Genomic DNA, 42,987 nt, shown 5'->3' on the forward strand with positions numbered 1-42,987 from the left:
CTCGGCGCTGCGGGCGTGGGTGGTGCTGATCGAGCCCGGCCCGGACTCCATGGCCTTGAGCATGTTCCAGACCTCGGGGCCGCGGACCTCGCCGACGATCTGGCGGGCGAGGTTGAACCGGAAGGAGTGGTGGATGGCCTCCTCGAGGCTGAACTCACCGGCCTGGCGGCCGTCGATGCCGACCTCTCCGGATCCGGGGCGGTGCTCCCAGGCGTGGACGATCTTGTGGCGGTCGACGAGCTCGTGCAGGTGCAGCTCGAACTCGGTCTCGAAGGTGCCGATCATCTCCCAGGGCGGGATGCACGAGCACAGGGCGCGGACCCAGGTGGTCTTGCCGCTGCCTTGGACGCCGGAGACGACGATGCTCTTGCCGGCACGCACGCAGGTTGCGACGAAGTCGGCCAGGACCGGGCTACATGCCTTGCGGTCGTAGACCATCTCGTCCATCGACACCTCGCGCATGCTGTGTCGGCGGATCACGACGGAGGTGTAGGCCATCACCCAGGAGCCGGCCGCGAGCCGCGCTCCCCCGGGCAGCCGGAGGTCCAGGTGCGGCCGGGCCTCGGTGAAGGGTCGGTTCTGCCGTGCGCCGAGGTCGGAGAGGAACTCGCGCAGCTCGTCCTCGGAGTCGGCGATCGGGGCGGCCTCGACCAGGGTGCCGTCGACCAGCTCCAGCCACACCGAGCAGAGCGGGCCGCGGGCGATGACGATGATGTTCTCGACGTCCTCGCGCTCGACCAGGGGCTGCAGGCGGCCGAGTCCGAACAGGGCGGCGTGGAGGGCGGACTTGAGTTCCTTCTCGTGGTCCTTCGTCCACGGCGGCCGACCGGTGGAGACCAGCGTCTCGGCCTCGGACTTGATGAGCTCCTCGATGACGTCGAGGCCCATCTGCTCGCGGTCCTCTTCGGTGACCCGGCCACCTTCCTTGTCGAGCCGGGCGGTCAGTCGCGACGAGATCTCGGCGCGGTACTGCGCGATCAGCTCCCAGTCCAGCTCGACTTCGCCATCCGCGCCGCGGGTGTCGTGGTGCTCCTCCGGCGCTGGCGTGACGAGCGGGCGCAGGCTGAACTCCGAGCGGGCGCGGCCAGGCAGTTGGCCCTCGCCTTCGCTGGTCCAGGCGCCGGCGAAGATCGGCAGCGAGGTCGGGTCGTGGTCCTCGACGACCGGCGGCGGGGGCGGCGGGGTGCCGTTGGTGCCGCGGGCGAAGGGCGAGGTCGGCTCGCGGTTCGCGGCATGGCGGGCCTCCAGCCACTCGTCGGCGCGCAGCGGGTCGCGGCCGTTGGTCTCCGGGTTGTGTCCGTTGGTGCTCATGCGTGGCCTCCGTTCGTGGGAGCGAGGGCGGCCTGGTTGGCGCCGAGGATGGACTGGATGGCGGCGGTGCTGCCCTGGTAGCCGCGCAGCAGCCCGGAGGACTCGAACTTGCGGGGCTTGCGCGCGCCGTGGGAGTAGACCTCGGCCACCTCGGGCTCCCAGTCCACGGAGGCGACCACGGGGATCTGGAGGGCCTTGGCGATGTGGCGTGCGGTGTAGGGCCGGACTCGGGCGCCGGTGGGAAGCGTGGGCCAGCGTCGCTCCTCGTCGACGAGGAGGACCCCGAGACGGGAGAGCCCACCGACCGCGGCGAACTGTGCCCGCAGGGTCTTGGCCCAGCTGGTGGCACCGGCCAGTGCCGGCAGCGAGCTGCGGGTGACGAGCAGGGTCAGGTCGGAGCCGGCGATCAGCGGCTGGGGCCAGCCGGCGAGGCCGAGTCGTCCGGCGTCGATGATGACGTCCTGGCCGTTGCGGTCGAGGGCGCGCAGTTGCTCGGTGAGCGGTTCCCACAGGGGCAACAGGCTGGGGGCCTGCTCGTGGGCGCGGATGCCGGGTAGGAACCAGGCCGAGCGCTCGGCCGGCGCCTCGGGGTCCAGCAGCAGCGTCTCGCGGGGCAGTGCGTCCGCCAGCGTTCCCTCGCGCAGGGACAGGGCGAGGTTGATCAGGCCGCCGGTCGGCTCCTGGGTGCCGTGGAAGTAGCCGGCGAAGACCGAGGAGGATCCGGTCGGGTCGGCGTCGACCAGGAGCACGGGTCGGTGCCAGTTGAGGGTGAGCCCGAGCGCCGTGGTGGACGCGCCGGGCGAACCGCTCGCGGAGGCCAGGACGATCACCGCCATGCCTCAGCGCTCCCGGGCGTCCAGGACGAGTGCGACCCGTCCGGTGGCAGCCCGGGCAGCCAGTTCGGCCGCCTCGGCTTCGGGCACCGAGACGTCGACGACGGTCTCGCCCGTCTCCTCGACCCGGTTAACACCAACGACGGTCGCCTCGATGGTGACCGGGTCTTCGTCGGTGATCTCGCCCTGGTCGCCGGGCGTGGTGACGATCCGGACGACGTCGCCGCCGTAGAGCGGCTCCGACGGCATCTGCGCGGGAGTAAGGCTGATGCCCACCAGGGACTCTCCCTCCCCCGGCACCAGGTTGTCGGTGACCGCCTGCGCGGTGAGCAGGGTGCCGGCCCACAGGTCGACGGCAGCGCGGCTGCCCTCGAGCTCGGCCTTCTGGCTGCCGGGGACCGGGGTCAACGCCGGGTCGACGCTGACCCGCACCACGGCGAGGTCGCCGGCCTCGATGGTCTCGCCACGCTTGATGTCGTTGCTGACGACCAGGACCTCTTGGGCGTCGTTAACCGAGGTGAACGCGAACGCGGTCCCCAGGCCGCCGGCAGCGACAAGAGCCGCGCAGAGTGCCACGACCCAACGCCTGCGGCGGCGCCTCAGCCGTGGAAAGTGGTTGTGGTCGGGAGGTGCCTTGATACTGGCGCCAACCTCGTCCCGTGCTTGTTGAGCAGTGTTCATCGACATGGATCCCCGAGTCCTCTCTTGTCTCGATCACCTACGTGTCAAGACGTGCCGGGAGCGGTCATCGCGAGCCCGACTCGATAGAACCACACTAGTGCATTTCTATCGCGAGGGTCGTTATCCACAGCTGACCGATTCCGAGATGTCATCGCCCGAGTCCTGACCGGAAGTGGTTGCGTGGCCCAATCCCCCCGATGGGACTGAGCGCTCGCACGCACCGAACATCCAGGTCAATGGGACCACAAATCATGCGGACTTTTCGGGAGGAATATCTCCCTGTGGATTACGGTCAAACTCGGCGCCAGGTGCGCCCGTCTACGGCGCTGGACCTACCCGCGCCGCAGACGCTGCTGCCGGGCTTCCTGGAAGGCCGCGGCGACGACGTCGACTGTGTCCCCCAACCCACGCGCGAGACTCTCAAGCTGCCTGGCTGCTGGGAGTCGGGTCCAACGGCCTTGCTCCCAGGCGTAGTAGGTCGGCACAGCCACGTTGACGGCCGCAGCCAACTCGGGCACCGTCAGCCCCGCCTTCAAACGCAGTGCTCTGAGATCAGGAACCTCACCCTCCATGTGAATTAGACGAAGGGTCGGGATGTCGAGCGCTCTAGCAAGCTTGACCAAGAAGTCCGGCCGAGGAACCGACGCGCCCAGCTCCCAACGAGATATGCGCTCCCCACCGGCGGCACCAACTAGACGCGCCAACTCATGCTGGGTCAGGCCCGCCTTCTCGCGAGCGGCGCGCAGCACTGAGGGGTCAATTCCGGAAACCATCGCTGACAGACACTAGTCGGAGCAAGCGGGAGCCCCCGCCGCGAATCTCCTCACAAGTTGAGCGACCTACGTGATACCCGCGCTGGGCAGAGGGCGCTGGGACACGCCGCTGACTCGAGGTGGAGCGTGACAACGGCGATGCCTACCGGTCCTCTCGAAAGGCGTGGGCCTCATCAAATCCGGACGCCCGCAGGTAGCACCGCCTCTGAACCGCGTCTGCCTCGTACTGTCGGAGGCGACTCGTACTCTCAGAGAGCCGAGGCCCTCCAGATTCCTCGGCAGAAGCGAGGTGACCGGGTGGGAAGCGGTAAGCAGGTCAGCCGCAGCGCGCACATCGGCGATGCTGGTATCGCCCTTATCCACCAGCGGGTCAGCGCCATGGATCACGTCTGGCACGAGCGCACAGTCGACGCCGGCATCGATGGCACGATCGAGCTGCGCGACCATGCGACGGGCGAAGTCAGCAACTGCCACCTCCAGGTGCAAAGCAAGGCCAGCGACAACGACTTCCCCGGTGAGACCGCCGACCGGTTCCACTACGACTGCGACGAGCGCGACCTGGACTACTGGATGAAGTCTTCAATGCCCGTCCTGCTGGTCTGCTCACACCCCAAGCGGGGCGAAGCCTGGTGGGCGCACATCCAGTCCTACTTCGCGGATCCCGCCCGTCGCGCCGGCGGACGTGTGGACTTCAACAAGATCACCATGTCCCTTGGAGGGGACGTCTCCGACCGGCTGTTCGCGGTTGCGGATCCTCACGGCCGCGCGCACACGCCCGTCGCTGATCTGCGTGATGAAACGCTGGAGTCGAACCTGCTGCCCGTGACGATGCCCGACGTGTTCTGGGCATACGACGCCGCGGTCACACTCCCCCGGAAGGTCTACGACCTACAGCGCGAGAGCAGCCTCGACATCCGAGACGACTTCACCCTCTTCGGCGGCCGGCTGCTGACGTGGAGCCCCGTCGAGGACACCGCGCTGGCGGGCGCGGTGAACGGTGACCCGACGATCGAGGCCACCGGCGAACTGCTCGACGGCAGCCCGGACAGCGAGCGAGTACTGGTGCGCTTACTCAACAACGCCTTCCGGCAAGACCTCCGCGATGACTGCGCCTTCCACGGCAAGCGCCACATGCTCTACTTCCGTGCCACCGACGACCTGTCGCCACGGAGCTGGAACACAAGCGGCACCCATTGGCGCTCCGTCTTCAAGCCGCACGCCAAGAAGACCAACCCATCGCAGGTCAGCTACTACAAGCACGCCGGCCTCAAGTGGCAGTTCCTCAACCTCGACGACGAGTGGTTCTGCGCCCTGACGCCCGACTACTACTACTCGATCGACGGCTACCGCGAGTCACGGTTCACAGCCCAGTACCTGAGCGGCATCAAGCGGCTCGAACGTAACCCCGCTGCGCTCGGCGAGACCCGCATGTGGGCCGCCATCCTCGCCGGTCGCGAGGGCGGCCATGACAGCTTGTTCAGCCAGAACGAGCGCATCCTCGACTTCGGCAAACTCGTCACCTTCGACACCGACCGAGGCATCGACGAGGCGAAGTGGAAGCGAGCGGCAGAGGCGTCGGACCCGACCGATCCTCTGGCTGACGGGGAGCTGGCGGAGACGGCATGAAACTCACGTTCATCGAAGAACCGGACCTGGAATTCGGCAACGGCAGCCGCCACATCGACCCACGTAGCGGCATCAACAACTACGGTCCGGCCGACCTGAGCAATACGGGAGTCCGGACGATCCAGATCGGCATCGTCGGCACCAAGGAGGCCATCGATGGGGTCAAGGCATGGCTCGACCGCTGCCGCGAACCAATTGCACCCAAAGAAAGCCCGCTATCGCACCTCTACTTGCCGTTTCCTGGGTTCCATACCAGCGTCGGCTTCCGCTCGACGATCATCTGGAACGGACGGCTGGAGCGCACACTCGACAAACGAGCCCTGGAGAACATCGCAACGCTGAGTCCGCTGCAGGCTGTGCAGAAGGGCGTCGAACTGTACGAGGCCGAGCTGAGAACGCTCGATGAGGAACCCAACTGCGACGTGATCATCGTCTGCCGTCCCGACGATCTGCCGGAACGCGAGGAGCCGAAGACCAACCCTGACCGACCGTGGGAGCAACCAAAAGCTGCGTCTATCGGCTTCGACTTCCACGAACTGCTGAAGGCACGCTCGCTGAGCGGTAGTCGTCCCATCCAAATTATCCGACGCGAGACCTGGGACCCGACCTACAAGCCAAAGGGCCGCGACAGGCGACGCCAGCAGGACGAGGCAACCAAGGCCTGGAACCTGCACACGGCGTTGTACTACAAGGCCGGCGGCGTGCCATGGCGGATGACCCGCCATGTCCGGGACCTCACGACCTGCTACGTCGGTGTCGCCTTCTACCGGAGCACCGACAACGAAACACTGCAGACGAGCGTGGCGCAGGTTTTCAACGAGCGCGGCGACGGCGTGATCGTCCGTGGCGCGCAGGCCACTCAGTCGAAGGACGACCGACAGCCACACCTCACCGGTGACGACGCCAAGGACCTCCTTGAGCAGTCGCTGGCCCGTTACCGCATCGAGCACAAGACGGCACCCGCACGCGTCATGCTGCACAAGACCTCTTCGTTCACGCCTGAAGAGCTGGAGGGCTTCCGGGCTGCCGCCGAGGCGGAGCGCCTGGCCATGCTCGAACTCGTCTGGATCCCACGCGATGACTCCCCCCGGCTGTTTCGGCAAGGCGAGCAGACGACCCTACGAGGCACGCTCCTGTCGCTCACCGACACCCGGCACCTGCTCTACACCCGTGGGAGCGTTCCGTTCTACCGGACTTACCCAGGGATGTACGTGCCGTCGGCACTCCCCTTCCGCCTTGTCGACGTGCAGTCGAGCGCGGCCGAGATCGCGACTGAGCTGCTCGCGCTCTCCAAGATGAACTGGAACGCCACCCAACTCGACGGACGGGTGCCCATCACGCTGCGCACAGCTGACTCGATCGGCCGGATCCTGAAGCACCTCGGCCCGAATGAACGCCCGGCGCCGCGATACGCCTACTACATGTGACTTGGCTCGGTGGGTGTAGCTGGGATTGAGCTCGTCGCTTCTTCGGATCGCATCGGCCAGCACAAGACGGCCAAGCATCGAGAGGTGCCCGCTCCGAGCCGCCAGCGAAGTGCGCGCCGCCCTCCGCGAGTTCACGCACAGCCTCAACACCCCAGACAGCGTTAACGTCATCGCAGCTCGTTCCCCCGCTGATCAAGAAGCACTTCCCTGACCACATCGGGGCGCTCAACACCATCCAGCTCGTAGCCCTCAATGGTGGGGCTCTGATCCCGCCGCTTCTCGCTATGCCTCTCGACATCGCATTTGGCTGGCGCGCCGCTGTCGGCATCTGGGCAGTCCCAGCCGTCCTCGCGACCACATTCGCCGTCCTGCTCTGGCTCCAACACCCCCGTTCGCAGCACATCCACCATCCAGTGGAGGCAAGCGCAGCAGCTGAGGGACCAGTGCTGCCGATGTGGCAGATCCCGCGCGCCTGGGCGCGGGCGGCGCTCTACGGCTTTACATCCTGGAACGTATTCATCCTCTTTACCTGGCTCCCGGCCCTCCTCGTCGACGCCGGCCAACCTCGATCCCTCGGCGGAACGATGGTGTCCCTGATCATCGGCGTCAGCCTTATTGCATCCTTCGCTGTTCCGCGGCTGACTGGCAGCCTGCGCAACACGTTCCTCCTGACCGGCACCTGCGCGGTCGCCTACGTCCTCGGATACACCGGCCTTGCCCTCGCGCCTGGTGCTGCCCCGGTGCTGTGGACATTCTTGGTCGGTATCGGATGCGTCCTCTTCCCCATCACCTTGACGATGATCAACACCCACGCCCGCACCCACGCCGGAACTACGGCGCTCTCTGGCTTCGTCCAAGGCATCGGATGCGCCATCGCCCTCCTCGGGCCACTCCTGTTCGGCGCAGCCCACGCCCTCACCGGAACCTGGGGATGCTCGTACCTCCTGGTCGCGGGCGCAGCGGTCCTCGCCATCGCAATCCTCGGCTGGCGCATACGCACCACCATCCACGTCGAGGACCATCGTCCTGCCAGGACACGTGAACGTGCAAACACTCCCCAGCTTCGATGACCTCCCCCCGCCATCGTCGCCCGAACACGGCACGGGGAAGGCCGTCGCCGGTGGGCAAGACACTGCGACGACCGTCGTCATACGGCGCCCGCATCCCAGCAACCAGGTGTGGTCTACGCGGGTATGAGGTCAAGAACCCTTGAAGGTGGGCTGGAGCCTCTCAACAAACGCCCGCACTCCGGCGACGCCGTCCGCGGTGGCGATCAACTCTGTCTGGGCGGCGCGCTCGCGAGCGAGGTGCGCTCTGAGATCACCTAGCGTGGCCGCATCGACGGCCTTCTTGGTCTGTGCGAACGCGGCCGTAGGTCCCTGCGCAAGCCGCTGCACGACCTCATCAGCGCGTGCGTCGAACTCGTCGTCGTCGAAGACCCGCGACGCGATCCCCCAATCGTGTGCCTGTGCAGCGCTCAGGGTGTCGCCGAGAACGGCTAGGCCCAAGGCACGTGCTCGGCCCACAGCAGCGGCAAGCGTTGCAGTGGCTCCCCCGTCGGGCATCAGGCCGATACTGCTGAAGCCGAGGGCCAACGCGGCGGTGCTGCCCATCATGACTACGTCGCATGCGAGAACGAGAGAAACCCCGGCACCAGCGGCGATGCCGTGGACCAACGCTACGACCGGATACGGTGCCTCTCGCAGCGCGACCACTACCTCGTTCACGAGTGCGACCGTCCCCTCCGATGGCTGCCCTGGGGCGGTGAGGTCGCCACCCGCACAGAACGCTCGGCCACTGCCCTCAAGTGTCATCACCCGTACTGTTAGGTCCCTGGAGGATGCCCGGATAGCTTCCAATAGCGCAACGAGCATTTCCGGGGTCACGGCGTTGAGCCGCTCAGGTCGATGCAGCCGGATTCGCCGAACGGGGCCGTCGACGTCGACGACGATCTGCATCTCGGGATCAGGCATCGCTCGCCCCAAGGAGGTGTCCCATGCGCGCGTGCTTGGTGCGCAGGTAACGCACATTCTCCAGCCCGGGCTCGATACGTAGCGCAACACGTTCTCGGATGTCGATGCCTGCGGCCGCCACGGCCGAGACCTTCTCCGGGTTGTTGGTCAGCAAGCGGACTGCCTCGATACCGAGATCTCGCAGGATTGCTGTGGCGGACCGGTAGTCGCGGGCGTCAACCGGTAGTCCGAGGACGAGGTTCGCGTCGACGGTGTCCAGCCCACGGTCCTGCCAGGCGTATGCCCTCAGCTTGTTGACCAGGCCGATCCCACGACCTTCGTGATCACGAAGGTAGATGACGGCGCCGGAGCCCTCCGCGACGATCGCGCGCATCGAGGCCTGCAGTTGGGGGCCGCAGTCGCAGCGACGTGAGCCGAATGCGTCACCGGTCAGGCATTCTGAGTGGATCCGCACCATCGCGATACCCGATCGCGGTTCGCCATGGACCAGGGCCAGGTGTTCGGTGCCGCGACGGTCCACGTAGCCGATTGCCGTGAAATGGCCCGCTTCGGTCGGGAGTGACGTCGTTGCTTCACGTCGCACACGGGACAGGATTGGACGTCTCATGTGCTGACCTCCGCGGCGTTCGTGGCCGGCGGTAGTCCGGTGATGGCCAGGCCAGACCGCGTCCGGTAGCGCTTGTTGATACTGATGAGGACGGCGGTGAGCGGCTCTAGTTGGCGGGCGAGTCGCAGGGCTCCGGCGTCGACACCCGGCGTACCCGTAACCGCGCGCGCCAACTCCACGACAGTCTGCTTGGCCTCGTGGTTGTAGCCACACACGAGCACGGACTCGTGGCCCATGGGTTCGGTGTCCTCCCAGAGCGTGGCGGCGGCGACATGGTGGAACGCACCCACGACCATGGCCGCCGGGACAAGGCGCTGAGCCTCTTCTGCGGCACTCTCGGCGACCTCGAGTCCGAACGGTCCGCGCTTGTCGAAACCGAGCGGGTTCACACAGCTGATGACGACTCGGCCAGCTAGCCGCTCTGCCAATGTTCGGACCAATTCGCCGTGCCCGTCCCAAGGAACCGCCAACAACACCATGTCGCAGTCGCTGAGGATGTCTCCGTTGGTTCCCGCGCTGACGACGGCGCCGTCAAGGCGGCTCGCAATCTCGTCGGCCGCCACCTGGGCACGTTCGAAATCGCGGGATCCGATCGCCACAGCGTGACCGGCCGCGGCGAAGCGGAAGGCAAGTCCCTTGCCTTGTGGGCCCGTGCCGCCGATCACGGCGATCCGGTGTTTCATCACGGGAGTTCCTCGGTTGAATTGGTTAGCGCGATGCGGTCGGGCCGCCATTGTTGGCGGAGTTCGTCGGCGTTCTTTGGGACGCATACCAGGTCGCCGAAGATGTTGACGCCGTTGTGGATCAGGAAGCTTTCGAGCGCCAGGAGTGGTCGGCGTCTGCTGTCCGGGCCGTCGCGCCGGACGGTGAGTTCTGGGAACTCCTGCCATCGGTCCAGCAGGGTCGCCGGATCGGTGTGGTGGGTATGGCAGAACTGGTGGAGGGCGGCGAGGTGCGCGTCTATCTCTACGTCGTCGAGTCCAACGGTCTTGCGGAGTGATTGCTCCCAGTGAGCCAGCGCGTCGAACATCAGTTGCCACCGACCAGTATGGCGTCGCGTGAACCGGCCAGAATGTCGCCGTAGAGCGTTGTGCGTTGGCGGATTGGGCGCCCGGCGGCCGCGGCGATGGCTGCGAAGTCAGATGGGGTCAGTGCTTGGCCGTGGGCGGCCCCGGCGGCGCGGCTGATGTTCTCGTCCATCAGGGTGCCGCCGAGATCGTTGACGCCCGAGGCAAGCAGCTGTTGGGCGCCGACGCTGCCGAGCTTGACCCAGGAGGCTTGGATGTTGTCGATGTCGCCGCGGTAGGCGATGCGCGCTACCGCGTGCATGAGCAGTGTTTCGCGCCAGGTGGGGCCGCGGCGGGCGCCGCGTTTGAGATAGATGGGGGCGGCCATGTGCACGAATGGGAGACCCACGAACTCGGTGAATCCGCCGGTCCGACGCTGCAGGTCGCGGGTGCGCAATATGTGCCGAACCCAGTGTTCGGGCGTCTCAATGGCACCGAACATGATGGTGACGTTGCTGCGCAGGCCGACGCTGTGGGCCGTCTCGTGGACCTGTAGCCATTCCTCGGTATTCAACTTGTCCGGGCACAGCACGGCGCGAATCTCGTCGTCGAGGATCTCGGCTGCCGTGCCCGGCAGCGACTTCAGTCCGGCCTGCTGCAGCCGCAGCAGATAGGACTCGAGGGACTCACCCAGCCGTTTCGCGCCCTCCATCACCTCGAGTGCCGTAAAGCCGTGGATATGGATGCCGGGGACCGCCTCATGGACCGCCTTGGCTACGTCGACGTAGAAGTTGCCGTCGAAGTTCGGATGTATGCCGCCTTGGAGGCATACCTCGGTCGCACCCAGGTCCCAAGCCTCGGCGGCTCGTTCGGCGACATCCTCGAGGGTGAGCAGGTACGGCTTGCCGCGCAGGTTGAGCGACAGCGGTCCTTTGGAGAATCCGCAAAATGTGCATCGGAAGGTGCAGACGTTGGTGTAGTTGATGTTGCGGTTCGCGACGAAGGTCACGTCTTCGCCGACGACATCGCGGCGGATCTGGTCGGCGAGCTCGGCGACGGCGGTGACCTCGGGACCACGCGCGGTGAACAAGGTCAGCAACTCTTCGGAGCCGACGTCCTGTCCGGCCCGGACCCCGCCGATCACCTCGCGGATGGCTCCGGCAGCGGCGGAGCGCCCGGGCACCAGGACGATGGGGTCACTTCCGGCACCCGAGTACCAACCGGTGGAGCGGCGGCCGATCTGGATGACCTCCGCGCCGGTTCCGACGTTGGCCGCGGCCTGATGACGTTCGGGCCACAGGGCGCCGGGGTCGTCGCGTCCCAAGAGGTCTGCGTCGGATCGGTCGAGCACGGGGAAGCGAAGCCGCTCGTCGAGCCATCGGTCCGGGTCCGCCGCCAACTCCGGGTACACCGGCAATCGAGGCGCCAAGGTCCGGCCGGTCAGTTCGGTCGCCGTCCTGAGGGTGGTCAGTGCGGGCCAGGGCCGTTCGGGGTTGACGTGGTCCGCCGTCACTGGTGACACCCCGCCCCAGTCATCGATGCCCGCGGACACCAAGGTGCCTAGCTGGTCTGGTTCGGACAGGTTGGGAGGCGCTTGGAGATGGATGTCGACCGGTAGGACGAGGCGGGCGATGGCGATCGCGCGGACGTGCTCCTCGTGCGTGCAGGCTGCCGCGGCGCGCATGGCGGTGCCGGGTTTGGGCAGGAAGTTCTGGACGATCACCTCCTGGACATGGCCGTGCCGGGCATGGGACTCAGCGATCGCCCGCAGGGCCGCGATCCGGTCGGCCTCGCCCTCGCCGATCCCGACCAGGATCCCGGTGGTGAACGGAATCTGGAGGTGTCCGGCCGCCTCTAGGGTCGCGAGTCGTCGAGGCGGAGTCTTGTCGGGTGCCCCGCGATGTGCCATGAGGTCGTCGCGGAGCGACTCGATCATCATTCCCTGGGAGGGTGACACCCGCCGCAGGGCGGCCAACGCGTCCGCACCGATTGCTCCGGCATTGGCGTGCGGCAGCAGACCGGTCTGCTCGACGACCAGTTCGCACATTGCCACCAGGTAGTCGGTGGTCGAGCTGTAGCCGTGTTCGTCGAGCCAGGCGCGGGCCTCGGGGTAGCGGGCCTCGGGATTCTCGCCCAGCGTGAAGAGCGCTTCGTGGCAGCCGGCATCTGCGCCCCTGCTGGCTATGGACAGGATCTCGTCAGGCGAGAGATACGGGGCAGGTAGCGAGCGGGGTGCTGTGGCAAACGTGCAGTAGCCGCACCGATCCCGACACAGCTGCGTGAGCGGGACGAAGACCTTCGGCGAGTACGTCAGGCGGGTGCCGAACGCAAGGTCGCGGAGACGCGTGGCCTCGGCGACCAGATCCTGGGTGCTCCATCTCGTCAGGTCGTCCATGACGGTCCTTTCGGCGGGTCGCGTGTGGGTCAGCTCATCCAGGCCGGCTGCTCGGTGAGCAGGCGTCGGCCGTTGGCGATGAAGAAGGCGCGGATGACATTGCTGCGCTGGAGTTGGGCGTTCGACGAGTCACCGAAGCTAGCGGCGAAGGCCTTGGCGCCTTCGGTGTAGAAGCCGCGCTTCTTGTACTTGCGGGTCTCCTCGTCGAAGATCTCGGCGATCATCGTGTCGGGGTCCCGGTCCACATGGGCCGCGAAGGCCTCAAGAAGGTTGAGCCGGTCGTCGCGTTCCCGCGCCGTCAGGTCATCGAGGGTTGCGGCGTACCGCTGGATGGACGTATGGGCGGCAAATTCGGGGCTGGGCATGGTGGGGTCTTTCCTCTGGTGGGCTGGAACCCGGGGGCGGCCGCACGGTCAGGCCGCCCCCGGGGCTCGGGATGGGATCAGTCGGGAAGGCCGAACATTGCCGCGAGCGCCCTGACCTCGCGGCGACGGTGCGGAAGCGGCGCAGGGGTCTGGATCATGCCGGCCTCGATGAGCTCTGCGACGACGGCGGGGTCGCGGTGCAGGGAGTTCCCCCATTTCCCGTCGAAGTAGAGGTCCTCGAAGTCGGGCCGCGGCCGCTGGCCACCTGCGTCGGTCCCTTCGGCGGCGTAGCCGAGCAGCTGGATCTGGGCGACGGTCGCGGTCTCGGGGAGGCCGAGCAGTTCCGCCATCCGCTGCCGGTTCCCGGTCAGCAGCTGCGTACCGAGACCCTCGTCCTGGGCAGCCAAGAGCGAGGCTCCGATGGCAAGCCCGGTCTCGATGGCCGAGAGCCATTCTGCGAACTGGCGCTCTCCAGCCATGACGTTGAAGTCCGCGGTGTTAAGCACGATCTCGTCGATGAACTGCTCGCTCCAGCCGTAGCTGGAGGTAAGTGCGCCTGCGTCCATGAGACCCGTCAGGTACTCGCGCAGGTTGTCCCAGCCTGCCAGGTCGATGGTCCAGTAGATGTGGACAGGCGCTTGGGAAGCCTGCGGCTGGTTGTAGAGCGCTTCGACCAGACCGGCGAAGACGTCGGGATCGGTTTCGTCGCGGTGGACGACGACGGCCTTGCGCACCAGCTGCGCGTTGCCATGGCAGGACTGGAGCCGGGCCGCCTCCAGTACCTTCTGAACCTTCTGGCGTTCGACCTGCTGCCAAGGCTTGTAGTAGCGGATGGAGCGTCGACGGCCGACCGCCTCCTTGAACGTCAGGCCGAGCGAAGACGTCGGTGCCGGGACCGTCGTCTCTGGCTGCACTGCAGTCATTGCGTACCTCATCTCATCGGGCCTGCGGCACCGGTCGGCGCAGCAGGTGCTTCTGGATCTTCCCCACGGATGTGCGCGGAAGTTCTTCAACGACGTGGACCTGGTCGGGGACCTTGAATTTGGCCAACTCGCGACGGCAGTGCGCGATCACGTCCTCGGCGTCGAGCCGGAGGCCGTCACGGGCCACGACGTAGACGTGGATCGCCTCGTCCAGCATCGAGTCCGGCACGCCAACGGCAGCCGACTCAAGGACTCCGTCTAGCTGATCGACCACCCTCTCGATCTCGCCACACGCGACGTTCTCTCCCGAGCGCTTGATCATGTCTTTCGCGCGGTCGACGAAGTACAGGTAGCCATCCACGTCGGCCCGCACCATGTCACCGGTCCGCAGCCAGTCGTCGGAGAGCGCGGCGGCCGTCGCCTCTGGATCGTCTAGGTATCTGAGCATCATGGTTTGGCCTGGTTCGCCGCCCACGAGCAGCTCTCCGGGGTCGCCCGCAGGCACGTCCTGGCCGTCGACGTCGACGACGCGGAGGCGGGAGCCTGGCAGCGGGCGCCCAATGCTCAGGGAGTGACGTGTCTCGTACAGCGGGTTCATCGTCGGCGGGATGACCGTCTCTGTCATGCCGTAGAGCTGCACGAGGGGGTTCGCGAAGCGCTGCTCGAACTCGAAAGCCTGTTCCTTCGACATGTTCTGGGCGAACAGAGTGACCCGGAGCTTGTGTGCCCGGTCCCAATCGGTCGGATCCTTCGCCAGAATCATCCTGATAGGTGCTGCGAACAGGCTTGCGACGGTTGCTTCGAGTGCCGCCGCCTGCTCGGACCAACGGCTGGCACTGAATCGGGGAGTCAACGCTATTGACGCACCGGAGACGAGTGCCGCCATCGTGCAGTAGTACTGGGCATTGGCGTGGAACAGCGGGAGCACCACTAGGAAGCGGTCGTCGGGGCGTAGGCGCACGTGGTTGGCGACCGCGTCGCCGACTGCCAGATACGCCGCGTGAGTGATCTCCACGCCCTTGGGTCGACTGGTCGTCCCCGACGTGTACAGCACCGCCAAGACATCGCCGGCCGCAGCAGCCGACGGTCCAACCCACGGCTCCACGCCGTCCGTCCAGCTGCCCGTCACATCGACCACGTGCTCGGCACCCGCAGCATGCACTGTTTCCTGGAGACCGGGTTCGGTCAAGACCACTCGGCAACCCGAATGCTCGAGCATGTACCGCAACTCAGAGCCCGTCGCGATCGGGTTGGTCGGCACCATCACGGCGCCAAGGTGAGCGGCGGCAAACCACACATCGTAGAAGGCGGGGCAGTTGGTCAGGTGCACACCAAAGCGGGTGCCAGCCGAGATCCCCAGCTCCTTCAGCGCCATGGCGGCCCGCCGCGACCTCGCCTCCTGGTCGGCCCACGTGATGGTCTCCACGACACCCGGCTCGCGTTCGAAGACCAAGAACGTGGCATCTGGACGCAAAGACGTCTGAGCTGATAGGACACTTGCGACGGTGTCGGGGCCTCGGGGAGCGATGAACGTCACACGCACACTCTGTGACCTGGATCTCACCACCCTGTCAACGCAATATCAACGCATCCTCAACGTTGGGAGCCGGCTTGGGCGTCAGTGCCGCCCACGGATCTTGTGGGGCCTGGCGCTAGGTGATAGCAGTCATCTATGACCATCCCGGCCGCAGCAGGCCCAGCACCCGACGGCGATCAGGTTCGCCCCCGGGTGCTGGTCGTTGACGACGACGCGAGCATCCGTACAGTCGTGCGCTGGCAACTTGACGACGCCGGCTACGAGGTACTGGAGGCCGCCGACGGTCCGACCGCCATCGTGGCGATCGCCGATCAGTCCCCGACGCTAGTGGTCCTCGACCTCTCGTTGCCGACCCTCGGCGGACTGGACGTCCTGCGGGCGGTCCGATCCGGGCGCGCCGGGGCCTCCCGGACCCTACCGATCGTCATTCTGTCCGGCCGGAGCGGTGAGACCGACCGCATCATGGGTCTCGACCTAGGTGCAGACGACTACCTGGTCAAGCCGTTCTCCACCGGCGAGTTGTTGGCGCGCGTCCGTTCGGTCCTGCGCCGCTCAGGCCCGGAGCCCACTGACTCGATCATCGCGGGTCCTTTGCGGATCGAGGTCACTACCCGAGAGGTCTGGCTGAAGGACACCCTCATCGACCTGACGCCCAAGGAGTTCGAGTTGCTGACCTTCCTTGCCAGACACCCGCGGCATGTATTCACCAGGCCGCAACTGCTCGAACGCGTGTGGAAGTCAGCCGACTGGCTGGGCGAGGCGACCGTGACTGAGCACATCCACCGGGTGCGGAACAAACTAGAGGCACCAGGCACCACCGGCTTGATTCGCACGGTGCACGGCGTCGGCTACCAGTTGGACGTGCCGGCATGAACAGGCGCGTCGAGGGACACGCAGCCCTGCGCGACACTGAAACCGGCTTCGACTTCGGGCCACAAGACGCTGCCGTCGTGCTCCGTCGGCACACCGAGATCCTCGAGTTGATCGCCGCCGCCGCTCCCCTGAAGACCATGCTCGAGCGCATCCTCCAGGCGATCGAAGAGCTGATACCAGACGCCTACTGCTCGATCCTGCTGCTAGACCGGTCCGGGCAACGACTTCACCATGGCGCCGCGCCTCGCCTACCCAGCGCCTACATAGTCGCCATCGACGGGCTCCGTCCCGGTCCCTCTGCGGGGTCCTGTGGCACCGCGGCGTACCTGAACGAGCGGGTCATCGTGCCCGACGTGCGGCTCGATCCGAGGTGGCAGGAGTACCGGCAGGCAGCGCAGGCTGCTGGCCTGGTCGCTTGTTGGTCCACGCCGATCCCCGGTAGGGAAGGCTTCCCCAGCGGTACGTTCGCCGTGTACCACCGCCGTCCGCAACAGCCGTCAGCCCGTGAACTGCGGTTGGTTGACCGCTTCACCTACCTGGCGTCGGTGGCCATTGAGCACAGCCATCTGGTCGGTGACCTGATCGAGAACGAGGAGCTGTTCCGGAGGTCGTTCGAGGACAACGCCGCTGGCATGGCGTTGCTGGCGCTGGACCAACGCATCGAACGTGTCAACCATGCCATGGTCGACATCACCGGCTACACCGCCAGCGAACTCACCGGACAGCCGCTAGGACTGGTGTTCACCGACGACGCCTGGGCCGAGTCCACCGTCGCCGAGATGCTGGCGGGTCGCCTCGATCACATCACCCAGCAGACCTATCTGCGAACCGGGACCGGTGACCAGGTCCCCGTCGAGGCAACCGCCGCTGTCGTACGGGGCGCTGACAACCGGCCCCGGCTGTTCGCCATCACCGTCTTGGATCTGACCGAACGGCAGGCGGTCGAGGCAGCCGAGAGTGCCCGACGGGAGGCCGAGGTGGCTCGACGCACGGCCGATGAACACAGCCGGGCCAAATCGGAGCTCCTGACCGCGGTAAGTCATGAGGTGCGCAGCCCGTTGCAGGCCATCAAGGGCTTCACCGAACTCCTCGGCACCCTCGACCTGGATGGTCCGCGTCGCCAGGAGGCGCTAAGGCGGATCAACACCGCCGCAGATCACCTGCTCGCCCTGGTCACCGAAGTCCTGGACATTAGCCGGGTGGAGGCGGACGTCCTTCCCCTGAACCTCGAGGATGTACAGGTTGTCGACGCGGTCCGCGATGCCATCGATCTGGTTGCGGCCGAGGCAGATGCACGAGCCGTCGAGATCCGTCTACGAGCCGGCACCCGCGTTGCGGCGTACATTGACCGCCGCAGGCTCGTCCAGATCGTGCTCAATCTGCTCGCCAACGCCGTGCGCCATGGCGCGCCCGCGGGGCTCATCGAGGTACTGATCGAGGAAGAGGAAGAGAATATCTCGGTCACCGTGTCTGACAACGGGCCAGGTATCCCGGCGGACCTTCTCCCCCACTTGTTTACGCCGTTCGTTCGGGGATCCGGCGTGGAGGTCGACGGCTACGGGCTGGGTCTGGTCCTTGCTAGCAGTTTGGCGACCGCGATGGGCGGTGACCTGACGGTCGAGAACCGAAAGGAGGGGGGCGCACGATTCCGGCTGCGTCTCCGGCCCGACATCAGGGGCGAGCAATCATGAGAGTTGTCGGACTCGGAGGCGGCATCGGCGCCTCCCGGCTGTGGACCATCATGATCGACCCTGCACGGCACCTCGACCTGACCGTGGCAGTCAATACTGGCGAGGATCTCTGGCTGCACGGCCTGCGCGTGTGTCCCGATCTCGATACCGTGCTGTATGCACTGAGCGGCCGCCAGGACACAAGCCGCGGATGGGGCGTCAAGGAGGAGACGTGGCAATGTATGACCACGCTGAGTGAGATCGCCGGCAACCAGTGGTTCAACTTGGGTGACCGAGACCTGGCCGTTCACCTTTTCCGCACCGGCCAACTCCGCGCCGGACACCGCTTGAGTGACATTACCTCCGAGATTGCCCGGGCCTTCCAGGTCGGATGCAAGATCCTCCCGGCCACCGAAGCCGAAGTGACCTCACGTGTGGTCACTTGCGACGGCCGAGATCTGCACTACCAGGAGTTCCTGGTGCGCGAGCACGCCGACGTTGACGTCCTTCGCTCGTATGTCGCCGGGATGGACGACGCACAACCCGTCGAAGGGTTGCTGGACGACATCTCAGCCGCCGACCTGGTGGTCATCGCGCCAAGCAACCCCATCGCGAGCCTGCAACCCATCCTGCAATTGCAGGGGATGCGAGCGGCACTTCAATCGGCGCGACAGCGGACGGTGGTGGTGTCACCGACCGTGGAGACGGTGCCGATTGATGACGAGGGTGAGGCCGGCAGAGCTCGAAGCCGTGCCCGCCTCCTGAAGGCCGCCGGCTACGAGCCGACGCCAGTGGGGGTGGCGCTGTTCTATGCCGACGTCGCCGGGGTGTTCGTACTCGATCGGGCGGACGCTGCATTCGCGAACGAGATCGAAGCAGTGGGTCTCCGAGTGGTCCTAGCCGACACCTTGGTCCACCGAGGAGCCGACCCGGGGCTCTTGGTCGACGCCGTGCTGTCCGGCGTAGAAAACGCTGAGCTGCGGTGACTCCGAACCGCCACTAGCGGTTGGGCGTGCCTCTCGCTCCGGGCAGCGGGCCGAAGGCGTCGACGAGCCCCTAATGCTTCAGGCATGCAGATGGCGTGGTCACTTACCTGCCGCGGTCTGAGCATCCGCCATTTCGGGGGCTGGCGATGCTTGGCTTGGCTGGCTGCTGATGAGTTCGTCGGCGTCGATGTAGTAAGGGTTGTCGATCACCATTCCCCCCAGTAGCGCCTTCGGATGAGTCTTCAACACATCCATCACCACCTCCCCCGAGCATCGGTTAAGGTCGTAGAGACATAGATTGATCTGCGGGAAGTCGCGCATGATCCGATTGATTTCGGCCTCGTAACTGATCAGCGACTCGAAGCAGACCGACTCTCGGTGCGCCCAGCTCATGTCTCCCAGGTTGCGAACTGGAGCTTCGGGGACGGTGTCGCCCCACAGAGCACGGCCCTTTGACTCCCAGAACTGCAGCATCTCCTCAACCAGGAACGTCCCGCGACTCAGGTAAGTATCGTCTGCCGTCAAAACCTCCAAGTGATGCGCGTCAAGGTGCGGGGCGAGGTCAATGTCCTGAGCCAGCCGGTCAAGCACCTGTGTCGGGGTACAACTGTCCACAACACAGGTGCACGACGCGCCCTCGGCCAGACCTTCTTCTATGAAGGGGATCACGATCGCGTCACGTTCGTGGTCATTGCGGTAGAAACCGCACAGGTGGTCCCCCGCAGCCATGCCTGCACCGGCAGGAAAGAAGTCGTCGGTGTTCGTCATCCCATCTCCATTCTGAGCCGGGTCGCCGCGGGGGCACCTGAATCCCGCTGCACGTTTCCCATTGGTCTGCGTGCGACTTACGGGCATCGCCTTAGAGTTCGCTCCGGACCATCTCGACCGCCGCTGCCATCGAGCGTAGCTTCGCGTAGGCCGTGGTGCGAGAGAAGTAACCAAGCCCGCAGTCGGGGGACACCAGGAGCCTGTCGGCCGGCACGATTTCAAGCCGCTTCCGGATCCGCTCGGCGATGACCTCAGGGGTCTCGACCATCGTGTTCTTGGCGTCGACTACTCCCAGACCCAGGACCTTGTCGGTTGGGAAGTCACGGAAGGCTTCCAGCTCGCCAAACTCGGAGCTGCAGCTCTCGAGTTGGATCACGTCCACGGGGGACGCCTTGAACAACGGCATCATGTCGCGGGTCTTCGCCTCGAAGACGTCCCGCTGACCATCCACGCTCCCGTAGCAGACATGCCAGAACTTCATGACCTCCACACCGTCGAACATCAGTTCTTGCACCTCGATCTGCCACGACTCCTGCGTGTACGGAGCAAGTACGTCGATCAGTTGCACAGCCTCCAGGCCCATCCCCGCCAGGTATTTCAGTTCGTGGTTCATCGCAATCGCCAGGTCGCGCGCGACATCAACCGGATCGGAATAGAACTGGTTGTCCACGATGATGCTCTGTTGCGCAGGGCCGAGGAACGCGACCTTGAACGGCCGGTCGGTAGCGAGCTTCATGGCGTTGACGACCGACTCGAAGATGGGGCGCTTCCATTCAATCTTCTCGGCAACCACTGCCTTGTAGAACGGCGCGTACTTCGCTCCGTCACCGGGAGGGCCGTAGGGCCGGAACCCGCCGAGGTTCTCGGGGATGAAATGGAAGATCGGCTCCAACTGGAAGCCTGGGGCCTCCCACTCGTAGTACTGCGCGCCGTCACAGAGGATGTCGAGGCGGGCCTGTTCCTGCTCGTGGGCGCAGATCTTCGTCGCGTCCTCGAAGGTAACTCGCGCGTTGTGGCTGCGGTAGACCGGCTCATTCAGCGAGCCGAGTACTCGACCCTGTAGCCAGTGCGGCCGCGGAAACGCGGAGACAGCCGACGTTGGCAGCAAGACTTCTTCTTCCCGAATTTTCATGCTCGTACTCCTCAGTTGGTTGCTGCAGGCTGCGGGACCGCAACCGTGGTGGGTGCCGAGATGCCAAGTGCCTGTTGGACCGCTCGCACGACCCGCTCTGGGGTTACCGCGACCTCCGCCTCGAGCACGCTGGCCACCGGGTAGGGAATGTTTCCGCCGGAGACTCGGACCGGTGGTCCGGCGAGCTCACCGAACGCCTCTTCCACAACAATCGAGCTCAGTGAGGCACCCCACCCCAGTTGACCGGGGTTTTCCTCGGCGATCACGAGCCGGTGGGTGCGGGCGACGGACTCGAGGACCGCCTGTGCATCCAGCGGGACAAGGGAACGGAGGTCGATCACCTCAGCGGAGATGCCTTGGGCAGCGAGCTGCTCAGCGGCCGCCAGGCAAGTCACCACCGTGATGGAGAGCCCGACCAGCGTGACGTCCCGACCGGTGCGCACAGTCCGCGCACAGCCGAGCGGGATGACCAGATCGCCCTCAGGCACCTCCTCGACAGCCCCGTAGAGCGCCTTGTGCTCGAATACCAGCACCGGGTCTGGGTCCTGGATGGCAGCCGCCAAGAGGCCCTTCATCTCGGCCGGGGTGGCGGGGGAAACGATCTTGAGGCCAGGAACCGTCATCGCCCAGTTCTCGCATGCCTGACCGTGCTGGCTTCCAAATCCCAGGCTGCCAAAGCCGTTGGCTCCGCGCAGCACGAGCGGGATGGCGACCTGTCCGCCGGTCATGTATCGCGTCTTGGCGATCTCGTTGACCACTTGATCCCAGCACGTGGCGTAGAAGTCGGAGAACATGATCTCTGCGATGGGTCGCAGCCCGGCCATGGCGGCACCCATAGCCGCTCCGGCGATCGCTTGCTCGGAGATCGGCGTGTCCCAAATTCGCCGCGGGCCGAACTCATCAAGCAAACCGGCAGTTGTCTTGAAGACACCGCCGATGGCAACGTCCTCGCCCAGCACGATGACACGCTCATCTCTGCGCATCTCCTGCGCCAGTGCGTCGCGCACCGCGTTGCGGAAACTCAGTTGCGCCACGACGAACTCCCGTCGCTCCATAGGTCGGTCCAGACTCCCGACGCGTCCGGTGGAGGCGCCTCTAGGACCGCCTCGGTCAGCGCGTTCAACTCGTCTCGCGCGTCGGTCCAGATCTGTTCCGCCGCCGACTCATCGAGGAGTCCCGCAGCGATCAGCTGCTCCCGGTAGACCAGGAGCGGGTCACGGGAGCGCCACCGTTCGACCTCCTCGGCGGGACGGTACTTCCCGGCGTCGGCCGCCGAGTGTCCCTTCAGGCGGTAGGTGTCGGCCTCCACGAGGGCAGGCCCCCGGCCACAACGCGCGTCCTCGATCGCGGCCCCGATGACGCGACGCACCTCGGTGAGGTCGTTCCCGTCCACCACGATCGGGGTCATTCCGTAGGCGGCTGCCTTGTCCGCAGCGGGACGCGCGGTTGGGATCATCGCCGAGATCGGGGTGTACTCCATGTACTGATTGTTCTCGCAGACGAATACGATCGGGAGCTTCCATACCGCTGCCAAGTTCAGCGCCTCGTGGAAGGCCCCGATGTTGACCGTCCCGTCGCCGAAGAAGCAGACGGTAACCGCATCGTTCCCCTGGATCTGGTCCGCCCAGGCCAACCCGTTGGCGATAGTCAGGTGAGCACCGACGATGGCGTAGGAGCCGTAGTAGCCATGCTCGACGCTAGTGATGTGCATCGAGCCGCCCTTGCCGGCGCAGATCCCGCCCTCACGGCCGAGTAGTTCGCGCAGGATTGACTCTGGCGAGGCACCGCGGGCGAGGGCGTGGGCGTGACCCCGATAGGTCCCGATCGAACGGTCCCCGGAGCGCAGAAGTGAACCAACGCCGACTGCGATCGCCTCCTGGCCCAGGCCAAGGTGTGCCGGGCCATGCACCCGTCCCTGGCGGTACAGGGCATCGACCTTCTCCAGGAATCGGCGGATGTTTACGACCTTCTGGAAGAGTTCGACGTTGGGGACCTCCCCGTCCTCGAGTGTTCTCGTTGCCACGGTTTCCTGAGTCACTCGGCCCGTCCTAGTGTCGACTGTTGGTTCCACTTGTGTGACCGTAGTCACGCGTGGAGCCGTGTCGCACCGTCCTGCAGGGGCGAAAGTCAGCGGGACGTCCGCCCCACTGGGGGCAGTGCTCACTCAGTGGTGAACGGCCTGCAGCACCAGCGAGGCGCGCGTTGCGAGTTGCAGGTTGAAGTTGGTCTCGGGGTCGTTGAGGTCGAACCCGGTCAGTTCCCGAATCCGCTGCAACCTGTATTTGAGGGTGCTGCGATGCACCATCAACGCCTTCGCCGTCTCGGTGTAGTGACCGCCTTCGGCCAGATAGACGGTAAGCGTGTGCAGGAGTTCGGCGCCTTTGCCCGCGTCATAGTCAATGAGCGCCCCGAGCCAGGTGCGGACGAAGGCGTCCACGTGTCCTAGTTCGGGAATTGCGGCGAACATACGGAACACCCCCAGGTCGTCATACTCGGTTGAGCGTGGCGCTCCTCCCAAGACCTGAAGGAGGCGCAAGGCCAGTTGCGCCTCACGCAGAGACTCTGGTACCTCTGAGGGGCGCTGGCGGGCACTACCTGCGCTCAGGTTGCATTGGCGACCCCCTCGCTCTCGGACAATGACCTCACGCAAAGGCTCCCAGTCCCCCGAACCGCTGGTGACGATGACGACCGAGCCGGTGAGAGTGCCGAGCAAGCCAATGATCCCGACCTCGCGCATCGCCCGACGCACGGCGTGTAGCATGTCGTCCTCGCTTCCTGCCGAGCTGGGCGAGTCAACCAGCAGCACCCTGTGCTCGGACCCGAGGTCGTAGCCGAGCGCATCCGCACGGGCATAGGCGCTCTCGTCGTCGATGCCTGCAAGCAGATCGTGCAGCAGATCGCGGCGCAGCCGGATCTCTGCGTCCGCAAGACCCCGAACCCGCGCGAGTTCAACGGCGAGCGCAGTGGCGCTGTGCTCGAGCGCCATGATGTCTGCCGCGTCGCACGAGTCCTCTGGGTCGACGAGTGCAATGAGCCCCGCGACCCCTGGTCGAGGCGAGGCCATAGCAACGATTCGTCCACCGTGACGGAGGGATCCGGGCTGGGACCCCAACTTGCGCACCAAGACCTCGTGCTCTTGCGCTGACAACTTCGAGTACGGCGTTGGCTCGCCCGGCCCAGCCCACGCGCGCAGGTTTCCATGGCGGTCCTCGATCGCGACAGGACGTCCCGACAATTCGTGCAGAATCTGGGCGATGCCGTTCGACCCCTCGCCCGACGCGACAGCTGCCGTCAGTCGGGCGTGAATCTCAGTGCCGCGCCGCAAGTCCGCCACGGTCTGTTCCAACGCTGCGTTGGCGGACTCGAGTTCGACGGTCTGCTGACGTTCGATGGCCCGAAGTCGGGCGTTCGACGCAGCCACGGCGGTCTGTTGGGCGAGCACCTTGATCAGGAACCCCTCCTCCTGACTCGGCGGTTGGTCGGCGGATGCGATGAGGTGCCCAAGCATCCCGCCTGGAGTTCGCATTGGAGTGGCATAGGTCCAGGGCGCGACAGGCCACGACAACCGGCCCCCCATTTCTTCTAATCGCGTGAGTGCGACCGCGAGGTCCTCAGGGATCCGCTGCCGATGATGCGCAGTGCCTCGGGCAGTCCAGAGCACATCCTCATCGACAAAGGCGAACGCATGGACCCGCCATGATCCAAACGAGGATGCAGACGACGTCGCCAGATTGAGGATCTGGTCCTCGTCGGGGCTTTCGGTCATCAAGATCGACAACACCAACAGCCCTCGCATGTTGGTGAGTTGTTCTCGCAAAGCGACCGGAGACAAGTCAAATACGCCTCCGCCGCTGTCGGCTGCATGACCCCGCTCTGGGATCGCCTGTGTCGGGTCCATCTCAGGGTCAGGCTACCTCCGCCACGACGCGCGTGACCCGTCCTATCTGGACTAGAAAGCAGCCATTCTGTGTCCCGCTGGGACGAGGAGCCTACTGTCCGTTGCGTTCCCAGTGAGCTTCAAACAGGTCCTGCTCGTCGATCACGCGGGGCGGGATTGGCCGGGAGACCCAGGTCAGGTTCACGAAGTGACGCGCATTCACGTTCTCCGTGGTGACGTTCCCGCCCCAGGTTCCGCAGCTCAGGCTCAGCGTGAACGGCAGTCCGTTGCGCGGGCTGCCGGCGCCTTCGTTGAGGCTCTGATTCACCATCACGCGTGCCGTGCGGGTACCAGCTGCGAGCGCCTCGACGTGCGCGTCGCGGGACGTGTGGATGCCGCAGGTGTGTCCCAGGCCCTGGTAGGTCGTGATCGCGTTGACCAAGGCGACCGCCTGATCGATGCCGCCCGTGTAGCTGTAGGCCGCCAGGACGACGGAGAGCTTCTCCCCGGAGAACGGGTGCGCCGGGCCGGTGCCGTCTTCTTCGACCACGAGAAACGCGGTCTCCGGAGGCACCACGAAGCCGGCGAGCTCAGCGATCGTCGCGGCCGGCTTGGCGATCACCTCGATTGCCGGGATCTCTCCTCCATCAGGCCACATCACGTGCTGCAGAGCAGCTTTCTCGTCAGGGCTACACACGTGGCCGTGCCGAGCCCGGAGGCGGCCGATGAGTGCGTCGTACACCGTGCTCTCGATCACGAGCGAGTTGTCGGCCAGGCAGCTTGTCGCCAGGTCGAAGGTCTTCGCAGTCACGATCATCTCGGCGGCGTCGTCGAGATCCGCGGTCTGGTCGATGACGTGCACCGAGTTGCCCACGCCGACACCGTATGCCGGGGTGCCGGAGCTATAAGCAGCCTTGACCATGCCTGCACCCCCAGTGGCGACGATCAGGTCGGCCTGCTGCATGAGAGCAGTGGTCTTTCCCATCGAAGGAGAAGGAAGGCTCTGCACCAAATCCTCTGGCGCACCTACCTGGGCACAAGCGGCACGCATCAACTCGACTGCAAGTTCGCTGGTCTTCCGGGTCCGCGGATGTGGAGCAACAATGATCGCGTTGCGGCCCTTCAAAGCCATCATCGCTTTCATCGGGGGGGTCGCATCCGGACCTGTGGTGGGAATCAGAGCCGCCACCACACCCACAGGTTTCGCGATCTTGACCAAGCCCCGTTCCGGGAGTTCCTCGACCACGCCGACGGTTCGTACGTCGCGCATGTCGGCTAGCAGGCCGACCACCCGCCGCTGAATCTTCATCAGTTTGTCCTCATAGGTTCCGAAGCCACCCTCGTCCACGGCCAGGCGGGCCAGCGCCTGCGCGTGATCGGGGCGGACAACGGCCCACGCAAGCGCTGTCACGAGGCCGTCGACCCGATCCTGGTCCCAGTCCGCGATCCTCTCGGAGGCTGCACGAGCGGCGGCTACAACACGGGCGACCTCGTCCGCGTCGTCCTGTGCGGTTGGCTTAGTGGCGAGAGTGGTGGTCATGACTGCATCGTGCACTTTCCGAGCCGGACAACGAACCGGCCCGACGGGACGAAAGCCCCTCGATTCGCGGACCTCCGAGGACACGTCCGCAGCATGCTCGCACCAAGATGGCCACCTAGCTTTCGGTACCGGCGCGAACAACCGCCCGGGCCGCCGACACCAGGGCGGTCTCGGCTTCTCGATGGGCGGTCCGGCGTGCGTTTAGCCAATCTCGGTGCAGCTTCACCTCCGGGCGCAGCGCCCTCATCTCCTGTCGGACCTGAGCAGGACCACAGCCGCCCAACTCCTGGCGGGTACAGACCGCCTGGACCGGATCGAGGATCGCCGCGACATCGACAGCCCCATCACGCAACAAGTTGTCACTGCCAGTGACAGCCGCGGCCGCCTCGTTGACCGACTCAGTTGACAGCCCGTGTCCCGTCGCGAGGCTAACTGCCACAGCTCGGCCGACGATCCGGTAGCTCGTCCGGTAATCCACCCCGGTGCAGCGAGTAATCGCGTCAGCCAGGTCGGTAGCGGCAGTCTGCTCGTCATGAGCACTCTGCGCGAGCGCCTCATCGTCCAACTCCAGTCGCTCCACCACCGCTCGGGCCAGCGCCAACAGCCGGGTGGCCAGTGCCAGCGAGGAGGTCACCTCGCCGTAGGTGTGAAGCCAGTTGTCAGTCTGGCCAGACGGCGTACGGCACGTTGTCAGCAAGCCGGTCAGCCGACCGACCAATGTGCCCGCCCCAGCCCTGATCACGGCGAGGGCGTAGGGGTTGCGCTTCTGCGGCATCAGGACTGAGGCCCGACAGTGTGAGGCGTGGAGCTGCACCAATCCGAACCCTGGGCTCGCGAAGATTTGCAGATCCTCGGCCAAACGCGATGCGGTCAGCGTGGCCTGGACGGCCACTGTCACCGCATCCACGAGCCCGTCGAGATTCCACATCGTGTCCCTGGTGTTGCGCCCGACAGCTGAGAACCCGAGGAGATCTGCAAGGCCTGTTCGATCAAGGCTCATGCGGGTCCCGCCTACCCCACCCGAGCCTGCCGGCGAGATATCAGCCCATACGTACGCAGCCTTCAGACGTGGCAGGTGTCGCGCTGCCTCCTCAGCGAAGCTCGCCAGGTAGTGACCAAAGGTCGAAGGCTGCGCCGGCTGCAGGTAGGTGAGGTCGGACCAAACGACTTCGGCGGCTGACACTGCCCTATCCGCCACAACGTCAGTGAACGCCGCCACTGCATCGCCAAGGTCGAGAAGTTGGTCGCGCAGGGACAGCCGGAACGCGATCCGACCAGCCTCTCGGCGGGTGCGGCCAAGATGGACCCAACCTGCGAGATCGCCCGCACGCCTGACTAGTTCTTGCTCGCGACTGTTGTACGCGTCGCCGAGTCGGACATCGAACTGGAAATCAGCGAAGGTCACTTCGCCGAGTTCAAGCAGCTGGGTGAGCAAGGCAGGCGCCGCTGCCTCGGGCATCAGCCGCTGCCGGTCCAGCGAGATCACGTGTGCCAGGTCGGCGAGGTGAAGGCCATGGTGCAGCATTTCGGCATCGCCCAGCTCAAGCCGATATCCAGCTTCGATCAGTTCGGGTGCAGGTCCTTCGGATATACGTCCTGAGGTTCCGAGGTATCCCTCGGGGATCGCTGCGGTCACAGTGCCATCTCTTTTGCGAACAGAGTCGGCGCGCCTCCGGAGACCAGGAACACCACAGGTCCTTTCTCCTCGCCCGCCCTTGCACTCCCAATGAGCGCGGCCATGGCCTTGGCCCCGAAACACGGATCGAGGAGGACCCCTTCGGTCCTGGCCACGAGTGCCGCTGCGGCCTTCCCCTCCTCGGAGGGGACTCCGTATCCGGGACCGATCCACGCGTCGCGCACATCGACCGAAGCAGAGTCAGGAGCGGGTAGTTGGAGCAGGCCCGCGGCACCGATGGCGAGGTCCTGCACCCTCCTGACGCACTCGGCCACTGGCCGACTGACACTTACGCCTACCACCCGGTCCAGCTCACCGGTCGCGATTGCCAGGACAGTCCCGGCCTGAGTGCCGCACGAACCGGTCGCCAGCCAGACGACCGGAGTCTGCAACCCGATGCGATCCGCTTGCTCGCGGATCTCGCGGGCACCGAGGTAGAAACCCACGCTACCGAGCGCCACGGCACCGCCGCGGGGAAGGACAAGCGGTCGGCGTGAACGTCTCTCAAGGTCGGCGGCGACCTCTTCGATGAGCGCATCGACCGACGACCGCGCGGAGTCGCCAGAAAACATCACCGTCGCTCCGGTGAACTCTTGAGCCAGGCGCAGGTTCCCCGTCGCGTCCGGCGGAGGATCGCCGTAGAAGCACAGAACCGACGCCATCTCGCAGCGCTGGGCGCTGAGCGCCGCCAGCATCGACCAGTTGGAATGCGGCCCGGACCCTGTCACGAGGACGTCACACCCACGAGCCAGGCCGTCGCCCAGGATCAACTCGAGCGCGCGCACCTTTGCGCCGCCCAGACCGATCCCGGTGAGATCGTCGCGCTTGAACCAGATCGGGACACCCAACTCCTCCGACAGTCGGGGGGCCGCGTGCAGGGGAGTTGGCAGGCACGCGAGCCGCACCCGCGCTAGCCGCTGCACTATCCTTTCAAAGGCCGTCGCACTCATCGACCCCTCCTCCGCTTGGGTCACCGACGGTGAACATGTCCGTCTGACCCACCACGGCGTCAACGAACCGAGGAATTGAGCCCAAGGCCTGGTCCGGATCCAGCAGCCGATCTAGCTCGGCCGAGTCCAGCGCCAGCCCCGGAGCGGAGGCCAACGCGGATTCCAAAGCCGTCCGGAGGTCAACGCCGCGCTCGCGACCCTCACGCGCCGCCTGTTGCACGAGCCGCTGGGCCGTGTGCTTGCCGATGTTGTCCGACAGAGCCCGCATGACCGGCCCGGACATCGGGTAGCCGCCCAGCCGGTCGAGGTTCGCGCGCATCCTGTCGGCGTCCACCTCAAGCCCTTCCAGCAGCCGGATGGCAGCAGCGACGCTCGCACCTGCGTACATACAGGCCTCGGGAATGATCAGCCACTCGGTCTTCCACGCCCGGCCGTCCCGTTCGTGCCCGTGGACCATTCCCTCCAGAGCCAATGACGCAGCAGCACGCACGAGCCGTGCCAGCGTGTTGACCAGCTCGGAAAGCTCGGGGTTGCGCTTGTGCGGCATCGTGATGCTGCCCACCGTGCCGTCCGTGAGTGGCTCACGCAGTTCACCGATCTCGTCGCGCTGGAGTTCGTACACCTCGTCGCCGATCTTCGCGATCGTCCCGGTTACCAGCGCAAGCAAGGACAGGAACTCGGCTACGCCATCGCGGGCGGTCAACCACGGAACAGTCGGTATGGCGAGCCCCAGCCGGTTGGCAAAGGCGACGGACATCGACTCGGCTTCCCCACCCCAAAACTCCATCGTGCCCAGACCGCCGCCGATCTGCACCAGCTCGCGCCGGGACCTGCCTTCCTCGAGCCGGTCGAGGTGTCGGTCGAGCTCTGCCGCCCACACCGCCGCCTTGAAACCGAAGGTGATGGGAAGCCCTGGCTGACCGTGGGTGCGGCCGCACATGACGGTGTTGCGATGGCGGTTGGCCAACGCAGCAGCGGCTCCTCGGGCGCGATCGAGATCGCGCTGAAGCAGCGTCGTCATGGTCCGCATCACCAGGGCGAACCACGTGTCGGTCAGGTCCTGAACCGTTGCACCGTAGTAGACCCACTCGCCGGCCTCCTTGGGGAGCACCTCCTGGAGCATCTGGATGAGTCCCATGGTGGAGTGGCCGGTCTCCCGCGTTCGGACGCCGAGCTCGGCCATGTCGGGGCGCCATGTGGTCACGGTGCGACGGATCGCCTCCGCTGCGGCCTGCGGAACCAGGCCGGTATCCGCCTGCGCCTCGGCGAGTGTTGCCAGGATGTCCAGCCACGCGGATGTCCGGCCCTCGTCGGTGAACAGCGCGCGCACCTCGGGCGAGGCCCACAAGTGGCCATAGACCTCGGAGTCAGTCAGGTGCGCACTCACAGGCCCTCGATTCCCGCGACTGGCACGGTGCGGGCCGAGCCGAGGGGGCCGGTTTCGGCGACCGGGCCTAGGCCATTGAGCAGACGCAGGGCGAGGCGCACCTCATCGAGCGTCGAGCCCCAAGGTACGACCACCCGATCCCCATGACGCTCGACGCCACGCTCCAGCATGCAGCACTTAGTGAGAACTCGACCGGTGAGGTGATCAGCGGCGCGGATGCTCGGGCAGAAATCCACCTGCCGTGCGTCCGTACCGTAGAAGTGTCGGTGGAACTGTTGCGAGCGTCCACAGCCCACCAACAGCCAGCCCTCCCGTGCGGGCGGATGCGTGTCGAGAAAGGCGACGTCACCGGGCAAGTCGACGCCAGAGCCCCGACACGGGAGCAGGTAGACCGGAGCGCGGTGCTCACGAGCAAGCTCGCGGATGTCGACGGCGTCGAGCACCAGATCGATGGGAGGGAGATCTTCGTCGAAGGCGACGGCTGCGCGGGCCATCTCGTACAACTTCGCCGGCTCGGGCGGGATGACCTCGGTGACAGTCACCCGTACCGGCTCGGGCCGCCAGATGACGTTGACATGCTCATAGCGACCCTGCACGGCATAAGCGTCCACATCCGGGCTCAGCGCGAGCTCCACCGCCTTGGCCAGGGCCGTCGCACTGCCGACGTCGACCGTCGCGTCTTCAAGCCAGGTGGTACGGGCAGGGCCGGATAGGACCCGCAATTGCACCACCGGAGCGAGCAACGGCGCTTCGTTTGCGGTACGCACCTCGACCAGAGCCAGCCGTGCGTCGTTGCGCAACAGCAGCCACCGGGTGCGTCGATAGACCTCGCGGCCCATCAGAAAGGCAGTCACCGCGTCGGTGTCGTCTAGGTCTACTTCGACGTCTTGCAGCGACAGCCCCCGGTAAGGACGCGAGATCGTATTCGGGATGGGCAGCGGTATCACCGGCGTGACGAGCTTCCAAGCATCAACGACCCGACGAGTGCGGTGTCGGCGCGCAGGCCGAGCCGGAGCGTCTCTAGGGCTACGAGGTCGTCGGGGCCGATGTTGCCGAGATTGACCGAAGGTCCCAGCGACCGGATGAACCAGGTCTGCTGCGCCTTCTGGGGCGCCTCGAAGATCATACGATCAACGGGTACTCGCGAAGTCAGCTTCGCGATGAGGTCTTCGCGCACGTGGCCGTCAGCACCGTAGAGCCCAACCGTTCCGCTTTCACGTCCCTCCGCGATCACCCAGGCAGCGCCCGACTCCAGGTCACGCTCCATCTCTGCCGCCCAAGAAGCGGCGAGAACCGGTGGGCGGTCGTCCTTGCTTCCGACCTCTGCGAGAACCGTGAAGTCGGCACTAAGAGTGCGGATCAGCTGACTCTTTCGGTCCGCATCGAGCACACCGAGACCGTTGGAAACCTCAATCATGGAGACGCCGATTTCGAGGGCCCAGACGCGCAACTCATCGACCCGGTTCTGGGCCGCGGCGATCTCCAAAAGCGTGCCGCCCAAACAGACTGGGACCCCTGCACGAGCGTACGTTTGGATGCGACGCTGTGCCGAGGAGTCGACGTAGGCGATACCCCAGCCGATCTTCACGATGTCGACCAGGTCCACGTGACTTTCAAGCAGTTCGCGAGTCGCGATGACGCCCAGTCCCTTGTCGAGCATATGCGTTAGGCCCGCAACGCGCGGTTTCCCTGAACGTCCAGGAACTGCCAGGAATGAGGGTGGGTACATCCGATCGTCTCCTCCTGCGTCGCGCTCGTCACGTCGTGATTGACGCTGACTCAACGGGACGCTAGGCCTGATCGCCGGGGTCCACCCCGGCCCAAGAGGGCAAAGAACCAGCGGTTGTTCGCCCTTTTAGGCTATGGGTCGATCGGCATCACCCTCCCTAGGTTGGCCGGGTGTCCAACCATCTTCGGCGCAACCCAGCGGAGCGCCTCCTCGTGATCGGCGGAGGTGCGGCCGGGATGTCGGCCGCCTCCGCGGCACGCCGGACAGACCCGGACCTTCAGATAACCGTCCTCGAGTCAGGTCGCTACTCCGCCTACGGTGTCTGTGGCATTCCCTACTATCTGGCCGGCCTGGTCGCGGACGCCGCCTCCTTGATCGCGCATCCGCCGACCGAGTTCATCGAACATCGCCGCATCGACCTGCGCCATTCCGTCGAGGTCGTGGCACTCGACCTCAATGAACGCACGGCACAAACATCAGACAGCGAGACCCTGGAATTCTCGACGCTGGTTTACGCAGCAGGCGCTGAACCGATCGTCCCACCGACGCTCCGGACCGAAGACCCGAGAGTCGTAACGGTCCGCAGCCTCGATGACGCGATGGCTCTGCGTGCCCGGCTCCCCGAGGTGGCCCGAGCCGTCGTCGTCGGCGCGGGTTACGTGGGTCTTGAGGTCGCGGACTGCTTGGCCCACCGGGGTGTGAAAACGACTGTCGTGGACCGGTTACCGCGCGTGATGTCAACGCTCGACGAGGTCATCGCGGAGCGCGTCGAGGTCGAGGTGCGAAAGCACGTCCAACTGGACCTCGGTTCAAGCCTCCGAGGGCTCCAACTGCGCACCGACGCAGTGGTCGTCGAGCTAGACGACCACGAGTTGACTGCAGACCTTGTCGTACTCGCGCTCGGCGTACGTCCCCGCACCGGCCTACTCGCTGCTGCCAGCCTCGCAACATCGCAGGCAGGTGCACTGCTGGTCAACGAACGAATGCAGACGTCGCACGCCGGTGTCTTCGCCGCGGGCGACAGCGTCGCGCACCACCACCGAGTCCTGGCCGCACCGTCGTACGTGCCGCTCGGGCCCGCCGCGAACAAGACCGGCCGTGTCGCGGGCATCGTCGCAGCCGGTGGGGACGCAGCCTTCGCTGGTGTCGTGGGGACAGCCGTCGTCAAGGTCTTCGACCTCGAGGTCGCACACACAGGGCTTTCGCTCGAGCAGGCCAGGGCCGCAGGCCTAGATGCTGTCGCTGCTGATGTGTCCGCGAAGACGCGCGCAAAGTACTACCCGAGCTCGGCAGCCATGCATGTTCGGCTGGTCCACGAACGCGGTGGACGTATCCTCGGAGCCCAGATCGTCGGAGCCGACGGCGCGGCCAAGCGGATCGATGTGGTCGCAGCGGCGTTGCACTCCGGCTCGACCGTCGATGACCTGGCCGGCTTCGATCTCGCCTATGCGCCTCCCTTCTCCCCTGTCTACGACCCGATCACGCAGGTGGCCCAGGCCGCCCAGCGTGAGGCGAACCGTCCGTCAGCCGTCGCCGGGAGCCGCGGACTATGAACCGTGTGGTCGTCGCTCATGGCATCGGGAGCCCGACGCTCGAGACGCTGAAGATGGAGAGCCTTCTGGTAAGGGCACTCGGCTTGGAGTACAGGTCCATCGCATGTTGACCGGCAGGCTCAGCGGCAAGGTCGCCCTCATCACTGGTGGTGGGGCTGGGATCGGCCGTGCCGCAGCCCACCTCTTTGCGGCCGAAGGAGCGGCGGTTGGCGTTCTCGACGTCGACCGAGTTGCCGCGACCCGGGTCGCTGACGAGTTGACGGCAAAGGGCGCACGGGCCATCGCCGTTGCGGCGAATGTCTCGGTCGATGTTGAGGTCTGCGCAGCTGTTCGGACACTGGTGGAGTCGCTCGGTCCGGTGAACGTGCTCTACAACAACGCCGGCGTCGCCAGTACCGGTGCCGTGGATGTCGCCGACGAGGACGACTGGGACCGCTGTATGGCGATCAACGCCAAAGGAACCTTCCTTGCTTCTCGGGCCGTGTTGCCGAGCATGCTGGCGGCTGGAGGGGGCTCGATCATCAACCAGGCCTCGGTCGCCGCAATCGTGGGTGTGGCGAACTTCGCGGCGTACTGCGCCGCCAAGGGTGCGGTGCTGGCGCTAACCAGGTCCATGTCGGTGGACCTGGCACCACGAGGCGTCCGCGTCAACGTCATCGCGCCGGGCACGGTCTACACCCCGCTGATGGAACCGCTCCTAAGGGCGCGCGGCGACGGAGACCTGGAACGCGGACTTGCGATGACGCTCGTGAAGTACCCCATCGGCAGGCTTGCCCAGCCTGAGGACATCGCAGCCGCCGCCTTGTACCTCGCCGGGAGCGAGTCGGCCTTCGTCACCGGCTCAGTGCTGACGGTCGACGGCGGAATGACCAGCCAATGAAGGAAGAAGGAGCGCGATGTTCGTCGATCAGGACAAAGTAGGCGATCTGCCGTCGGCCGCTGCCCGAGTGCGCGACGGGGACATGGTGGCGCTGGGCGGCGGCCTGTCCTCCCGGCTTCCGATGGCCCTCGTCCGAGAGTTGGTAAGGCTCGGCCGGCGGAACCTGCACGTCGTGGGCTCTGCCCACGGCATGGACGTCGACCTTCTCGTCGCCGCGGGCGCAGTCTCGGTTTGCGAAGAGAGTTATGTGGGCTTCGAACAGGACCTTGGGCTCGCCCCTTCCTACCGGCGCGCGGCGGAGGCAGGCGAGCTGGAGATTCGCGAGACCTGCTGTGTAACGATGCTGACCCAACTGCGCGCGGCACAGATGGGCCTCCCCTTCCTCCCCGTTCGCGGAGTGAAGGGGACCGACATCCGTCGAATGCACCCTGAGTACGCCGAGACAGTGTGCCCGTTTACCGGGGAGACACTCGTCGCCGTACCGCCGCTTGAGCCAGACGTTGCCCTGATCCACGCCCCGATTGGCGATCGGGCTGGAAATCTGCACCTGGAGCAGCCTTACGTGCTCGACGAACACTTCGCCCGTGCTGCTCGACAGGTCGTGGCGACGGTCGACCGGTTGGTCACGACCGAGGAGGTCGTGGCGACCGGTGTCACCATTCCAGGACACCGCGTATCGGTCGTGGTCGAGGTTCCGTTCGGGGCACACCCGACCTCCTGCTACCCCGGGTACGCCTACGACCGGCAACACCTGGCGACGTACGTAGCGGCGGCCGGACAGACCCAAACGGCTCAGGAATACCTAACGAACTGGGTAACGCGACTCGGCGGCGAAGATGCCTACCGTGCGGCGCTGGGCCAGGACCGGCTGGACCGACTGATGTCATGGTCGCACTCGATCGAGGAGTGGAAGGAACTGTTCGCATGAACTGGACACTGCCTGAGTGGTTCGTGGTCACGCTGGCCCGGACGATCTCTGACCGTGAGGTCGTCTTCCACGGGTTCGGGAGTCCTTGCGCGCAAGTGGCTATGCACGTTGCCCGCCGTACGCACGCGCCGAACATGCTCCTGATCGAGGGGGCGATGTACGCCGTCAACCCGGACCCGCCCTTTGTGCCGCCGACCAGCAACGACCATGCCCTGAAATACGGGGCGGCCTACAGCATGCGCTTCGAAGAATTCTTCGACGCCGCCTGCCGAGGCGAAGTCGACCGGATGTTTCTCTCCGGTGGCCAGATCGACCCCTACGGCAACACCAATGTCACCGCCGTCGGGCCGCTGGATCGACTGAAGGTGAAGTTGGGTGGTGGTGGCGGCGGTTGCAACATCTCGGCGACCATCCAGAACCTGACGCTCTGGACGACCCGGCACCGCTCCGGCCGGACGCTCGTACGCGAGTGCGACTTCATCACCGACTTCGGCCATCGCTCCCCGGGTGGCAGCAGGGTCGAGCTCGGCTACACAGGTGGGGGGCCACAGCACCTCGTCACCGAACTCGGGGTGTTCCACTACGACGACGCTGGACGCTCCCGCCTGGTTCAGCTGTTCCCCGACGTGACACTCGAAGAGGTGGAGCGCTCGACCGGCTTCGAGCTGCAAATCTCCTCGGATCTGGGCACGGTGCCCGTACCGACGCCGGAGGAGCTTGAAATGGTGCGCGCCGTTGACCCGCTTGCTGTACATGCAAGTGAGTTCGACTCTGCCGAACTCGACCGCACCTTCACGTCCGAGCCTGCGATCGCCTGAGTATGGGATGACGGATAGTGACCAGCAGCCGTTCGGGCCAAGATCCCTGCGGGCGCTGTTCGAGCCCAGGCGCGTCGCCGTGGTCGGCGCTTCCGCACGGGAGGGGAGCGTCGGCAACTTGGTCTGGACGAACCTCTCGTCATTCGGGGGCGAGGTTGTGCCGGTCAACGTCCACGGTGGTGAGCTCGAGGGGCACCACGTTCACCGTTCGCTGCGTGAGGTGGCAGGGCCGGTCGACCTGGCGGTGGTGACCGTGCCCGCCGAAGCCACTCCACGTGTCGTGGCCGACGCCGCGGCAGCCGGAATTGGTGCCTGCATCGTGCTCAGTGGCGGCTTCGCCGAATCAGGCGAGCGTGGACGAATCCTGCAGGACGAGTTGGTAGCCATCGCCCGCGGGGCCGGAATGCTGCTGCTCGGACCGAACTGTCTGGGAGTGCAAGTTGTTGGTACTTCCCTCAATGCGTCATTGACCCGCGAATCGATCGCCGTTTCAGGGGGCGTCAGCCTGGTAACTCAGTCAGGCTCATATGCGATGGCGCTGCCCGTGCTGTCCGCGGACGACGGATACGGATTCGCCGTCGGCTGTTCGACCGGCAACAGGTCCGATGTCGACGAAGCTGAGGTTCTAGGTCACTTGGCAGCACACCCTCAGACACGGGTGGCGTGCCTTCTGCTGGAGTCAGTGGGCGCCGGGCAGGAGCTTCTGAAGCAGGTTCGAGCGCTCGTGCCGGACAAGCCTGTCGTTGTGACGCTTCTCGGCCAATCTCCCTCCGGAGCGCGGGCAGCGGCCTCGCACTCCGCGGCGCTCGCAACCAGCAGGCGGGTCTGGGAGGACGTGTTGGTCTCGGCAGGGGCCATCGTGACCCGAACCGGGCTTGAGATGCTCGACGTCGCGGCGCTGCTTGATGCAGAACCCATTCCAGGTGGGCCCCGCGTGGCCGTCGTGACCAACTCTGGTGGCATCGGCACGGAACTGACGGACTTGCTCCAGGCGGAAGGGCTGGAGGTACCCGAACTCTCGGACACGCTCCAGCAGCGATTGGCCCGCGACCTCCCCTCATATGCCAGTCCTCGCAACCCCGTAGACATCACACCGGTCTGGTCGCGCTTCGCCGATCTCTACCCCTCACTGGTCGAGGACCTAGCCCGGTCCGGCGAGGTCGACGTCGTGGTGGCCGTGTTGCTGCAGCGCGCGGCTGATCATGAGGTGGCAGAGCGGCTCGTCGATGCCGTTCAAACTCTGCGCCGTGACGGTGTTCCAGTCACCGTTTGTGTGTGCTGGGTCGCCAGGCAGTCGCAGCGGCCCGTCGCGGCCATGCTCCGGCGCTCGGGCGTGCCAGTTCTCGAATGGCCGGAGCGAACCGCCCGAGCTATCGGACATGCGGTCCGCTTTGGTCAACTCCGGTCCGCGCCCGCTGTGCTGCGATCGACCTGCGACGAGCGCGGCGCGGACACGCTTCCCATGGGACTCGGGTACGACCCGGCCGTCGACCTGGCGTTCGCCGCCGATCAGGGGATCCCGCTTGTGCCTGGCACCCTGTGTCGCGACGAGAAGTCGGCGGTCGAGGCCGCGAAGGATCTCGGCTACCCCGTTGTGGTCAAGTTGCAACATGGGTCGATCACCCACAAAACCGATGTCGGCGGGGTGGTCCTCGGTCTGCGTGACGCAAACGAGGTGGGGAGCGCGGCCCGGCGACTTCTCGGATCGTACGACGATGCGCAGGTACTGATCCAACCAATGGCCACCGGAGTCGAGCTCGTCGTTGGCGGGCTGCAAGACCCGACCTTCGGTCCGGTGGTGGTCGTTGGCCTGGGTGGCGTGCTGGTGGAACTCTCGGACGACGTACGTTTCGCGGGCGCGCCGTTCTCCGAGCAGGAAGCCCACGCGCTGCTACGAAGCTTGCGTGGCTCCGCGATCCTCGATGGAGTGCGTGGCTCACCCGGGGTCGACATATCCGCCGTCGCCCAGCTCGTGTGCCGCGTGGGCGACTTGATGGTCCGGCATCGTGATCTGGACGTCTTGGAACTAAACCCAGTGCTGGCGACGCCCGCGGGCTGTGTTTGCGTCGACGTCCGCGTGTCCACCGCTGCTCCCGGGCGGCCCAACGACCGTCGATTCTTTGGTCCTCCGAGGACGGAGCCTGACGCAGTTCGACGCCCATAAGGTCGCAGCGCGTCGGACCTCCGGCGCCACGGCCAACCCGGCCGTGCCCCGAAGAAGAGGTGCTGCATGACTACGTCCGACCTGGATCTCAACCACCCTGTAGCGGTCGAACCCGCACCAGTCTGGGCCGGGGACCCCTCGGTTCTGGGACTGCCGTCCTTCATCGTCGGTTCCACCGCGCTGGGGCTAGTACTGGTCGGATTCGTGCCCCCAGCGGCCGCCGGAGCTTCGTTGGCGATCCTGGTTGCTGCCACCGGGCTTGGGCTGACCATCGCAGCCATCTGGGCGGCCGCGATCGGCCAGAGCGTTGTCGGTGCCGTGTTCGGGGTCTTCGCCGGCTTCTGGCTTAGCTACTCACTGCTCGTCCTTGGCCTCACCCACAACTGGTTCGGTATCGCGGCCGACGATGCAATCAGGACCCAGGAACTGTTCCTCATCAGCTGGCTGGTGATGATCGTCATGCTGACCCTTGTGACACTCCGGCTCCCCCTGGCTTTTACCCTGCTGTTCGTGCTCGTGGACCTCGCGCTGCTGCTCGTTCTGCTCGCCACCGCAAACGGGTCTCTGGGACTACAGAAGACCGCCGGTTTCGTGGTGTTCGCGTTTGTCCTCGTAGGCGCTTACCTCTTTGTGAGTGCCGCCTCGGCCGCCACCGGCGGCAAGCCACTCGCGCTGGGGCGTCCAGTGCTCCGCTGAGCTTCTGCAGGACGCGCTCGAGGTTCGCGATCGTGCGTTCGTTGACGACCCAACCCGCGGCCTCCAGTGGCTGGCGACAGGAGGCACGGGCCGCCTCCAGACCTTCCGACAGGGGTCGCCTTCGCGGTCCGGTCACCCAGGACCAGCTGTGTCGGCCTCCTCGCGGTAGGTCTGTGCTGGCAGGTAGCCGCCCATCGACGCCCACCTGCACGTACGGTCGGGCGCTGCTGGGTGGCTATCAGCTGGCCCAGCTGAGGAGGTCGGGGGGCGTCCAGGACGCGCTCGACCTGGGTGTTCCACATCCAGTCGACTCGTACAGCGCTCGCGCTCGGCGGCTGCATTGCTCCTTCGATCATCGGTGGTGCCTCCTGAACGTCCGGCGGTGCTGGCTTGAGATCCGGTCTGGTGGCCACGGTATGCGGGGTCTCCGACGCAAAGCAGGCTATCCACAGGGCCGGATCATCCGGTGCAGCTGGGCGGGGCTTACCGGCCGGGCGCGGATCGCGACATCGTGGCGGCGGTCGGCGGGACGCGGTCGGGCGCCTGGCGACGCGTCGCGGGGACGTAGGATTGGTCGATCGGTGGCGCGCTCGCCACGGCGGTGGCCGTGGTGAGGTCGGTGAGGACCTCCTGGGCGTTCGTGACCATGGATGCCTGGCCGTGACGGATCAGCTGGTTGACTCCGGTGGAGGCGGCGCTGGTGACGGGGCCGGGCATGCCCGTGAGGGGCCGGTGGAGGTTGGTGGTCCAGTGGGCGGTGTTGAGCGCGCCGCTGCGGATGGCGCCCTCGACGACCACGGTCCCCTCGGCGAGGCCGGCCACGATCCTGTTTTTTGCCAGGAATCGAGTTCGGGTGTGGGCCGTGCTGGGTGGGGTCTCGGAGACGACCAGGCCGCGCTGCGCGATGGCCTCGAGCAGCTGAGCGTGCGCGGTCGGATAGGGGCGATCGACTCCGCAGGGCATCACGGCGATGGTGGGGCCGCCGGCGGCCAGAGCTCCGCGATGGGCGGCCTGGTCGACGCCGAACGCGAGGCCGCTGACGATGGTCTGACCCGTGGAGGTCAGCTCTCGGCTCAGGTCGCTCACCTGCTCCATGCCGTAGCTGGTCGCAGCTCGTGATCCGACCACCGCCACAGCGTTGGCCGCCACCTTGGCGGAGGTCGCCTTCGCCTCTGACCCACAGGCCGACAGGTTCGCCGCCACGGTCGTGCAGCGCGCCGGCCTCGCGCAGCGCTCCGAGTCGGTTGGGCCACTCGGCGTCGGCCGGGGTGAGAAACCGGATGCCGCGGCTCTCTGCCTGCTCGAGGACCCGGCTGGGGTCGACGTGGGCGAGATCGTGGCCGATCGAGAAGGCCCAGTGAGGCTGAACCTCGGCGGCGGCCTCGAGGTAGCCGAGGACCTTGCTTGCCCCGAGCTCGCTGACCAGCCCGGTGACGCGGAGGTCGCCGGGCTCGATGGTGCAGCTGAGCTTGACGCGTGCGAGGCGGTCGGCCTCGTCGACGTCGCTGGTTGTGGCGCCTATTCGGTGCCTCCCCACAGAAGGTCGAGGTCGGGTTCGTGGATGACGTCGATGCGCTTGCTGGGGTCGTATGCGGCAGGTGCCGGCACGACCAGTCGCTGCAGCTGGCGCCCGGTGACGCTCTGCTGCGGGGTGGTGTCGTCGCGGTCCATCACGGATCTCTCCTCAGCGGCCGGGGGCAGGTCGGTCGGTGGCGGGTTGAGCCCGTGGGGCGTCCCGCTGGTTGTGGTGGCCGGGTGGCTTCGGAACGAACGACTCGTCGAGCTCGGCGCCGACCTCGCGCATCTGCGTCTGGTGGCGCTCCCACTCCCGGGGATGGAGGCCGTTCTGCAGCGCCGAAGCGACGATGGCGGCCATGGAGTAGGGCCGGTCGGCCGGCACCTCGTCGAGTGCGCACCAGGCACGTGCCCCGTCGCCGCGCAGCCAGCTGGCGAAGCCGAGCATCGAGGCCGGCGCCGCGCGGACTTCGTCCCGCGCGCGCCGGGTGAGGTCGGTCCACAGGGAGATGTGGGATGCGGTGTTATGGGTGCTCATGTCCTCCCAGAGCGCGTCTCGGGTGCTGATGGTCTCCAGGGCCACGAGCATCCGAGCGCCGTCGACGTCGGTGACGCGGTTTCCGTCTGCGTGGAACTGCTCGAGTCGGTCCAGGGCCCACTCGCGCTCGCCGCTGGGGCTGCGCGTGACTGCCGCGGCGCGCGCCTCAGGGAGGACCTGGGCGAGCGGCTCACGGTCTCCGACCAGGGACGCTGCCAGGCGGCCCGATTGGCGGCGGGTTGGACAGCGCCGGTCAAAACGGTCTTCGCGGCGATCCGCTCGGCGGTCGCCTGGGTCTGCAGGCCGGTGGCCCCGGTGTTGAATTCCCGCCAGCGCTCGCCGTCGGCCGACAACCTCAGGTGCGTGGTGATGCCGACGGTGTCCAGCCGGGTGGACAGGTGCTGGCTGGCCAGCTCGGCGCTGCGGCGGTCCTCGGTGATGCACACGATGCCGACCCGCGCGCCCGGCCGGGCATGCCGTCCGTAGACGTCCGCGATCGCATCCCAGACCTCGTCCCGGGCCCGTGCCGTCTTGGGCAGGTCGACGCGGGTGATCGGGAGACCGGGCCCGAAGGGGATCAGGATGATCGACTCCTCGGGCCATGTTGAAGCCGAGGACGTGGGGCACTGCGGCGAGCAGTTCGTCCGGGGACTGTACGACGAGGTCCATCGGGCCCGTCCCCGCCCTCAGCCGGCCTGCGCCGCGGCGCGCTCGGCACGCTCGATCCGGGCGGAGACGTACCTAAGCGAAATGCCGACCTCGCCGAAGCGGTTGTCGACGACCACGACGTTCTTGGTGCGCTTCTCGCCGGTCTCCTTGGCCGGCCAGCTCTCGGTGCGCTCGAGGCCGTGCACGAAGACCGGGTCCCCGGAGCCGCAGGTGTCGTGGACGTGGGTGGCGGCGGACCCGTAGACCTTGACGTTGTGCGGCGAGGCCCAGCGCCGGCGGGAGCAGCGCGAACACCACCACGGCGAGGACGAAGCTCACCAGCAGCGCAGGCCCGAGGGTCACGACCCTCAGCACCGTCATCGGGACCTTCATCTCGACCACCTCCATCGGTCAGCACTAGTGCGAATCTCTCGACTTTGCCGCGGGGTGATCGTTCGACGACCTCCGCGCGACTTAGGAAAACGAGACCAGTTTGTGCCCAGCCGCCGACACCAACGGAGTTATCCACAGCCCCAATCCAGCCAGAGCAGGGACCGGGCCCGACCTGGGTTCATGGACCAGACCCGATCCCGGACCACTCCGATCGAAAGGAACCACCCGTGAACACCCTCACCGCCAATGACACCTGGGACCGCCTCGGCTCCATCGCCCAGCTGCTCCACCAGGCCGCCACCCGCGTCTGGGAAGGGGCAGAGCCCGACTCACCGCTGCAGTCCCTCGGTCTCGGCGTCTACCTGGCACAGGCGCAGGCCAGCTCACTCCTCCCCGAGGACTACCAGCTGCCCGACGTCGACCAGGAGGACCTCGATGGGCAGAGCGCGCTGCAGCTGCTCACGGCCGCGGAGGAGCTCACCCGGCCACTCCCGGCCCACCGGCCCGACCTGGTCAACAGCTCCCAACTGGTGGTCGACCTGTGCGACCTGATCCGGGAGGCACGCGACCTTGGATGCTGACCGCCGGCGCGGCTTCGCCGACGTCGACGACGCGCTCTTCGACATCACGCAGATCCCGCTCACCTCTCGGGACATCCGCACCGTCGGCGAGCTGCTGCACGACGTCGACCACACGGCGCGCCACCTGCTGATGGACGTCGCCGGCGACGACGCCGGCCGGCTCCTACATGGCTGGCCTGACCTGGTCACGGCCGCGGCGTCGCTGTGGAGCAGCCTGCCCGGGCAGGG

40 protein-coding genes and 1 pseudogene are annotated in these 42,987 nt (G+C 66.3%); 14 read left to right on the top strand and 27 right to left on the bottom strand.

The window, feature by feature from the left end:
- The 4 genes from ACOADB_RS18785 to ACOADB_RS18800 form a co-directional block, all read right to left on the bottom strand.
- The coding region (locus ACOADB_RS18785; RefSeq protein WP_378601852.1) for a CpaF family protein at positions 1-1,311 on the bottom strand (1,311 nt) is incomplete at its 3' end.
- Entirely contained in the window at positions 1,308-2,147 is an 840-nt protein-coding gene (locus ACOADB_RS18790) for a hypothetical protein (RefSeq protein ID WP_378601855.1), read from the bottom strand. The genes ACOADB_RS18790 and ACOADB_RS18785, both read right to left, overlap by 4 nt.
- Before the next feature lie 3 nt (positions 2,148-2,150).
- Positions 2,151-2,720 (bottom strand): SAF domain-containing protein, encoded by a 570-nt coding sequence (locus ACOADB_RS18795; RefSeq protein ID WP_378601857.1) that lies wholly within the window; start codon positions 2,718-2,720, stop codon positions 2,151-2,153.
- A 437-nt stretch (positions 2,721-3,157) separates the two neighbouring features.
- On the bottom strand, positions 3,158-3,598 hold the full coding sequence (locus ACOADB_RS18800) for a helix-turn-helix domain-containing protein (protein ID WP_082600003.1): 441 nt from the start codon (positions 3,596-3,598) through the stop codon (positions 3,158-3,160).
- A gap of 297 nt (positions 3,599-3,895) precedes the next feature.
- Here ACOADB_RS18800 and ACOADB_RS18805 point away from each other — a divergent pair, with 297 nt between their 5' ends.
- The 3 genes from ACOADB_RS18805 (at position 3,896) to ACOADB_RS18815 (ending at position 7,721) form a co-directional block, all read left to right on the top strand.
- On the top strand, positions 3,896-5,224 hold the full coding sequence (locus tag ACOADB_RS18805; protein WP_378601861.1) for a DUF4365 domain-containing protein: 1,329 nt from the start codon (positions 3,896-3,898) through the stop codon (positions 5,222-5,224).
- The gene (locus tag ACOADB_RS18810; RefSeq protein WP_378601864.1) at positions 5,221-6,651 is read left to right on the top strand and encodes an argonaute/piwi family protein; all 1,431 of its coding nucleotides are present in this window, start codon (positions 5,221-5,223) and stop codon (positions 6,649-6,651) included. The genes ACOADB_RS18805 and ACOADB_RS18810 overlap by 4 nt, the downstream gene beginning before the upstream one ends.
- A gap of 233 nt (positions 6,652-6,884) precedes the next feature.
- On the top strand, positions 6,885-7,721 hold the full coding sequence (locus ACOADB_RS18815; RefSeq protein WP_378602082.1) for a CynX/NimT family MFS transporter: 837 nt from the start codon (positions 6,885-6,887) through the stop codon (positions 7,719-7,721).
- A 129-nt stretch (positions 7,722-7,850) separates the two neighbouring features.
- Here the strand turns inward: ACOADB_RS18815 and ACOADB_RS18820 are convergent, their stop codons facing one another.
- From ACOADB_RS18820 to ACOADB_RS18855, 8 genes are all read right to left on the bottom strand, one after another.
- A complete protein-coding gene (locus ACOADB_RS18820) occupies positions 7,851-8,624 on the bottom strand; it encodes an enoyl-CoA hydratase-related protein (RefSeq protein ID WP_378601867.1) in 774 nt (257 codons plus the stop codon).
- Positions 8,617-9,231, bottom strand: a complete 615-nt coding sequence (ribA, locus tag ACOADB_RS18825) for a GTP cyclohydrolase II (RefSeq protein WP_378601870.1) — start codon at positions 9,229-9,231, stop codon at positions 8,617-8,619. The genes ACOADB_RS18820 and ribA overlap by 8 nt, the downstream gene beginning before the upstream one ends.
- A complete protein-coding gene (gene npdG, locus ACOADB_RS18830; RefSeq protein ID WP_378601873.1) occupies positions 9,228-9,896 on the bottom strand; it encodes an NADPH-dependent F420 reductase in 669 nt (222 codons plus the stop codon). The genes ribA and npdG overlap by 4 nt, the downstream gene beginning before the upstream one ends.
- Positions 9,897-9,913: 17 nt before the next feature.
- Complete coding sequence (locus ACOADB_RS18835; RefSeq protein ID WP_378601876.1) at positions 9,914-10,261, bottom strand: hypothetical protein; 348 nt, start codon at positions 10,259-10,261, stop codon at positions 9,914-9,916.
- Positions 10,261-12,633 carry a bifunctional FO biosynthesis protein CofGH gene (locus ACOADB_RS18840; protein WP_378601879.1) on the bottom strand — a complete coding sequence of 791 codons (2,373 nt, stop codon included), beginning with the start codon at positions 12,631-12,633 and terminating at the stop codon, positions 10,261-10,263. The genes ACOADB_RS18835 and ACOADB_RS18840 overlap by 1 nt, the downstream gene beginning before the upstream one ends.
- 29 nt (positions 12,634-12,662) lie before the next feature.
- Positions 12,663-12,998 (bottom strand): hypothetical protein, encoded by a 336-nt coding sequence (locus ACOADB_RS18845; protein WP_378601882.1) that lies wholly within the window; start codon positions 12,996-12,998, stop codon positions 12,663-12,665.
- 77 nt (positions 12,999-13,075) lie between these two features.
- On the bottom strand, positions 13,076-13,921 hold the full coding sequence (locus tag ACOADB_RS18850) for a nitroreductase family protein (protein WP_378601885.1): 846 nt from the start codon (positions 13,919-13,921) through the stop codon (positions 13,076-13,078).
- A 13-nt stretch (positions 13,922-13,934) separates the two neighbouring features.
- On the bottom strand, positions 13,935-15,488 hold the full coding sequence (locus ACOADB_RS18855) for an AMP-binding protein (RefSeq protein ID WP_378601888.1): 1,554 nt from the start codon (positions 15,486-15,488) through the stop codon (positions 13,935-13,937).
- 105 nt (positions 15,489-15,593) lie between these two features.
- Between ACOADB_RS18855 and ACOADB_RS18860 the strand changes: the two genes are divergently transcribed.
- Genes ACOADB_RS18860 through cofD form a run of 3 tightly spaced genes read left to right on the top strand, consistent with a single transcriptional unit; the run spans position 15,594 to position 18,987 of the window.
- A complete protein-coding gene (locus ACOADB_RS18860; RefSeq protein WP_378601891.1) occupies positions 15,594-16,331 on the top strand; it encodes a response regulator in 738 nt (245 codons plus the stop codon).
- Complete coding sequence (locus ACOADB_RS18865; RefSeq protein ID WP_378601894.1) at positions 16,328-18,022, top strand: ATP-binding protein; 1,695 nt, start codon at positions 16,328-16,330, stop codon at positions 18,020-18,022. Before ACOADB_RS18860 ends, ACOADB_RS18865 begins: the two co-directional genes overlap by 4 nt.
- Positions 18,019-18,987: a 2-phospho-L-lactate transferase gene (cofD, locus tag ACOADB_RS18870; RefSeq protein WP_378601897.1), complete on the top strand. Its 969-nt coding sequence runs from the start codon at positions 18,019-18,021 to the stop codon at positions 18,985-18,987. Before ACOADB_RS18865 ends, cofD begins: the two co-directional genes overlap by 4 nt.
- Before the next feature lie 99 nt (positions 18,988-19,086).
- Here the strand turns inward: cofD and ACOADB_RS18875 are convergent, their stop codons facing one another.
- The 11 genes from ACOADB_RS18875 to ACOADB_RS18925 all read right to left on the bottom strand — a co-directional run bounded on the left by ACOADB_RS18875 (position 19,087) and on the right by ACOADB_RS18925 (position 32,045).
- Entirely contained in the window at positions 19,087-19,755 is a 669-nt protein-coding gene (locus tag ACOADB_RS18875) for an MEDS domain-containing protein (protein WP_378601900.1), read from the bottom strand.
- Positions 19,756-19,846: 91 nt separating this feature from the next.
- Positions 19,847-20,887 (bottom strand): hypothetical protein, encoded by a 1,041-nt coding sequence (locus ACOADB_RS18880; protein ID WP_378601903.1) that lies wholly within the window; start codon positions 20,885-20,887, stop codon positions 19,847-19,849.
- An 11-nt stretch (positions 20,888-20,898) separates the two neighbouring features.
- Positions 20,899-21,921, bottom strand: a complete 1,023-nt coding sequence (locus ACOADB_RS18885) for an alpha-ketoacid dehydrogenase subunit beta (RefSeq protein WP_378601906.1) — start codon at positions 21,919-21,921, stop codon at positions 20,899-20,901.
- Entirely contained in the window at positions 21,909-22,925 is a 1,017-nt protein-coding gene (locus ACOADB_RS18890) for a thiamine pyrophosphate-dependent dehydrogenase E1 component subunit alpha (protein WP_378601909.1), read from the bottom strand. Before ACOADB_RS18890 ends, ACOADB_RS18885 begins: the two co-directional genes overlap by 13 nt.
- A gap of 126 nt (positions 22,926-23,051) precedes the next feature.
- Positions 23,052-24,785, bottom strand: a complete 1,734-nt coding sequence (locus ACOADB_RS18895) for a PucR family transcriptional regulator (RefSeq protein WP_378601912.1) — start codon at positions 24,783-24,785, stop codon at positions 23,052-23,054.
- A 91-nt stretch (positions 24,786-24,876) separates the two neighbouring features.
- Positions 24,877-26,304, bottom strand: a complete 1,428-nt coding sequence (locus ACOADB_RS18900; protein WP_378601915.1) for an aldehyde dehydrogenase family protein — start codon at positions 26,302-26,304, stop codon at positions 24,877-24,879.
- Positions 26,305-26,419: 115 nt separating this feature from the next.
- Positions 26,420-27,940, bottom strand: a complete 1,521-nt coding sequence (locus ACOADB_RS18905; RefSeq protein WP_378601918.1) for a lyase family protein — start codon at positions 27,938-27,940, stop codon at positions 26,420-26,422.
- Positions 27,937-28,929, bottom strand: a complete 993-nt coding sequence (locus ACOADB_RS18910) for a 1-aminocyclopropane-1-carboxylate deaminase/D-cysteine desulfhydrase (protein WP_378601921.1) — start codon at positions 28,927-28,929, stop codon at positions 27,937-27,939. Before ACOADB_RS18910 ends, ACOADB_RS18905 begins: the two co-directional genes overlap by 4 nt.
- Complete coding sequence (locus ACOADB_RS18915; RefSeq protein WP_378601924.1) at positions 28,910-30,316, bottom strand: class-II fumarase/aspartase family protein; 1,407 nt, start codon at positions 30,314-30,316, stop codon at positions 28,910-28,912. Before ACOADB_RS18915 ends, ACOADB_RS18910 begins: the two co-directional genes overlap by 20 nt.
- The gene (locus ACOADB_RS18920; RefSeq protein ID WP_420281053.1) at positions 30,313-31,263 is read right to left on the bottom strand and encodes a DUF7714 family protein; all 951 of its coding nucleotides are present in this window, start codon (positions 31,261-31,263) and stop codon (positions 30,313-30,315) included. The genes ACOADB_RS18915 and ACOADB_RS18920 overlap by 4 nt, the downstream gene beginning before the upstream one ends.
- Positions 31,260-32,045 (bottom strand): phosphosulfolactate synthase, encoded by a 786-nt coding sequence (locus ACOADB_RS18925; RefSeq protein ID WP_378601930.1) that lies wholly within the window; start codon positions 32,043-32,045, stop codon positions 31,260-31,262. Before ACOADB_RS18925 ends, ACOADB_RS18920 begins: the two co-directional genes overlap by 4 nt.
- 170 nt (positions 32,046-32,215) lie before the next feature.
- Here ACOADB_RS18925 and ACOADB_RS18930 point away from each other — a divergent pair, with 170 nt between their 5' ends.
- The 6 genes from ACOADB_RS18930 to ACOADB_RS18955 all read left to right on the top strand — a co-directional run bounded on the left by ACOADB_RS18930 (position 32,216) and on the right by ACOADB_RS18955 (position 39,084).
- On the top strand, positions 32,216-33,598 hold the full coding sequence (locus ACOADB_RS18930) for an FAD-dependent oxidoreductase (protein WP_378601933.1): 1,383 nt from the start codon (positions 32,216-32,218) through the stop codon (positions 33,596-33,598).
- On the top strand, positions 33,552-34,478 hold the full coding sequence (locus ACOADB_RS18935) for an SDR family NAD(P)-dependent oxidoreductase (RefSeq protein ID WP_378601936.1): 927 nt from the start codon (positions 33,552-33,554) through the stop codon (positions 34,476-34,478). Before ACOADB_RS18930 ends, ACOADB_RS18935 begins: the two co-directional genes overlap by 47 nt.
- Before the next feature lie 16 nt (positions 34,479-34,494).
- Positions 34,495-35,406: a CoA transferase subunit A gene (locus ACOADB_RS18940; RefSeq protein ID WP_378601939.1), complete on the top strand. Its 912-nt coding sequence runs from the start codon at positions 34,495-34,497 to the stop codon at positions 35,404-35,406.
- A complete protein-coding gene (locus ACOADB_RS18945) occupies positions 35,403-36,224 on the top strand; it encodes a CoA-transferase subunit beta (protein ID WP_378601942.1) in 822 nt (273 codons plus the stop codon). Before ACOADB_RS18940 ends, ACOADB_RS18945 begins: the two co-directional genes overlap by 4 nt.
- 7 nt (positions 36,225-36,231) lie before the next feature.
- The gene (locus tag ACOADB_RS18950) at positions 36,232-38,388 is read left to right on the top strand and encodes an acetate--CoA ligase family protein (RefSeq protein ID WP_378601945.1); all 2,157 of its coding nucleotides are present in this window, start codon (positions 36,232-36,234) and stop codon (positions 38,386-38,388) included.
- 66 nt (positions 38,389-38,454) lie between these two features.
- A complete protein-coding gene (locus ACOADB_RS18955) occupies positions 38,455-39,084 on the top strand; it encodes a GPR1/FUN34/YaaH family transporter (protein ID WP_378601948.1) in 630 nt (209 codons plus the stop codon).
- Between the two features lie 483 nt (positions 39,085-39,567).
- Here the strand turns inward: ACOADB_RS18955 and ACOADB_RS18960 are convergent, their stop codons facing one another.
- The 4 genes and pseudogenes from ACOADB_RS18960 to ACOADB_RS18975 form a co-directional block, all read right to left on the bottom strand.
- Positions 39,568-40,212 carry a DNA-processing protein DprA gene (locus ACOADB_RS18960; RefSeq protein WP_378601951.1) on the bottom strand — a complete coding sequence of 215 codons (645 nt, stop codon included), beginning with the start codon at positions 40,210-40,212 and terminating at the stop codon, positions 39,568-39,570.
- A 390-nt stretch (positions 40,213-40,602) separates the two neighbouring features.
- Positions 40,603-40,758, bottom strand: coding sequence for a hypothetical protein (locus tag ACOADB_RS18965; protein WP_378602085.1), 156 nt, complete (start codon positions 40,756-40,758; stop codon positions 40,603-40,605).
- Positions 40,759-40,768: 10 nt separating this feature from the next.
- Positions 40,769-41,806, bottom strand: a complete 1,038-nt coding sequence (locus ACOADB_RS18970; RefSeq protein ID WP_378601954.1) for a DUF4192 domain-containing protein — start codon at positions 41,804-41,806, stop codon at positions 40,769-40,771.
- Between the two features lie 17 nt (positions 41,807-41,823).
- A pseudogene (locus ACOADB_RS18975) lies at positions 41,824-42,069 on the bottom strand (single-stranded DNA-binding protein); the annotation flags it as partial.
- A gap of 336 nt (positions 42,070-42,405) precedes the next feature.
- Between ACOADB_RS18975 and ACOADB_RS18980 the strand changes: the two are divergent.
- Together ACOADB_RS18980 and ACOADB_RS18985 are read left to right on the top strand one after the other, a co-directional pair.
- Entirely contained in the window at positions 42,406-42,759 is a 354-nt protein-coding gene (locus tag ACOADB_RS18980; protein WP_378601957.1) for a hypothetical protein, read from the top strand.
- Positions 42,749-42,987: hypothetical protein (locus ACOADB_RS18985; protein ID WP_378601960.1), on the top strand; the 239-nt coding region annotated here is incomplete at its 3' end. The genes ACOADB_RS18980 and ACOADB_RS18985, both read left to right, overlap by 11 nt.

Source organism: Nocardioides sp. CPCC 206348 (assembly GCF_048654705.1).
Lineage (GTDB): Bacteria > Actinomycetota > Actinomycetes > Propionibacteriales > Nocardioidaceae > Nocardioides.

Bases quoted from the DNA above. Each gene is read 5' to 3' on its own strand.
- ACOADB_RS18840 (WP_378601879.1), bottom strand. From the start codon at position 12,633: ATGGACGACCTGACGAGATGGAGCACCCAGGATCTGGTCGCCGAGGCC.
- ACOADB_RS18970 (WP_378601954.1), bottom strand. From the start codon at position 41,806: ATGGACCTCGTCGTACAGTCCCCGGACGAACTGCTCGCCGCAGTGCCC.
- ACOADB_RS18850 (WP_378601885.1), bottom strand. From the start codon at position 13,921: ATGACTGCAGTGCAGCCAGAGACGACGGTCCCGGCACCGACGTCTTCG.
- ACOADB_RS18865 (WP_378601894.1), top strand. From the start codon at position 16,328: ATGAACAGGCGCGTCGAGGGACACGCAGCCCTGCGCGACACTGAAACC.
- ACOADB_RS18950 (WP_378601945.1), top strand. From the start codon at position 36,232: ATGACGGATAGTGACCAGCAGCCGTTCGGGCCAAGATCCCTGCGGGCG.
- ACOADB_RS18845 (WP_378601882.1), bottom strand. From the start codon at position 12,998: ATGCCCAGCCCCGAATTTGCCGCCCATACGTCCATCCAGCGGTACGCC.
- ACOADB_RS18895 (WP_378601912.1), bottom strand. From the start codon at position 24,785: ATGGACCCGACACAGGCGATCCCAGAGCGGGGTCATGCAGCCGACAGC.
- ACOADB_RS18900 (WP_378601915.1), bottom strand. From the start codon at position 26,304: ATGACCACCACTCTCGCCACTAAGCCAACCGCACAGGACGACGCGGAC.
- ACOADB_RS18910 (WP_378601921.1), bottom strand. From the start codon at position 28,929: ATGAGTGCGACGGCCTTTGAAAGGATAGTGCAGCGGCTAGCGCGGGTG.
- ACOADB_RS18835 (WP_378601876.1), bottom strand. From the start codon at position 10,261: ATGTTCGACGCGCTGGCTCACTGGGAGCAATCACTCCGCAAGACCGTT.
- ACOADB_RS18810 (WP_378601864.1), top strand. From the start codon at position 5,221: ATGAAACTCACGTTCATCGAAGAACCGGACCTGGAATTCGGCAACGGC.
- ACOADB_RS18955 (WP_378601948.1), top strand. From the start codon at position 38,455: ATGACTACGTCCGACCTGGATCTCAACCACCCTGTAGCGGTCGAACCC.
- ACOADB_RS18945 (WP_378601942.1), top strand. From the start codon at position 35,403: ATGAACTGGACACTGCCTGAGTGGTTCGTGGTCACGCTGGCCCGGACG.
- ACOADB_RS18820 (WP_378601867.1), bottom strand. From the start codon at position 8,624: ATGCCTGATCCCGAGATGCAGATCGTCGTCGACGTCGACGGCCCCGTT.
- ACOADB_RS18800 (WP_082600003.1), bottom strand. From the start codon at position 3,598: ATGGTTTCCGGAATTGACCCCTCAGTGCTGCGCGCCGCTCGCGAGAAG.
- cofD (WP_378601897.1), top strand. From the start codon at position 18,019: ATGAGAGTTGTCGGACTCGGAGGCGGCATCGGCGCCTCCCGGCTGTGG.
- ribA (WP_378601870.1), bottom strand. From the start codon at position 9,231: ATGAGACGTCCAATCCTGTCCCGTGTGCGACGTGAAGCAACGACGTCA.
- ACOADB_RS18860 (WP_378601891.1), top strand. From the start codon at position 15,594: ATGACCATCCCGGCCGCAGCAGGCCCAGCACCCGACGGCGATCAGGTT.
- ACOADB_RS18880 (WP_378601903.1), bottom strand. From the start codon at position 20,887: ATGAAAATTCGGGAAGAAGAAGTCTTGCTGCCAACGTCGGCTGTCTCC.
- ACOADB_RS18790 (WP_378601855.1), bottom strand. From the start codon at position 2,147: ATGGCGGTGATCGTCCTGGCCTCCGCGAGCGGTTCGCCCGGCGCGTCC.
- ACOADB_RS18875 (WP_378601900.1), bottom strand. From the start codon at position 19,755: ATGACGAACACCGACGACTTCTTTCCTGCCGGTGCAGGCATGGCTGCG.
- ACOADB_RS18940 (WP_378601939.1), top strand. From the start codon at position 34,495: ATGTTCGTCGATCAGGACAAAGTAGGCGATCTGCCGTCGGCCGCTGCC.
- ACOADB_RS18925 (WP_378601930.1), bottom strand. From the start codon at position 32,045: ATGTACCCACCCTCATTCCTGGCAGTTCCTGGACGTTCAGGGAAACCG.